The organism is Microbacterium xanthum, from assembly GCF_034531355.1.
In the GTDB taxonomy this organism is placed as follows: Bacteria; Actinomycetota; Actinomycetes; order Actinomycetales; family Microbacteriaceae; genus Microbacterium; species Microbacterium xanthum.
The window spans coordinates 1-57515 of sequence record NZ_JAWHUE010000002.1 but is presented as its reverse complement, the minus strand read 5'-3'; the positions used below and the strand labels follow the sequence as shown (position 1 = coordinate 57515).

Sequence of the window (57515 nt, the reverse complement as noted above, 5' to 3'; positions counted from 1 at the left end):
AGCCAGTGCGCCGCCACCGGCACGCCCTCGGGGCCGTCGACCGTGACGGGCATGAGCGTCGCACCGGGAACGGCGGCAGCGAAGCCCGCGACCGTTCCTTCGCCGCCGTCGGCCATCGGCCGGTGGATCAGCGTGTCCTTCGGACGCACCCCGGACCATCCGGCCGCGAGGGCGGCGGCGGCAGCATCCGCGGCGATCGACCCTTTGAAGGAATCGACGGCGAACACGACCGTTCGCGCCGATCCGGTGTCCTTCGCTTCGCTCATCCGCACCCCTTCGTCACCAGCCCGCCGTCGTCACGCGCTGTGGGAAAGCGTATTCCATTCTCGCCCCCACCGCGTGCGCGAGGCTCACTTGCGACGCTGGAGCAGGCATCAAGGGACGGGGCCGGTGCTCGCGCGTTCGATGAGGCGGACGGGGATGATCGCGGGCACGCCGGAGGCGTCATCCGCGAGCGCCGCGACCGCCGCCTCGCCGAGAGCGTCGAAGTCCTGACGGACGGTGGTGAGCGGGGGACGGAAGTCACGGGCGTCCGACACATCGTCGAACCCCACCACGCTGACCCGACCCGGCACGTCCAGACCCCGCTGGGCGAGCCCCCGCAGCATCCCGAGCGCCATCTGGTCGTTGGCGCAGAAGACCGCGGTCGCATCCGCATCGAGCATCCCCGCGGCACGGAAACCGGCAGACGAGGTCCATTCCCCCCGCAGCGGCTCGACGACCTCGAGGCCCGCCCCGGCGAGCGCCTCGCGCCAGCCGCGCTCCCGTTCGGCGGCGGCGAACGACGTCGACGGCCCGGCGAGGTGCCGGATGCGGGTGTGGCCGAGGGCGAAGAGATGCTCGATGGCGAGGCGGGCACCGGTGGCGTGGTCCGTCTGCACCGCCGTCCCCCGGGTGCCGGACGCCGAACCATCCGCCGCCGTGGCGCCAGGCCCGCCGCTCGAAGCGCGCGGGTGCGGGACGGGCGTGTCGACGACCACCAGCCGCAGCCCGACGGGAGGCACCACGCCGCGGGCGAGCAACGTCGCCTCGTTCAGCACGATGGCACCGTCGACACCCTGGTCGCCGAGCCTCTCGAACGCGCCGGCGACACCACCGTCGGCCCGCCCGGACACCGTCACGACGACCAGTGCGAGGCCTCGGGAGGCGGCGGCGTCGGAAACGGCCTGGAGCATACGGGAGTTGCCCACGGTGGCAAGCGTGGAGACGATCAGCCCGATGGTCTGGCTGCGCCCGGTGCGCAGAGCGCGAGCGGCTCGATGCGGGCGATAACCGAGGTCGGCCATCGCCGCTTCCACGCGCCGACGCGTGTCCGGGTCTACGCGGGGACTGCGATTGACCACCCGCGAGACGGTCTGCCCCGACACCCCGGCACGGACCGCGACATCGGCCATGGAGGCGCGGCGCCCGTCACCCGACCCCGCTCCGCTCCCCATGGCCCATCCTCTCCCGCCGCATCACACCTCCGGTGCCCCGCGGGCTGCGCGACCGACCGGCACCGACAACACCGGCGTGTTGACGCTAACATACCCTCGAAGGTACCGTGTTGACGTGAACACACCTGAGTTCCTCACCGCCGAGCTCTCCGGGGGCGTCGTCAAACGCGCCACGCGCCTCGCCGACGGACGCGACGTGATCTACTTCGACGACCCGGGCACATCGCTCCCCGCCGAACGAGCCGTCGACACCCGCACCCTGGACGCACGCCCCGCCACCGCGACGATGCGCCGCGACGTCCTGACCGGCGACTGGGTCTCGATCGCCTCATCCCGGCAGAACCGCGCGTTCCTACCGCCCGCACACCTCGACCCGCTGGCGCCGCAGACCCCGACGAACCCGTCGGAAGTCCCCTCGCTCTACGACGTGGCGGTGTTCGAGAACAAGTCGCCGTCCTTCGGCCCGGCCCTGTCCGAGGCGACCGGCGACGCCCCGGCCGCTGACGACCCGCCCCGGAGCCTCGACGACCTCGACGCCCCCGGCCTCGGCCGCACCCGCACGTCGGTCGGTCGGTGCGAAGTCGTGTGCTTCAGTCCCGAGCACGCCGGATCCTTCGGGACGCAGAGCGCGACCCGCGCGCGCACCGTGATCGAGGCATGGGCCGATCGCACAGCCGCCCTGTCGGCGCTCCCGGGCATCGCGCAGGTGTTCCCCTTCGAGAACTGCGGCGAGGAGATCGGCGTCACCCTTCAGCACCCGCACGGCCAGATCTACTCCTACCCGTACATCACGCCGCGTACGCAGTCGTTGCTGCGCTCGATCGATCGCGAGGGCACGGATCTGTTCGCGCGCATCCTCGATTTCGAGGCCGCCGGACCCCGTGTCGTGCTCGAGGCCGAGCACTGGCTGGCGTACGTGCCCTTCGCCGCGCGCTGGCCGATCGAGGTGCACCTCGTCCCGCGTCGGCACGTCGCCGACTTCACCGAACTCTCGAACGCCGAGCGCGACGAACTCGCGACGGTCTACCTTCGCCTGCTCCGCGGCGTCGACGCGCTCTACGACACCCCGACTCCCTACATCGCCGCGTGGCACCAGGCCCCGGTCGCGGTCGGGCGCGACAGTGTGCGCCTGCACCTGCAGCTGACCTCGCCCCGTCGCGCCGCCGACAAGCTGAAGTATCTCGCCGGATCCGAAGCCGCCATGGGCGCATGGATCGGCGACATCCCACCCGAGACCGCCGCCGACCGCCTCCGCGAGGCCGTCGCATCCATCCCGGAGGTGTCCCTGTGACCCCGACCCCCGCATCCGACACCGCCGGACAGGCGCGCGGGCTGTTCCGCGAGCTCACCGGCGCCGGGCCCGCCGGCACGTGGTCGGCGCCGGGCCGGGTCAACCTGATCGGCGAGCACACCGACTACAACGACGGCTTCGTCCTGCCCTTCGCGATCCCGTTCCGCACCCACGTCGCCCTCGCGCCCCGCACCGACGGCATCCTGCGCGTGGTGTCGACGTTCGACCCGGTGCCGGTCGAGGTGCACCTCACCGATCTCGACGCCCTCTTCCCCGCCCGCCGCGACGAGGTCCCGGAGTGGGCCCGCTACCCGCTCGGGATCGCCTGGGCGCTGCTGCACGCATCGGGCACCGCCGCGGGCGACGTCGGCGGCGCCGACCTGGCCTTCGCCTCGGATGTCCCCGTGGGTGCCGGCCTGTCGTCCTCGGCCGCCATCGAAGGAGCCACCGCGACAGCCCTCGCCGACACCTGGGGGCTCGACCTGGATCGCGTCGCGCTGGCCCGCGCCGGCCGCACCGCCGAGAACGAGGCCGTCGGCGCGCCGACCGGGATCATGGACCAGATGGCGTCGATGCTCGGCGAGGCCGACGCCGCCATCTTCCTCGATTGCCGCACCCTGGCCGCGGAGGTCGTCACCCTCGGCTTCGACGCCGCGGGCCTGGAACTGATCGTCATCGATACCGGCGTGAAGCACTCGCACGCCACCGGCGGCTACGGCGAGCGCCGAGCGGCGTGCGAGCGGGGCGCCGCGGCACTCGACGTCGCGGCACTGCGCGACGTGACGGTGGCGGACCTCCCGCGTCTGTCCGAACGGGTCGACGACGTCACCTTCCGCCGCGTGCGTCACGTGGTGACCGAGAACCGGCGCGTGCTCGACACCGTGGAGGTGCTGCGGGATTCCGGCCCGACCGTGATCGGCGACCTGTTGGTCGCCTCTCATGCCTCGATGCGCGATGACTTCGAGATCTCCGTCCCCGAACTCGACACCGCCGTGGAGGCAGCCCTGACCGCGGGGGCGCTCGGGGCACGGATGACCGGTGGCGGTTTCGGCGGGGCGGCGATCGCGCTGGTTTCGCGCGACGGGGCCGACGCCGTGGCCGAGGCGGTGCGGACCGCGTTCGACGAGCACGGGTTCGCCGCGCCGCACATCTTCCCGGTGACGGCCGGACCCGGCGCCGGTCGCGACGACTGACGGATCTGCGTCGCCGCGCGGCCGCATCCGATCACGATCGACGAGGCCGGTCAAGGCCTGGCGGGTCGCGCAGCACCTCCGTAGCGTCGGGTCGGGTCGGACCGCCCGACCCGACCCGGCACGCCGGGCTGCAGCGAGAAGGGCGACCACACGTGGCGTACATCACCGTCGGAACCGAGAACTCCGTCGACATCGAGCTCTCCTACACCGATCAGGGGCCGCGCACCGGCACCCCCGTCGTGCTCATCCACGGCTATCCCCTGAACGGCGAGTCGTGGGCACGTCAGCAGTACCCGCTGCTGGATGCGGGTTACCGCGTCATCACCTACGACCGCCGCGGTTTCGGGTCCTCGACCAAGACCGCGTCCGGCGCCGACTACGACACCTATGCAGCGGACCTCCACGCCCTCATGGAGGACCTGGACCTGCGCGACGCGGTGCTGCTGGGATTCTCGATGGGCACCGGCGAGATCGCGCGCTACCTCGGGCGCTACGGCACCGAGCGGGTGGCGAAGGCGGGCTTCCTCGGCGGCATCCTCCCCTACCTGCTGAAAACCGACGACAACCCCGAGGGCGCCGGCCCCCAGGGTTTCTTCGACGACCTCCACGCGCAGGTGCGCGACGATCGATTCGCCTTCATCCGCGGGTTCTTCGACGGCTTCTACAACCTCGAGGAGAATCTCGACCGTCGCATCTCCCAGGACGCGGTCGACGCGAACGTGCAGGTCGCCGCGCTCGCGGGCAATGCCGCGATCGCCGATGCGACGCTGACCTGGCCGACCGACTTCCGGGCCGACATCAGCGAGGTCGCCGAGAGCGGCATCCCCTGCCTCATCGTCCACGGGACGGACGACGGCGTCGTACCCATCGACGCGTCGGCACGGCGCCTCCGTCGTCTCCTGCCGGAGGCGACCTACGTCGAACTCGAGGGTGCTCCGCACGGACTGCTGTGGACGCATGCCGACCAGGTGAACGAGACGTTGGCCGCATTCCTCACCGGGACTCGGGCGCTCGACCCGCGGGAGTAGCCTGAGTACGTCATCGAGGCGGAGGAGGACGGCGGCGTGAGCGAGACCCCGCGGCGATTCCCGTCGTACGTGTACCGCCGGGGCGAGGAGCCCGACCCCCGGTTCAGCCTCGCCAACGAACGGACCTTCCTGGCCTGGGTTCGAACCGCCCTCGCCCTGATGGCGGCCGGTGTGGCGCTGGAGGCGCTGGAACTCCCGGAGAACACCGGCTTCCGTCTCGCCGCCGCCCTGATCTTCGTGTTGCTCGGACTGCTCGCGGCCATTCACGCGTGGCTCAGCTGGGCGCGCACGGAGCGGGCGCTGCGGCTCAGCAGCGCCCTCCCGGCGCCGGCGACGACGCTGATCATCGTCGTGGGCGTCGTGGTCGCGGTCGGGCTGGTGCTGGTCGGATTCGTGCTGGAGCTGCGGTGACCGACCGACCGTTCGATCCAGGCTTGCAGCCGGAGCGGACACTGCTGTCGTGGCGGCGCACCTGTCTGGCGCTGGCGGTGGCGAGCCTGGTGTCGGTGCGCTTCGCCGCCGAGGTCCTCGGCGGCGCCGCGCTGGCGTTCGGAGTGATCGGCGTGGTCATGGCGATCGCGGCATACATCGCCGCCGGCCACCGTTACCGCCGCGCCCACCGTGCCCTGAGCAGGGCCGGCGAACTGCCCACCGATGGGTCGGCGCTCCTGCTCATGCTGGGCGCGCTGGTGACCGTCGGTGCCGCCTGCGCGGTGTACGTCGTCGGCATCGCCGCATCCCGGCTCTGACCGACCGCAGCCCCTTTCGCGTCGCACCGATGTGCGGCGCCGCTCCCACGAGAGACGCCGAGCACGCGAGGGGAAGCGTGCTCGGCGTCTCCGGATGCCGGGGTCAGCGCGCGGAGCCGATGAGCTCCTCGATCTGCTCGTACGTCACCGGCAGCCCGGGGAAGCCGGCGAGGCGGCCGATCGGGAAGGACGCCATCATCTTCTGCATGCCCTCATCGCTGGCCATGATGCCGGCACCGTCGCCCAGGAGACCGGCGAGCGCCTGCTGCACGATGGGTCCGGCGACCGGGTGGGCCATGACCTCACCGACCGAGGAGTTCATCGACAGCGGGAGCACCAGCTCGTCCCCGACGACATCGACCGACACGGTGGAGCGGATGTCGCGGCTCGAGGCGGCCACCTCGACGGTGTACGCGCCCGACTCGACGATCCATTCGTCGACGCGGATGTCCCAGTAGGCGAGGTCTTCGCGACGGACGACCAGTTCGGCGGTCACGGTCTCGCCGGTCGCGACGGCCACCGAGGCGAACGCCTTCAGCTCGCGCGGTGCGCGCTGGACCGTCGATGCGGGCAACGACGTGTAGACCTGCACGACCTCGCGGCCGTCCCGGTCACCGGTGTTGGTGACGGGCACGCTCACCCTGATGTCGCCCGACGCGCTGACCGATGCGGTCGCCTCTCCGTAGGAGAAGGACGTGTACGAGAGCCCGTGTCCGAACGGATACGCGACCTCGAGCTTCTTCGCGTCGTACCAGCGATAGCCGACGAGGATGCCCTCGCCGTAGCGGACGTGGCCGAATTCGCCGGGGAACGTACCGTAGGCGGAGGTGTCCTCGAGCCGAACCGGAATCGTCTCGGTGAGCTTGCCGGACGGGTTGACGGCGCCGAAGAGCACGTCGGCGGTCGCCGAGCCGCCGGCCTGGCCCAGCAGCCATCCCTCGACGATGGCGGGGACCTTCTCGGCGAACGGCACGGCGACGACACTTCCGTTGGAGAGGACCACGACCGTGCGGGGATTGGCGGCGAGAACCTCGTCGAGCAGCGCGAGCTGCGCGTCGGGCAGGTCGATGTGCTCGCGGTCGAAACCCTCCGACTCGTCCGCGGCGGGCAGGCCCAGGAAGACCACGGCCACCTCGGCACCGCGGGCGGCAGCCACGGCCTCGGCCCGCAGCGCGTCCGCGTCGCCGGAGCCGTCGAAGGTGAACCCGGCGGCGTAGGCGACCTCACCCTGCGCGTACTCGCGGATGCCCGCCAGCGCGCTGTCCAGTCGCGTCGGGTTGATGTTGCTCGACCCGGCGCCCTGGTAGCGCGGCGTCTCGGCGAAGGCGCCGATGACCGCGATCCGCGCGGAGGGCGCGAGCGGCAGAAGGCCGCCGTCGTTCTTCAGCAGCACGATCGCCCGACCCGCAGCCTCGCGGGCGAGGGCGTGGTGCGCTTCGACATCGAGCGGACCGTCGACGACCGGGCGCTGCTGCGCCTTGCGGACCATCTCGACGACCCGGCCGGCAGCCAGGTCGACGGCGGACTCGTCGAGCTCGCCGGCGCGAACCGCGTCGACGATCTGCCGGTCGGTGCGGCCGCCGCTGGAGGGCATCTCGAGGTCGAGGCCGGCCGGCAGCCCGGTGACGCGGTCGTTGACGGCTCCCCAGTCGGACACGACGAGGCCCTCGTAGCCCCACTCGCCGCGCAGCACATCCGTCAGCAGCCACGGGTCCTCGCTGGTGTAGACGCCGTTGATGCGGTTGTAGGAGCACATCACCGTCCACGGCTGCGCATCCTGCACGACCCGCTGGAATCCGCGGAGGTAGATCTCCCGCAGCGGACGCGGGTCGATGTCGGAGCTGGAGCGCATGCGATCCCACTCCTGGTTGTTGGCCGCGAAGTGCTTCAGCGACGAACCGACACCCTTCGACTGGATGCCGCGCACGAGTCCCGCGCCGATCTCACCCGAGACGATCGGGTCCTCGGAGACGTACTCGAAGTTGCGGCCGCACAGCGGCGAACGCTTGATGTTGATGCCGGGTCCGAGGATGACGGCGACGTCTTCGATCGCCGACTCCACTCCGAGGGCCTCACCGACGCGTTCGGCCAGTTCGACGTCCCACGACGACCCGAGGCCGACCGCGGGCGGGAAGCAGGTGGCGGGCACGCTGTCGGCGATGCCCAGGTGATCGCTGGCGCCGGCCTGTTTGCGCAGACCATGCGGACCGTCGGTCATCATGACCGACGGGATGCCGGCGTGGTCGACGGCCTTGGTCGTCCAGAAGTCGGCGCCGCTGGTCAGGGCGGCTTTCTCCTCGAGGGAGAGATCCGCGATGTGCGGCGGGTGCGGGTCGGTCATGGGAGGCCTTTCTCGAGTGCTCGACGATGAGATGCCAAAACCTTACGTCATTCGGTTTTGGAATATCAAGCATTGTTCGGTTTACTTCTTCCATGGCACGACGAGGTTCCTACGCGAAAGGCGTGGCGAAGCGGGAGGAGATCCTCCAGCGCGCCCTCGACGTGATCGCCCGGGAAGGATTCCGCCGCACCTCCGTCAAAGACCTCGCCGAGGCCGTGGGCCTCAGCCAAGCCGGGCTCCTCCACTACTTCGGCACGAAAGAGCAGCTCTTCACCGAGATCCTCCGCAAGCGGGACGAGCTCGACAACGCCGCGCTCGGCCCCGCACCCGACGCACCCGTCGGTGTCGAGGACATGCGCGAGAGCTGGGTCGACGTCATCCGCCACAATCAGCAGGTACCCGGTCTCGTCCACCTCTTCGCGGCGATGTCGGTCGACGCCGCCGACCCCGAGCATCCGGCGCACGAGTACTTCACCGAGCGGAACGCGCGTCTGCGCGCGTCCCTCGCCGCGGCCCTCGGCGACCGCCTCGATCCGCGTCTCGACCCCGAGACCGCGGGCCGTCTGCTGCAAGCGGTCTCCGACGGACTCCAGCTCCAATGGATGCTCGAACCCGACCTCGACATGGCGGACACCACCGAGGCCCTCCTCGATCTCATCATCCCTCCCGCACAGGACGGCCGATGACGGCGGGTCCCGTCGCCACGATCCGCACCGGTCGACTCCGCGGTCTCTGGCGCGAGGTCGACGGTGTCCGCTCGGCGGCCTTCCTCGGCATCCCCTACGCCGAACCGCCCGTCGGGGCGCTGCGATTCGCCGCCCCCGCGCCGCGCGCCCCGTGGGACGGCGAGCGCGACGCGACCGCCTACGGTGCGACGCCGCAGCGGGTCGACGGCGGCGAGACCCTCATCCCGGAGCCGGCCATCGCCGGCGACGACACCCTGTCGGTGAACGTCTTCACCCCCGCCGCCGACGACGCCGGACGCCCGGTCGTGGTCTACATCCACGGCGGCGGGTACGTCTCGGGTTCACCCGCCAGCTCCTGGTACGACGGCGCCGCGTTCGCCCGCGACGGGATCGTCACGGTCACCCTGTCGTACCGACTCGGATTCGACGGGTTCGGACACGTGCCCGGCGCGCCTGCGAACCGTGGCGTGCGCGATTGGATCGCCGCACTGGAGTGGGTGCGGGAGAACATCGCCGCCTTCGGCGGCGACCCGGACGACGTCACCGTCGCCGGACAGTCAGCCGGTGGCGGCGCGGTCCTCACCCTCCTCACCACGCCCGCCGCGCAAGGCCTGTTCCATCGCGCCTGGGCGATGTCGCCCGCGCTCGCCGATGTCGAGGCCGAGACGGCGCGGACCCTGTCGGCGAAGATCGCCCACCTCGCGGGGGTTCCGGCCACCGTCGACGGGTTCGGCCGGATTCCGCGCGAGGACCTCCCCGACCTGGAGCGCCGGGCAGCACTCCCCGACACCTCCTCGAAGCTCGAGATCGTGCGCGCCCTCATTCACGACGCCCTGTCGTGGGGTCCCACCGTCGACGGTGACCTCGTCGTCCGCCCGGCGGTCGAAGCGATCGGCGACGGCGTGGGCGCAGATATCCCGCTGGTGATCGGGTCGATGGACGACGAGATGACCTTCCTCACCGACGATGCCCGCCGTGCGCTGCGTGTGGCGCCGCCCGGCCTCGCCCTGCGACTGCTCGGTGTCGACCGCGACACCCGGCGCGGCTACCTCGCGGCCAACCGCGACCAGCGCCGACACGGCACGGCTGCCGTGCTCGGACGCTACCTCGGCGACGTCGTGTTCCGCTCCCTGGTTGCTCGCGTGGCCGCTGCCCGCGAGCAGTCACCGACCCCGACCTGGGTCTATCGGTTCGCGTGGGCCTCGCCCACCAAAGGCTGGGCGCTGCACTGCCTCGACGTGCCGTTCTGGTTCGACACCGTCGGAGCCGAACGCGTCGAGGCGATCGCCGGCACGACACCGCCCCGGTCGCTCGCCGCCGCGGTGCACGGCAGCGCCGCCGCCTTCGCCCGCACCGGCGACCCCGGATGGCGCGCGTGGACGGAGGCGCCCGGCGCCACGCGCGTGTTCGGCGGCCCCGCCTCCGCCCCCGAGGTGATCGCCGACGGTTACCGCTCCGTCGCCGCCCTCGTCTGACCCCGGGGCCTCAGGACAGGGCGGCGACGACGTGGCGCTCGAACAGATCCATGCCGGAGGTGTCGTACGCGGCCTCGGGGAAGTAATGGATGGCATAGCCGAGGCCGTGCCGTTCGCGCTCAGCCAGTCGCTCCGTCACCTGCTCCACCGTCCCGAATCCCGGCGAGGAGCGGAAGTCCTCCTCCAGCGCATCCGCCCGCTCCTGCCCGATGTGCGGCAGAACGCGTGCGACCACCGCGGCGAGCCGCTCGGAGGCCTCGGCCTCGGTCTCCCCGACGATCGTGTTGACATTCGAGCTGCGGACGATCGTCGAGAAGTCCCTGCCGATGTCGTCGCAGTGGCTCTGGAGGACGGCGCTCTTGTGGTCGAACTCGTCCAGGGTGCCGGTGAAATTGGTGTACGAGGCGTACTCCGCCGCGATACGCAACGTCACCTTCTCCCCGCCGCCGGCGATCCACATCGGGATGCCACCCTCCTGGATCGGCAGCGGGCGCACGATGGCCCCGTCGACCTGGTAGTGCTTCCCCTGGAGCGTGGCGGTGCCGGTCGTCCACGCCTGGCGCATGATCTCGACGCCTTCGCGGAGCATGCCCAGTCGGTCGCCGATGCGGGGGAATCCGTAGCCGTACGCGGTCCACTCGTGCTCGTACCAGCCGCCGCCGATGCCCATCTCGGTGCGTCCACCCGAGACGTGGTCGACCGTTGCGGCGACTTTGGCGAGGTAGGCGGGGTTGCGATACCCCATGCAGGTGCACATCTGTCCGAGCCGGATGCGGTCGGTCGCGGCACCGAAGGCCGACATGAGCGTCCACGCCTCATGGGTGGCTTCCTCGGTCGGCACCGGCACGGTGTGGAAGTGGTCGTAGACCCACAGCGACTCCCACGGCCCGACGTCGGCGCGCTGCGCGAGCGCGCACATCACGCGCCACTGATCGGCCGGATCGATATCGACGAGGTCGTGGCGCCAGCCCTGGGGGATGAAGGTTCCGAATCGCACCCGCTCAGCCTAGGGGGCGACCTCTGTCACCGCCTCCCCTTGCGTGGAACCGCTCCCAATCCTCACCTCGGCGTGCGGCATGCGCGCGGTCATCACGGCGACGGCATCGGGGTTCGCGTCGACGAGCACGGCGTCGCGGCCGAGGGCTGAGGCGACGGCCCCGGTCGTGCCGCTGCCGGCGAACAGGTCCAGCACGCGGTCGCCGGGCCGGCTGGAGGCCTGCACGATCCGCCGGAGGATCCCCTCGGGCTTCTGGGTCGGGTACCCGGTCTTCTCACGCCCGGTGGTGGGCACGATCGTGTGCCACCACACGTCGGTGGGGAGTTTCCCCCGCGCCGCTTTCTCCGGCGTGACCAGCCCCGGGGCCATGTAGGGCTCCCGGTCGACCGCATCGGAGTCGAACCAGTACGCGGTGGGATCCTTGACGTAGACGAGGATCGTGTCGTGCTTGGTCGGCCAGCGTCGCCGCGATTTGGCGCCGTAGTCGTACGCCCAGATCAGCTCGTTGAGGAAGTGGTCGCGACCGAACAGCGCATCCATGAGGACTTTGGCGTAGTGGGCCTCACGGTAGTCGAGGTGGAGATAGAGGGTGCCGTCTCCGGCGAGCAGACGCCAGGCCTCGACCAGGCGCGGCTCGAGCCAGCCCCAGTAGTCGTCGAATCGGTCGTCATACGCGCGGAGGTCGCCGCGCAGCCGCTCGTACTCGCGGCCGTGGAAGCCACGGCGGATGACGGCGTCGGCCTCGGCACGTCGCGAACTCCGCACAGATGAGTCGTCGGCGGCGGATTCTGCCGGATCCGCCGCGTCTGCGACGCGAGGCGGAGGAGTCGGCGACGTCGTTTCCCCGGCACTCGCGGCGACCACGGCGTCCGCGCCGTGCCAGACGGCCGTCTCGACCGCGCGGCGCTGCGCGCGTCCGGTGTTGAAGGGCGGATCGAGGTAGATGAGCGTGAACGACCCGCTCTCGAGCCCGCGCGCCACCTCGAGGTTGTCGCCGTGGTGGATGACGACGCCGCCGAGGGCGATCGGGTCGACGGTCACGGCACCCGGTGCAGCCACGCGTCGGTGGCGAACTTCGAGGCGACCAGGGCTTCCGCTTCGGCGTATTCGTCGTCGCTGATGCTCCCGGGTTCGGCGCCGTAGAGGGAGGCGAAGGTCGCCGTGAGTCGCTCGAGGATCTCGGCTCGCGAGAGGCCGGTCTGCCGCCGGAGGGGGTCGACCCGTTTGGCCGCGGAGACGGTGCCCTTGTCGCTCAGCTTCTCGCGGCCGATGCGCAGCACGTCGGTGAGCACCTCCCCGTCCATGTCATACGACAGGGTCGCGTGGTGAAGCACGCCGCCGTTGGCCAGCCGCTTCTGGGCGGCCCCGCCGATCTTCCCCTGCGGTGAGGCGATGTCGTTCAGTGGCTGGTAGGTGGCCTCGACCCCCATGCCGCGCAGCGCCTGCAGCACCCAGTCGTCGAGGAATGCGTACGAGTCGGCGAAGGTCATACCGGCCACCAGGGCGGCGGGGACGTAGAGGGAATAGGTGACGATCGCGTCGGCGCCCATGAGCATGGCACCTCCCCCGGAGATCCGGCGGACGACGTCATAGCCGTGACGCTTCGCCCCTTCGGGGTCGACCTCGTTGCGGACCGACTGGAAGGATCCGATGATCACCGCGGACTGGTCCCACTCCCACAGCCGCAGCGTCGGACGCCGCCGACCGTCACCGACACGGGTGGTGAGCACCTCGTCGAGCGCGAGGTTCATATGGGGGGAGACGGGATGCTCGTGCACGATCTCCCAGTCGACGTCGCGCCACCCGGGTGCGGTCACCAGCGCGCGGCGCACCGCGGTGCCGACCGCTTCGGGCGTGAAGCCGAGCAGCTGAGCGCCCTCCGGGAGCGCGCCGCGCACCGCGGCCGCGATGCCGGTGGCGTCGGTTTCGACGGGCAGTCCGTTGACGGCGGCGTCGATGTCGTCGAGGGCCGTGTCGGGTTCGAGGAAGAAATCGCCCGCGAGGTGGAAGTCGCTGAGGTGGCCGTCGACCACGTCGAGATCGACGACGACGAGCTTCCCGCCGGGCACCTTGTATTCGCCGTGCACGGAAGCCAGCCTACGCGTGCGCGGTGCGGCTTCCAGCTTCCGCACTCCTCCGTCGTGCTACGGTCGATGCGCGGCACCTGCCGCTGCGTCGACGATACGCTTTCCGGCCTTCCGTGCCGCGACTTCTTCTCGATCGGCGAACCGATGCGCGATCCCGCGCCGTCGCCCACCCCCGCGCCCCGCGTCATCTTGCGCGTGCCGCGCTCTCAGAAAGCATCCCCATGTCTTCCTTCCTCGCTCTCGGCGTGCCCGAGACCCTCGCGTCCTCGCTCGCCGAACGCGGCGTGACCGAGCCGTTCCCGATCCAGCGCGACACGCTGCCCGACGCCCTCGCCGGCCGCGATGTGCTGGGCCGCGGCCGCACCGGCAGCGGCAAGACCATCGCGTTCTCGCTGCCGATGGTCGCGCGCCTGTCCGGTGCGAACGCCGCCCGCCGCACCGGCGGCCACCCGCGCGGTCTCGTGCTGGCGCCCACGCGCGAGCTCGCCTCGCAGATCGCGGCGACCATCAAGCCCCTCGCCGACGCGACCGGCCTGAAGGTCACGACGGTGTTCGGCGGCGTCAGTCAGCGCCCGCAGGCCGACGCGATCAGCTCCGGTGTCGACATCGTCGTCGCCTGCCCCGGCCGCCTCGAAGACCTCATGAAGCAGGGCATCGTCAAGCTCGACCGCATCGAGGTCACCGTGCTGGACGAGGCCGACCACATGGCCGACCTCGGGTTCCTCCCGGGCGTGACCCGCATCCTGAAGGCGACCCCGCAGGGCGGACAGCGGATGCTCTTCTCGGCGACCCTGGACCGTGGCGTCGACACGCTCGTGTCGAAGTTCCTGCAGAACGAGGTCCGCCACTCGGTCGATGAGTCTTCTGTGCCGGAGGGCACGATGATCCACCGCGTCTTCGTGGCGCAGGATGCCGAGGCCAAGACCGCCCTCGTGCGCCGGATCGCATCGGGACACGGGCGACGGATCCTGTTCACGCGCACCAAGCACCAGGCCAAGAAGCTCGCCAAGCAGTTGACGGCGGCGGGGATCCCCGCGGTCGACCTGCACGGCAACCTCTCCCAGAACGCCCGTGAGCGCAACCTCGCCGCGTTCGGTGCGGACCCCGCCACCGGCGGCGTGCGCGTGCTCGTGGCCACCGACGTCGCCGCCCGCGGTGTGCACGTCGACGGCGTCGAGCTGGTCGTGCACGTCGACCCGCCCGTCGAACACAAGTCGTACCTGCACCGTTCGGGCCGCACCGCCCGGGCCGGCGCTGACGGCGTGGTCGTGACGATCGCCCTGGAGGCGCAGCGTCGCGAGGTGAAGGACCTGCTGCGCAAGGCGCGCATCACCGCCGACCTGGAGCCGGTGGACGCCGCACACCCCGCCGTCGAGGAGCTCGTGGGAGAGGCGGCACCGACGGTGAAGCCGGCCCCGCCGGTGGCCTCCACCCGCCAGGGCGGCCAGAAGCGCTCCGGCAGCCAGGGCGGCCAGCAGCGTTCGGGCGGCCAGGGCCGTGCCGGCCAGGGCGAGGGCGCGAAGCACGGCGGCGCCGTGCACGGTCAGCGCCAGCGCGCCGGCGCGCAGGGTGCTGCCGCGGCGCACAATCCGTCGGAGGCGCCGGCGAACCGTCGCCGCCGTTCGCGTCGGGGTGGCCGCGGTCGCTCGGGCGCGGCTCGCGGCGGCAGCGTCGCGAACTGATGCTCGGCGCGGCGCGCGTCAGACTCGAACGGGGAAGCGCGCGTCGAGCCAGGCCGACAGGTCGGCGCGCACGTCGGCCTGGGTGACGTCGTTGAACACCTCGTGTCGGATCCCCGGGTAGACCTGGGTGGTGACGTCGCTGAATCCCGACCGTCGCCGGTAGGCATCGGCGAGGCGGTGCACGCTGCGCGGCCCTCCGACGGTGTCTTCGCTTCCGACGAGGAGCAGGGTCGGCAGATCCCGCGCGAGACCCCGCTTCGGGCGCGACAGCACCTGCAGGGTGTTCCACGGCCCGAACAGCTGCAGCAGCGGCGTCGAGGTCGTGAGCGGATCGTCGAGGAAGTCGGCGCCGACCTCGGAGTCCGAGGAGAGCCACTCGACCCCGGTCGCGTCGGGGCCGTCCCACGGCTTGTTGAGGGGTCCGGAGTTGAGCGATCCCGGCCAGGGCAGGGCGGATCCGGAGAGCACGAGCGCGTCGTAGGCGGTCGGGTGGGCGTTCACGAGCTTCTGCGCGAGGAACGATCCCCATGAGTGCCCCAGGAGCACCAGCGGCAGACCGGGGTTCTCGTCGCGGATGATGCCGGTCAACTGCCACAGCGCGGCGACGGCCGCCCGATGGCCGCCTTTGCCGAGGCGTCCCAGCTTCTCCGGCCCGCCGTGCTGGCGCAGACCGGTACGGCCGTGTCCGCGGTGGTCGTCGGCGTAGACGGTGAAGCCGTCGGCGGTCAGCGCGTCGATGAGGGCCGAGTAGCGGCCGGCGTGCTCGCCGACCCCGTGCAGCAGCTGCACCACTCCGCGGGCCTCGGTGCGGGCGGGGTGCACGTCGTACACGATCGCGACCCCGTGTGCATCGATGAACTCGGGCATGGCCTGAGTCTACGGTCTGCCGTAGCGAATTCGGCCGGATGCTCTCCGCTCCGCCCTCTCGCTCGCATTTACTTAGCAGAACTAATGAGCTATGCTAAGTAATCGCATGAGCTCTTCAGACTCCTCCTCAGACATCCCCGCGGACGAGCTCGAACGCGACATCTCCGCCGCCGACTTCCGCATGGCCACCTTTCGCCTCGCCCGCCGCCTGCGCGCCGAACGGGCGATCGACACCATGAGCGACGCCCAGTTCGCCGTCCTCGCCGCGCTCAAGGTCTTCGGCCCGCACACCCTCGGCGAGCTGGCCGAGCGCGAGCGGGTGACGGCGCCGTCGATGAACCGCACGGTCAACTGCCTCGAGGAGCTCGGCTTCCTCACCCGCACCGCCGATGAGTCCGACCGTCGCAAGGTGAACATCTCCCTGACCGATGAGGGCCTCGACGTCGTCGAAGAGACGGTCCGACGACGCGACGCGTGGCTCGATGCGGGGTTGGACGCCCTCACCCCCGATCAGCGCCGCACCCTGGCGGCGGCATCCGAGATCATGAAGGAGCTGGCCGCCCGATGAGCATGTTCCGTTCCTTCTCGGTCTTCAACTACCGCGTGTGGTTCATCGGCGCGCTCGTCTCGAACATCGGCCAGTGGATGCAGGCCACGGCCCTCAGCTGGGTCGTGCTGACCGTCCTCACCGACAACGACGCGGGCGCGATGGGCATCACCATGGCCCTGCAGTTCGGTCCGCCACTGCTGCTGGTCGGGGTGACCGGCTGGGTGGCCGACCGCTTCGACCGCCGCCATCTGCTGATGGTCACGCAAGCCGCCCTGATGCTGCTGGGGGCGGCGATCGGTCTGCTGATTCTGTTCGGCGCGATGTCCCTGATGCTGATGTACGGGTTCGCCCTCGTCCTGGGCATCGTCGCGGCCTTCGACAACCCCGCGCGTCAGGCCTTCGTCTCCGACCTCGTCGCCCGCGAGAACGCATCCAACGCGATCGCACTGAACGCCGCCTCGTTCAACTCCGCGCGCATGATCGGGCCGGCCGTGGCCGGCATCGTGATCGTCGCCGTCGGCACCGGGTGGGTGTTCGTCATCAACGCCCTGACCTTCGTGGGCATGATCGCGGCCCTGGCGATCATCCGCCCCGCCGAGCTCGTCCCCCGCGCGAAGGCGCAGGGATCGGCCCGCCTCGCCGACGGCTTCCGATACGTCGCGCGCCGGAGCGACCTCATCGTCATCTTCGTGATCGTCTTCCTCATCGGCGCGTTCGGCATGAACTTCCCGATCTACGCCTCGACCATGGCCATCGAATTCGGCCACGAGGCGGACGGCTTCGGCTTCCTCAGCTCGATCCTCGCCGTCGGCTCGCTCACCGGCGCGCTGCTCGCCGCTCGGCGCGACCGTGCGCGCTTCCGGGTGATCCTCTTCGGGGTGGGACTGTTCGCCGTCTCCGCCGCCGCCGGCGCCTACATGCCCGTGTACGGGGCGTACGCCATCACGCTCATGTTCGTGGGGTTCGCGATGGTGACCATGCTCACCACGGCGAACGGGTACGTGCAGACCACCACCGAGCCGACCCTGCGCGGCCGCGTGCTGGCGCTGTACATGGCCGTCCTCATGGGAGGGATGCCCTTCGGCGCCCCCATCGTCGGCGCCGTGGTCGACGCATTCGGGCCCCGCGTCGGGATCTTGGTGGGAGCGGGCGCGGGCGTCGTCGCCTTCGCGATCGGCGCGGTGTGGCTGCTGTCGTCCGGGCGCGTGCATCGCCATGAGCGCCGACGGTTCCGCCTGACGATCGACGAGACCCGCCCGGTGACCGTGATCCGCGCGACGCCCGAGGAATTCAGCGACCAGATCGCGCAGACGACGCCGATCGCGTTGGCCGACGACACGCGGCGCGGCGGCCGGGCGGGCGAAGCTGCCGATCGCGGTCCGGCCCGGGGCACCCCGCCCACGCGGGAGGTGCGCCGCGGACGCCCGATCAACCGACCGGAACAGCCGCCACGTCGTCCCGCGCATCCGGGCCCGTCCCGGCCGGAGTGACCAGGCGCCGCAGCACGATCGTCACCACACCGGCGACCGCGCAGCCGGCGGCGATGATCGACAGGGTCGCGAAGAGCCCCATCTCCGCCTGAAGCTGCGGGAAGAAGAAGGTGCCGACCGCGGCGCCGGCCTTTCCTGCCGCGGCGGCGAACCCCGCGCCCGCACCGCGCACCTCAGCGGGGAAGACCGCCGTGGGCATGGCGAACGTCGTGGAGTTCGGCCCGGCGTTCATGAAGAGGTTGAAGGCGGCGAACGCGAGGAAGATGATCGCGAGCTGGATGGGGGACTGCTCCATCAGCTCGGTCGCTCCGAGGACCACCAGGGCGCCCGCCATGACGAAGAAGCCGACCGACTGCATGAGCACCAGACCCAGCTTGCGCACCAGGATGATCGCGGCGGCGAAACCCAGGATGAGGAAGATGTCGAGGACGGCGGCACCCTCGGTGGCGACGATGTCGTCCGCGATGTACTGCGTGTTCGCGCTCGAACTGAGGGCGAGAGCCGCGAGGATCGTCGGCGTGAAGACGCCGACTCCGTAGGTGGCGATGTCCATCAAGAACCAGGGCGCGCCCGCCAGCACGGTCGCCCGCCGGTAGCGCTCGGAGAACAGCGATGTCCGGCGGGCGGTGGGCACCTTGCCGGTGGCGGCGACCAGCACCGCATGCCCCTCGGAGGGCGAGGTGTCGTGGATCTCCGACACCTGGACGACCCGGCCGGCGAACGTCGACAGGGCGGCGGCGGCCTCGAGGTATTTGGCCTGCGACGCGAGCCAGATGGGACTCTCGGGAACGCCCCGGCGCATGATGACAATGATGAGGGCCGGAACCACACCGACCGCGAGCATCCACCGCCACGCTTCGGGATGGGGGTCGAGCATCAGCACGGCCAATCCGACGAGGGCGCCGAGCAGCTGGCCGATCGCCTGGAAGCTGAACGCGCCGATGAGCAGGCGGGGGCGCAGGCGGTTCGGCGAGATCTCAGCGACGTAGCTGGCCGCGATGGGGTAGTCGGCGCCGATGCCGACCCCGAGCAGGAAGCGGAAGGCGATGAGCCACCAGATATCCGGGGCGAACGCCGACGCGAGCGCGAAGACGACGAACATGCCGAGGTCGATCCGGAAGGCGAGCTTGCGGCCGATCCGGTCCGAGAGCGGCCCCATGACCGCCGCGCCGACGATCGCACCCAGCACCGCGGCACTGGTGAGCAGACCGGTCTCGAACGGCGTGATCCCCCAGTGCACCGCGATCAGCGGCACGGCGACCCCGATGATGAAGAAGTCGAAGCCGTCGAGCATGATGCCCATCGCCGACAGCCACCACACCCGCCGATGCATCGGTCCGAACCTCAGGCCGTCGAGGAAGCGGAGGGCTTTTCGATCACGCATGCCCCGCATCCTGCCGATGCGGGATGACCGCGGGGGGATACGACACCTGAATGCCGCGTGAACCCTGCGTGCGCGCAGGGCCCCTCGGGCGACCGGGTGTCAGACGGTCGAGCTCGTACGGACGACGAGTTCTGGCCGGTAGCGGATGGTCCGCTCCCCGCCGTCCGCGCCGTCGATCTCGCGCAGGAGCAGCTCGACCGCGGTGCGCCCGATGGCCGACGCGGGCTGCCGGATCGAACTCAGCGGCACGACGGTGGCCGACGCGAAGTCGATGTCGTCGTATCCGATGAGGGCGATGTCGTGCGGGACGCGGATGTCCGACATCAACGCGAACGCCTGCAGCAGACCGACCGCGAGCAGGTCGTTGGCGGCGAAGACGGCATCCGGCCGGTCCGCCGCGTCCATCGCCACGATCTGTTCACCGGCTGCGCGGCCCTGCAAGACGGTGAGAGCACTGACCTCGAGGGTCTCCAGCGTCGCACCGGAGACCTCTTGCACCGCCCGACGGGCGCCGTCGAGCCGGTCGGCGACCTGACGGATCGACGGCGACCCACCGACGAAGACCACACGGCGGCGGCCCTGCGCGAGAAGGTGAGCGACGGCGAGGTGCCCGCCCTCGATGTCATCGACCGTGACCGAGGCGAGAGCCGACCCGCGCGCGTCGTGGTCGACGAGGACGACGGGGACGCCGGCGGCCCGTAGTCGCTCGAGTTTCGGGATGTCGTCGCCGGCCGGCGTGATCAGGACGCCGTTCACGCGCTGCTCGAGGAAGAGATCGAGGTAGGCGTCCTCACGTTCGCCCGCTTCGTCGCTGTTGCCGAGGAGCACGACCATGCCCGCTTCCGCCGCGCGGTCTTCCGCGCCGCGGGCGACGTCGGCGAAGAACGGGTTCGCAGCATCCAGCACGACGAGTCCGATGCTGCGGCTGCGGCCGGCGCGCAACTGTCGCGCCGCGTCGTTGCGCACGAACCCGAGCGAATCGATGGCCGCGGTGACGCGCTCGACCGTTCCGGCCGCGACCTTCTCGGGTCGATTCAAGACATTCGAGACCGTTCCCACCGACACCCCGGCCGCGGCCGCGACCTCTTTGATGCTGACGCTCATCGTCCCCCGAATCATGCGCGGGACGACGACCCCGCACGCACCGCCGGACCGTGTCCACGTCATGCTCACGATACCGCCGCTTCCACCGGCGCGCCCCAGGCACCCCGGCGCCCCAGGCACTCCACCCCTGCGTGTCCGCCCGTCTCCGCATCCCCTCGGCTGGCATGTCCCACTTTCTGTCCCGGCGGGCCTTCACAGCGACAGAAAGTGGGACATGCCAGCGGCAGAAAGTGGGACATGGATCCGGTACTTGCGCAGACTCGCGCCCTCGCTTATCGTTGAATCGATTCACAAAGCACCTTGAGGAGCCCACTCGATGACGAGCCACCCCCCGACGCGGGTCTGCTTCGAACTGCAGATCAAGCCCGAGCTCCTCGACGAGTACATCGCCCGCCACACGCCCGTCTGGCCCGAGATGCTCGCCGAGATCGCCGCCGCGGGTCGCCGCAACTATTCGCTGTTCCTCGCCGAGGGCGGCCGACTCGTGGGCTACTACGAGACCGACGACGACGAGGCCGCGCAGGCCTATCTCGCCGGCTCCGAGGTCGCCGCCCGGTGGGAGGCCGAGATGGGGCGCTTCTTCGCCGACCTCGCCGGCCGCCCCGACCAGGCCGCCACCCCGCTCACCGAGATCTTCAACCTGCACGACCAGCTCGCCGCCACCGGCGACGCTCCGACCGAAGAAGGCACCGCATCATGACGACGCTGTCCGACGACATCCTCACCCAGCTCGAAGGCCAGGGGATCGAACTGCCCAGCTGGGCGTTCGGGAACTCCGGCACCCGCTTCCGCGTGTGGACCACCGAAGGGACCCCGCGCGACCCTCGCGAGAAGATCGCCGACGCCGCACAGGTCAACAAGCACACCGCGCTTGCGCCCTCGGTCGCCCTGCACATCCCGTGGGACAAGGTCGACGACTACGCCGCGCTGCGCGCCTACGCCGAAGACCTCGGTGTGGCCCTCGGCACGATCAACTCCAACACCTTCCAGGATGAGGACTACAAGTTCGGTGCCCTCACCCACCACGACGACCGCATCCGCCAGAAGGCGATCGACCACCACCTCGAGTGCATCGACATCATGGATGCGACCGGGTCGCGCGATCTGAAGATCTGGCTCGCGGAGGGCTCGAACTACCCCGGCCAGATGGACATGCGGGCCCGCCAGGACCGCTTGAACGACTCGCTCCAGCAGATCTACGCGCGCCTCGGCGACGAGCAGCGTCTGGTGCTGGAGTACAAGTTCTTCGAGCCGTCGTTCTACCACACCGATGTCCCGGACTGGGGAACGTCCTACGCGCAGGTCGCGACGCTCGGCGACAAGGCGATGGTCTGCCTCGACACCGGCCACCACGCGCCGGGAACGAACATCGAATTCATCGTGATGCAGCTGCTGCGCCTGGGCAAGCTCGGCTCGTTCGACTTCAACTCGCGCTTCTACGCCGACGACGACCTCATCGTGGGCGCCGCAGACCCCTTCCAGCTGTTCCGCATCCTGTTCGAGGTCATCCGCGGCGGGGGCCTGAACAACCCCGACGTGGCCTTCATGCTCGACCAGTGCCACAACATCGAGGACAAGATCCCCGGCCAGATCCGTTCGGTGCTCAACGTCCAGGAGATGACCGCGCGGGCCCTCCTGGTCGACCGGGAGGCCCTCGACGCCGCGCAGGCGGCGAACGACGTGCTCGCCGCGAACGCCGTGTTCATGGATGCCTTCTACACCGACGTGCGTCCGGCTCTCGCCGAGTGGCGCGAGTCGCGTGGACTGCCGGCCGACCCCATGGCCGCCTACGCCGCCTCCGGCTACCAGCAGAAGATCGTCGCCGACCGCGTCGGCGGCACACAGGCGGGGTGGGGCGCCTGACCCGATCGTGCGAACGACATCCGCTCCCCCTGCCGCATCCGCGCGCGACCGCGTCGCGGGTGCGGCAGGGTGGCAGGTGTCTGCTGTACGACGAAGGGACCTCGACATGACCGACCTCACCATCACCGACCGGGTGCTCGACGGGCCTCACGGCGCGCTCCGCGTGCGTGTGTACGCACCCGCCGCCCCGACCGGCCCCGGCCTGGTATGGGCCCACGGCGGTGGCTTCGCCCGAGGCGACATCGACATGCCCGAGGGTGACTGGGTCGCGCGTGCATTCGCGGCGAAAGGCATCGTCGTCGTCTCGGTCGACTACCGGCTCGCGCCCCTGCCCGCCGAGTGGGCGGCACGGGCAGGGGAACCCGAGCGCATCGACGGCGTGCACCACCCGGTCGCGCGTGAGGAGATTGCCTGGGCCTACGCCTGGGCGAGCGCATCCGAACTCGCGGACGGACCGTGGGCGCTGGGCGGCGCGAGTGCGGGAGCGAACCTGGCGACCGGCGCGACGCTCGCATCCCTGCACGCGGGCGACGACATCGCGCCGCTGCTCGTGCTCGCCTACCCCACATTGCACCCCGTCCAGCCCGAACCGGACGCCCGGCTGCGCGCCGCGCTGGACACCACGCCCGGCGCCGACCGGTTCGGCCCCGACGTGGTGCGCGGCATGTACGAGAACTACCTGGGAGGTCCTGTCTCGACCGCCGACATCTACGCCGCGCCGGGGCTCGCCTCGGCGTCGGAGCTCGCCGGATTCCCGCCCACGATCATGATCAACGACGACGTCGACGAGCTGCGCGTCTCCGGTGAGGCCTTCGCACAGACCCTGCGCGCCGCCCACGTCGACATCGACTGCTCCACCGAGCCGGGCACCCAGCACGGCCACCTCAACCGCCCCGAGGAAGGCGCCGCCCAGCCGTCGATCGACCGCTTCGCCGCGCGCATCCTCTCCCTGACCGCTCCCACCACACCCCATCCCGCTCCGCAGCCACACTCTGCGGATCCGACTACTCCTTGACCCGCCATTGGTGACTGCGCAAGCGCAGTCGAACGATCCCACGAAGGACCCGTCATGACGAACCCCGCCGCGGCCGACCTGATCGCCCGCTCCAACAGCCTCGGCTCAGACCCGAAGAACACCAACTACGCCGGGGGGAACACCTCCGCGAAGGGCACCGACATCGACCCGGTCACGGGCGAGCCGGTCGAACTGATGTGGGTGAAGGGGTCGGGCGGTGACCTGGGAACGCTGCAGGAGAAGGGCCTGGCGGTGCTGCGTCTGGACCGGATGCGGTCGCTGGTGAACGTCTATCCCGGCATCGACCGCGAGGACGAGATGGTCGCCGCGTTCGACTACTGCCTGCACGGCAAGGGCGGGGCGGCCCCGTCCATCGACACGGCGATGCACGGCCTGGTCGATGCGGCGCACGTCGATCACCTCCACCCCGACTCGGGGATCGCGATCGCCACCGCCGCCGACGGCGAGGCGTTGACGCAGACCATCTTCGGCGACAAGGTCGTGTGGGTGCCATGGCGCCGCCCCGGGTTCCAGCTGGGTCTGGACATCGCCGCGATCAAGGCGAAGAACCCGCAGGCGGTCGGGTGCATCCTCGGCGGTCACGGCATCACCGCGTGGGGCGACACCTCCGAGGAGTCCGAGAAGAACTCGCTGTGGATCATCGACACCGCCGCGGCCTACATCGCCGAGCACGGGGCGCAGGCCCCCTTCGGCGCCGAGCGCGCGGGCTTCGGCGCCCTGCCCGAGGCCGAGCGACGCGCCAAGGCCGCAGCCCTGGCACCGACCATCCGCGGCATCGCCTCGCACGACAAGCCGATGGTCGGTCACTTCACCGACGCCGACGTGGTGCTGGAGTTCGTGGCGTCCGAGAAGGCGCCCGCGCTGGCGGAACTGGGCACGAGCTGCCCCGACCACTTCCTGCGCACCAAGGTCAAGCCGATGATCCTCGACCTGCCCGCTGATGCCTCGTCCGAAGACGCGATCGCGCGCCTGCAGGAGCTGCACGAGGCCTACCGCGCCGACTACACCGCGTACTACGAGGCCCATGCCGACGAGAACAGCCCCGCGATCCGCGGCGCCGACCCGCTGATCGTGCTGGTCCCCGGCGTGGGGATGTTCTCCTTCGGCGCGAACAAGCAGACCGCGCGCGTGGCGGGCGAGTTCTACATCAACGCCATCAACGTCATGCGCGGCGCCGAGGCCCTTTCGACCTACCGTCCGATCTCGGATGCGGAGAAGTTCCGCATCGAGTACTGGGCTCTCGAAGAGGCCAAGCTGCAGCGGATGCCCAAGCCCAAGACGCACCAGGGACGCGTCGCCTTCGTCACCGGCGCCGCGTCCGGCATCGGCAAGGCCATCGCGACCCGACTCGCCGCGGAGGGGGCGTGCGTGATCGTCGCCGACCTCGACCTCGAGAAGGCCCAGGCTGCCGCGGCGGAGCTCGGTGGCACCGATGTCGCGATCGGCGTGGCCGCCAACGTCGCCGACGGCGATGCCATCCAGGCCGCGTTCGATGAGGCCGTCCTCGCCTTCGGCGGCGTGGACCTCGTCGTCAACAACGCGGGGCTGTCGCTGTCGAAGCCGCTGCTGGAGACCACCGAGAAGGATTGGGACCTGCAGCACGACGTCATGGCGAAGGGCTCGTTCCTGGTCTCCAAGGCGGCCGCGAAGATCCTCATCGACCAGAAGCTCGGCGGCGACATCATCTACATCTCGTCGAAGAACTCCGTCTTCGCCGGCCCGAACAACATCGCGTACTCGGCGACCAAGGCCGATCAGGCCCACCAGGTGCGCCTGCTCGCGGTCGAGCTCGGCGAGCACGGCGTGCGCGTGAACGGCATCAACCCGGACGGCGTCGTGCGCGGCTCGGGCATCTTCGCCGCCGGCTGGGGCGCCAACCGCGCCGCCACCTACGGTGTGAAGGAAGAGGACCTCGGCCAGTTCTACGCCAACCGCACGATCCTCAAGCGCGAGGTCGTCCCCGAGAACGTCGCCGACGCGGTGTTCGTCCTGACCGGCCCGGAGCTCAGCCGCACGACCGGCCTGCACATCCCCGTCGACTCCGGCGTCGCCGCCGCGTTCCTGCGATGACGGCCCGCCGCATGGCCGAGCCACCCCGTTGCCGCCGAACCACCCCTGTTCTGGCGTCCAAGATGGGGCAGGCTCGGCGCGAACGGGCCGGTTCGGCGACGCGAGGATCGACGGCATGATCGGCGGGGCCGTCGCCGCGGTCGACCTGGGCGCCACGAGCGGGCGCGTCATGATCGGCCGGGTGGATGCGTCCGCCGGGACGCTCGCGCTCGAGCAGGTCGCGCGCTTCCCAAACGGCGGCGTACGTCTCGCGTCCGGTCTGCACTGGGACCTCACCGCGCTGCATGCCCACGCGCTGCGGGGCCTGGCTGACGCGGTGCGCACCGAGCCGGGCATCGCGAGCGTCGGGATCGACTCGTGGGCGGTCGACTACGCACTCTTCCGCGGCGACCGGATGCTGGGTGAGCCGTTCCACTACCGCGACGAGCGCACCGAGCGCGGGGTGGAGGCGGTGCACGGCACGGCCTCGTTCGCCGAGCTGTACCGACGCAACGGGCTGCAGTTCCTGCCGTTCAACACGCTGTATCAGCTCGCCGCCGAGGGTGATGCGCTGACCCTGGCGGATGCGCTGCTGCTCGTGCCGGATGCACTGGCGTTCCAGCTGACGGGTGTGCGCGCCGCGGAGCGTACGAACGCCTCCACGACCGGTCTGCTCCGCGTCGACGACGGCGAATGGGACACCGAGCTCATGGACAGCCTCGGGTACGACCGGGCGCTGTTCGGAGACCTCGTGGACCCGGGCGCCTCGCTCGGCACGCTGCGCCGCGACATGGCCGCCGAGATCGGCGCGTCGCTCGAGGTCGTCGCCGTCGGGTCGCACGACACCGCGTCGGCGGTCGTCGCCGTTCCCATGACCGATCCGACCACCGCCGCCTACATCTCGTGCGGCACGTGGGGGCTGGTGGGCCTCGAGCTCGAGCACGCCGTCACCTCGGATGCGGCCCGCGAGGCGAACTTCACCAACGAGGGCGGCGTCGACGGACGCGTGCGTTTCCTCCACAACGTCATGGGCCTGTGGCTGCTGAGCGAATCGGTGCGCCAGTGGGAGCGCGAGACGGGCGAGGCGATCGACCTGCCGACACTGCTGGCGGATGCGACGGAGATCCCCGCCACGGCGGTCGCGGTCTTCGACGCGAACGACCCCCGCTTCATGGCGCCGGGGGATCTTCCCGCCCGCATCGCCGCGTGGTACCGCGAGCACGACCTCCCGGTGCCCTCGACCCGCGCATCCTTCACCCGCGCGATCGTGGAGAGCCTCGCCGAGGCCTTCGCCGGCGCTGTCCGCGACGCCGCGGACCTCGCGGGACGCCGGCTCGAAACGATCCATGTGGTCGGCGGCGGATCCCTCAATCGGCTGCTGTGCCAGCGCACCGCCGACCGGTCCGGCCTTCCGGTGCTGGCCGGCCCCGTCGAAGCAACGGCGATCGGCAACGTGCTGGTCCAGGCCCGCGCACAGGGCTGGTTCGGCACGGATGCGTCGCTCGAGCGCCTTCGCACCCTCGTGGCGTCCGCCTACCCACCGCGCCGCTTCACGCCGCAGCCCTGACCGCATCCCCCTCGCGGTCCGCTCCGACCGCCGCGCTCCCATCGGGGCGCGGCGGTCGGAGAATGGGCCCGATCTCGGAGCATCGGGCCGGCATCCTCCGACATCGCGCGGATTCTCCGACATCGAGGCGCCGGCGGCGATGACCGGGTCGGGTGGTCCGGGTTCAGGCCGGATGCGTGGCGCGCACGGCGCGCTCGAAGTCGGCGACCGAGCCACCGACCGCGTCGAGCTCGGCGGCGTCCAGGAGCAGCACGAGACCGGCGTCGGTCCGGGTGAACACCGCGGGCGCACCGTGTTCGGCGACCGCGGCGGCGACGTCCGCATCCATCTCGTTCAAGTGGCGCAACTCGAAGGGCACCCCCAGGCGCGCGACCATCGCATCCCACTCCGGCTTCCTCCGCCAGGTGTGGGTGATGTCGCACAACGAACACTGCGCCGTGCCGAGCATGTGCCCGATGACGTACCGTAGCTCGCCGATCGGTCCACCATCGGCCCTGTAGACGCCGACGAATCCCCGCACTGACTGGTTCACAATCCCGATCTTCACGCGGAATCGGACCACCCCGGCCGGTTCCGGCTCAGCTGTCACCGCCTCGTCACTTCTCCCGGATGTCGGAGGATCGACCCGATGTCGGACGATCCGGATCGAATCCTCCGACATCGGCCGCATTCTCCGACGCAGCGCGGCGCACACAGGGCCGCGCGCGAGCACGACGAGCGGTCAGGACTCGCGCGTGATGGTCACTTTCACGTGCAGCTGGCTCTTGAACGGACCGGCGTACACACCGCGCAGCGGGGGCACGTCGTTGTAGTCGCGTCCGCGTCCGACGAGCACGTGGCGGTCGCCGATCTCGATGTTGTTGGTCGGGTCGAAACCCACCCAGTCATCGGCATACCACTCGACCCAGGCGTGGGACTCGCCGGTCACCGGCTCGCCCACATCGGCGTTCGGGCGGGGGTGCAGGTATCCCGACACGTACCGTGCGGGAATCCCGACCGAGCGCAGCGCGCCGAGGGTGATGTGCGCGATGTCCTGGCACACCCCCTTGCGGGCCTCCCATGCTTCGCCGGCGGTCGAGAGCACGCTGGTGATCCCGCTCATGTACTCGACGGCGTCGCCGACGGCAACCGCGATCGCGTGCGCGGCCTCGCTGGGGTTCTCGTGCTGCTCGGCGATCCCCTTCGCCAAGGACGCGACCTCGGGGTGGGGCGCCGTGCGCCGGGTCTGGGTGAGCTGCTCGACCGTCTCGATGGATCGGCTGGTCGCGCGCCGGAGATCATCCCACGTCATGTCGGGATGCTCGATCGGGCGCTCGCGGACCTCCACGAGCGAGCGCGCGGTGATCGTCAGGGCCCCGTGCGGGGAGAGCACGTCGAACGCCGCCACGCGGGTGCCGAAGTAGTCGACGTACTGGCTGACCGCCGTGGACGGGTCGATGTCCAGCGAGCTGCTCAGCACGAACTGACTGTCGGTGGACCCGGGCAGCATGCGCGCCTCGTTGTACGACGCCGAGACGTCGCCCGGGTAGGAGAATCCGGTCTCGTGTTCGATGCGGAGTCGCTTCATGACCGTCCCCGTCCCTGTCGCACTGATCGCTGAGCGTGTCGACGCATCATGAGGTCTCTCCGATCCAGCTCGGCTCGGCGTGGGTCGGGAAGAAGCGTCCGCGGATCGCCTCCGACGCCTCGCGAGTGACCCGCTGCACACGGTCCATGTGCAACGGCAGCTCGCTGATGATCTCGCTGATCGGCCGATACTCGAGATCGTTGCGGATGCGACCGAGCGCCCGCAGCACGGGGTTGGAGTGCCCGACCCGGTCGGCCCGCGGGTCGATCGCGCTCATGCACTCCTCCGCCTGCTGGATCGAGAAGATGATCGAGCGTGGGAACAGCCGGTCCAGCAGCAGGAATTCCGCGGCATTGCTTGCGCTGGGCATGCCCCGGTAGGTCCGCAGGTATGCCTCGTAGGCACCGCACGAGCGCAGGATCGTCGTCCACGACGGACCGGACGCTTCGGTCAGCGACCGTGTCGCGAGCATACGCGCGGTCATGTCGGTGCGCTCGATGCTGCGCCCCAGGGTGAAGAACTGCCATGCCTCGTCGCGGCTCGTCGACGAGTCGACGCTGCCGACGGCCAGGGACGCCCGCTCGCGCACCCATTGGAAGAAGTCGTGCGCCTTGTCGGTCTGCAGGCGCCGCGGCATTCGCGAGTTGGTCATGTTGAGCGTCTCCCACAGTTCGCTGGAGACGATCTCGCGCGCACGGCGGGCGTTCTCGCGCGCCGCGCCGAGCGAGTAGGCCACCGACGCCGGGTTCATCCGGTCGATGGCGAGGCGCTGCAGCACGTCGTCGCGGCTGACGGGCGTCGTCGTGTCGGCGGGCAGCGACCCCATGACGTTCAGCAGCGACCGGCAGGCGGTGTCCTCGTCGATCCAGGGGTCTTCGAGAAGCAGCTGCAGGTGCACTTCGAGGATGCGCGCCGTCCCGTCGCTGCGCTCGATGTACCGCCCGATCCAGAACAGGCTCTCTGCGATGCGACTCAGCATGAGTCGTCACCTCCGGTTCCTGAGTAGACGACACCGTCGTCGTATCGAAGGGCGGCAATGCGACTCAGCATGAGTCGTCACCTCCGGTTCCTGAGTAGACGACACCGTCGTCGTATCGAAGGGCGGCGATGCGACTCAGCATGAGTCGTCACCTCCCCCGCGGACCTGCTGTTGCTGTTCCGCCTGCTCCGTGCGCGAGCGCGGTCGGTCCTGCGGGGCGGTGTCGGGCTCGTCGTGGTCCTCGTAGATGATGGGGATCGACTGCGTGACCGCGGCTTGGTCGGCGACCAGGCCCGCCATCCCGCTGCCCTGCCCGTACTCGACGTGGGCCGGCGCGGACCCCCCGACGACCCAGGTGTCCTTCGATCCGCCACCCTGGCTGGAGTTGACGACCAGTTGCCCTTCCGGGAGAGCGACGCGGGTGAGGCCGCCCGGGAGCACCCAGATGTCCTCGCCGTCGTTGACCGCGAACGGCCGCAGGTCGGCGTGCCGCGGGCGCATCCCGTCTTCGACCAGCGTCGGGATGGTCGAGAGCATGACCACCGGCTGCGCGATCCAGCCGCGCGGGTCGGCTTGAAGGCGCTTTCGCAGCGCGTCGAGTTCGGGCGGCGACGCGTCGGGCCCGACGACGAGGCCCTTCCCGCCGGATCCGTCGACGGGCTTGACCACGAGCTCGTCCAGTCGGTCGAGCACTTCCTCGAGCGCCTCGGGTTCCTCGAGCCTCCACGTGTCGACGTTCTTGAGGATGGGCTCCTCGGCGAGGTAGTACCGCACCAGATCGGGCACGTACGTGTACAGCAGCTTGTCGTCGGCGACGCCGTTTCCCACCGCATTGGCGATCGTGACGTTACCCAGACGCGCGGCCAGCATGAGCCCGGGCGCGCCGAGCATGGAGTCGGCGCGGAACTGCAGCGGGTCGAGGAAGTCGTCGTCGACCCGGCGATAGATGACGTCGACGCGCTTGGGTCCGCGAGTGGTGCGCATGAAGACCTTGCCACCCATGCACAGCAGGTCGCGGCCTTCGACCAGCTCCACGCCCATCAGGCGCGCCAGCAGGGTGTGCTCGAAGTAGGCCGAGTTGTACACGCCCGGGGTGAGCACGACGACGTTCGGCTCCTCGACGCCGGGCGGCGCGGACGCCCGCAGCGCTGCGAGGAGCTTGTTGGGGTAGTCCCCGACCGGACGAACCCGCATCGAGACGAACAGCTCGGGAAGCGTCTGCGCCATCACCCGACGATTCGAGATGACGTAGCTGACGCCCGAGGGCACGCGCACGTTGTCTTCGAGCACCCGCATCTCGCCGTGCTCATCGCGGATGAGGTCGATGCCCGACACCTGGATGCGCACGCCGTTGGCCGAGTGGATGCCCGCGGCTTGGCGGTAGAAGTACTGCGATGAGGCGATCAGCCCGGCCGGCAGCACCCCGTCGCGGACGCAGTGCTGGTGGCCATACGCGTCGTCGAGGAACGCCTCGAGCGCGCGCACGCGCTGCTTGATGCCGGCCTCGGTGGTCGACCACTCGTCGTAGTCGATGACGCGGGGCACCGCGTCCAACGGGAACGGGCGCTCCTCACCGGCGAAGTCGAAGGTGACGCCCTGCGCGAGGTAGGAGGTGGCCAGCGACTCGGTGCGGCCCCGCAACTCCTCCTGTGTCATCTGGGCGAGCGCGTGGTGCAGTTCGCGGTAGGCCTCGCGTGACTGCGAGGGTGCTCCCGAGGTGGTCACGTCGCCGAACATCTCGTCGAACGCCGGCACTCCGGAGGGCGTCCGCCGGGGTGTCTGGGTGGACCCGTACCCGTCGAAGAGATCTCCCATGGGTTCACACTAGCCCGCAGCGTGTCGCCGTGTTGTTTCCCGCCGGGGGTTGACGCGGTGACGCGTTCCTCCCCACGCGCGCACGCGCGCCGCAGCTCCGTCATCGGATCGTCACCACCTCTCCGGACCGTGTCCGACCGCCCCGGCGTAGCCTGAACGGGTGACGACCGATGCGACACCCACGCGCGGCGCGGGCGGGGCCGCCGCCCTGGCCGGTATGGCCGCGGCGGTCGCCGGGGCGGGCGCCGGCGAGCTGACCGCGGCGCTCGCGGCGCCGTCGTCGAGTCCCTTCGCGGTGATCGGCGGCGCTCTGATCGACGCCGCGCCCACGTGGGTCAAAGACCTCATGATCGAGTGGTTCGGCACCGCCGACAAGATCGCCCTCACCGTCCTCATCGCCGTCGTCCTGGCGCTCGTGGCGGCGTGGGCGGGGTGGGCCGAATTCCGCCGTCCTCCGTCGGGCGCGGTGGTCGCCGTGGCTTTCGGCGCCGTCGCCGCCGTCGTGGCGCTCCTGCGCGAGACGGGCGATCCGCTGCCCTTCCTGCCGGGGATCGTGGCGGGTGCCGTCGCTGGCGGCGCCATCCACTTCCTGGTCGGGATGCTGCGTCCGCGCCCGCCTCGCGCCGGCACCGAAGCCTCCGACCTGCCGAACCGGCGCGCGTTCTTCGCGTGGACCGCCGTCGCCGCCGTCGGCGGGGCCATCGCGGTCGTCGCGGCGAATGCGGCCCGCGCGGGGTCCCGCGCGATCACGACGGTGCGCGATGCCCTCGTCCTGCCGTCACCGGCGGCGACCGCTCCGCCGGTCCCGGCCGGGGCGGAGCTCGGCATCGACGGGCTTGCGCCCGTGGTCACCCCGAACGCGGACTTCTACCGCATCGACACGGCGCTGGTGGTCCCCTCGATCGACCCGGCCGACTGGTCGCTGCGCATCCACGGGATGGTCGAGGAGGAGGTCGTGCTCACGTGGGACGAGCTGCTCGCGCTCCCCCTCCGGGAGACGACGGTGACCCTGTCGTGCGTGTCGAACGACGTCGGCGGCTCGCTCATCGGCAATGCGCGCTGGCTCGGCTACCCGATCCGCGACCTCCTGGCCCGGGCGAAGCCGACGGCGGATGCCGACATGGTGCTCTCCCGCTCCTCCGACGGGTTCACGGCGGGAACCCCGCTCGAAGCCCTCACCGATGATCGCGACGCCATCCTCGCGATCGCCATGAACGACGAGCCGCTCCCGCCCGAGCACGGCTTCCCGGTGCGGATGGTCGTCCCCGGTCTGTACGGGTACGTCTCGGCGACCAAATGGGTCGTGGACCTCGAGGTCACCCGGTTCGATCAGGCGCGGGCGTACTGGACGGACCGCGGCTGGTCCGCGCGGGGTCCGATCAAACTGCAATCACGCATCGACGTCCCGCGGCGCGGACGGCAGGTCGCCGCCGGCGAGACGGTGATCGCCGGCATGGCGTGGCAGCCGCACACCGGCGTCGAGGGCGTTGAGGTGCAGATCGACGGCGGCGATTGGCAGTCGGCGACGCTCGCCACGGCGATCTCGGACGACACCTGGGTGCAGTGGAGCCTGCCGTGGACGGCCGAGCCGGGCGAGCACACCCTGAGGTGCCGCGCCATCAGCACCGACGGCGAGACGCAGACCTCCGACACGGCGCCACCGGCCCCCGACGGTGCCACCGGCTGGCACGAGGTGCGCGTGACGGTGGCCTCGTAGCCCTCTCGGGCGGCTCAGCCGGCGAGGACGACCTTGAGCTGCTCGATCGCCCAGTCCAGCTCGGTCGCGCGGATCGTCAGCGGCGGCGCGATGCGGATCGTCGAGCCGTGGGTGTCCTTGACCAGCACGCCGCGCGTGAGCAGACGCTCGGCGACCTCTCGACCCGTGCCGACGCTCGGATCGATGTCGACGCCCGCCCAGAGCCCGGCGACGCGGATGGCGGTCACGCCGTTTCCGACGAGATCCTGCAGCTTCGCCTCGAGGTGCTCGCCGAGCGCCTTGGCGCGGGTCTGGAACTCGCCCGAGGCGAGCATCTCGACCACGCGGGCTCCGACGGCGGCGGCGAGGGGGTTGCCCCCGAAGGTCGATCCGTGCTCGCCGGGTTTGATGACCCCGAGTACGTCGCGGTCGGCCACGACCGCCGAGACCGGCAGGATGCCGCCGCCGAGCGCCTTGCCGAGCAGGTACACATCGGGCACGATGCCTTCGCGGTCGCACGCGAAGGTCTCACCGACCCGGCCGAGGCCGGACTGGATCTCGTCGGCGATGAACAGCACGTTCTTCTCGGTGCAGATCTCCCGCACGCGACGCAGGAACCCCTCCGGCGGGATGACGACTCCGGCCTCGCCCTGGATCGGCTCGATCAGCACGGCAGCGGTGTTCTCGTCGATTGCGGCCGCGATGGCCTCGGCATCGCCGAAGGGCACCTGCACGAAGCCCGGACCATACGGTCCGAACGCGTCGTGCGCATCCGGGTCGTCGCTGAAGCCGACGATCGTCGTGGTGCGTCCGTGGAAGTTGCCGCCCACGACGACGATGCGCGCCGCATCCGTCTGCACTCCCTTCACGCGGTACGCCCACGCACGGGCGACCTTGATACCGGTTTCGACCGCCTCGGCACCGGTGTTCATCGGGAGGACGAGGTCCTTGCCGCACAGTTTCGCCAGGCCCGAGGAGAATTCCACCAACTGGTCGTTGTGGTAGGCCCGGCTGGTGAGCGTGAGGCGCTGCAGCTGTTCCTGCGCGACGGCCACGAGCGCCGGGTGCAGGTGTCCGAAGTTCAGCGCCGAGTACGCCGAGAGCAGGTCGAGGTACCGCTTGCCCTCGACGTCGGTGACCCACACGCCTTCGCCGCGGGAGATGACCACCGGCAGCGGGTGGTAGTTGTGCGCGAGATGCTCGTCTTCGGCGCCGATGACGCGGATGGTGGCGGTGTCGAGGCTGGGCGAGGTGACGGGGGTCATACCGGCGTTTCCTTGGATCGCAGTTCGAGGGTGCAGCACTTGATGCCGCCGCCGCCGAGCAGCAGCTCGGACAGGTCGACCAGCACCGGGTTGTAGCCGCGCTCGCGGAGCTGCGCTTCGAAGCCCTTCGCGCGCGGGGAGATGATGACGTTGCGGCCGTCGCTGGCGGAGTTCAGACCGAACACCGAGCCGTCCTCGTCGGAGACGCGGATCGCATCCGGGTACCGCTCGGCGAGGATCGCACGGCTGGGCTCGTCGAACGCACCCGGCAGGTAGGCGATGTTCGCGTGGTCGACCCCGCCCGGGCCCTGCACCGGGTCGAGCACGGCGATCGCGGTGTCGAGGTGGTAGAAGCGCGGGTCGACGAGAGTCAGCGAGACGACCTCGCGACCGAACACCTCCCCGACCTCGCGGTGGCTGTCGCCGGTGGAGCGGAAGCCGGTGCCGGCGAGGATCGTGTCGCCGACGAGCAGGAAGTCGCCCTCGCCCTCGTTGACCTCGCGCGGGTCGACGACCTCGAACCCGTTGCGACCGAACCACTTCATGAAGGCAGGACCTTCCGGAACGCGCTCGGCGAAACGGAACTTGGCGCCGTACGCGACGCCATCGATCACGAACCCCCCGTTGGCCGTGTAGACCATGTCGGGCAGGCCCTCGAGCGGGTCGATCAACTCGACCTCGTGCCCGAGTTCGATGTAGGTGTCGTAGAGCGCCTGCCACTGCCGGACGGCCTTGGCGGTGTCGGTGGGCTTCGCCGGCTCCATCCACGGGTTGATGGTGTAGCTGACCGTGAAGTGCTCCGGACGGCACATGAGGTACCGACGGTGCTGGGCGATGCGCTCGGTCCCGGAGGTGCTCGACGGATCGGTTGCGGTGTGATGCATGGACATTTTCGCTCCTCAGTGAAGGGGGCGGCGGACGCTGTCCAGAGGCCCGGCGGTCCTGTCCCCGCCGTGGATCGCACGAGGAGAAGCGGCGGCCCGGGCACGCCGGATTCCATTGTGGCACGACCTCGTCCCCCGCACAGAAGCGATTCGGAGCGTTCGGCGCGGGTCGCCCATCGACGTCGATGTCGGAGAATCCCGCCGATGTCGGAGGATCTCCACGACATCCTCCGACATCGGGCCGATTCTCCGACGTCAGGATGGGCGCGTCGCGACGACCACCGTCTTGCCGACCGCGTGCCCGGCGGCGACGTGGGCGAGTGCCCGATCAGCGCCGTCGGCCGACACGGTGCGCTCGATGTGCGGCCGCAGGGTTCCGTCTGCGACGAGCTCGAGCATCTGCCCGATGATCTCCGGATGCGCCCCCGCCGCCAGCGGACGGAGCGGGCGTCGCGCGCCGATCGAGCGAACGGCGGCTGCGAGGATGCGCGGGATCGGTCCGAGCAGTCGCCCGCCCTCCCCGGAGACGAGGACGACGACCCCGCCGTCGCGGACGAGGGCGCGGAGCGCGCTCAGCGATGCCGTCCCGGCGATGTCGAGCACGGCGTCGAAATCACCGCCGAGTTGGGCGGACCCGGGTTGCACGCGCCGGTAGTCGAACGACCGCGAGGCGCCCCACTCTTCGACGACCGCCCGATTGCGTTCGCCGCACAGGGCCCACACCTCGGCGCCGCGCGCGGCGGCCAGCTTCACGGCGAAAGATCCGACGCCACCCGACGCCCCGATCACGAGGACACGCCGAACGCCGCGACCCTCACGGGAGTCCGCACCGCCCTCGGGCGGCGGCGCGTCATCGATGAGCGGAGCCCCTGCCGCATCCAGCGCGAGGGAGGCCGTCACCGCGGCCACCGGGAGGGACGCCGCGTCGACGACCGAGACCGCCTCGGGCCGCGGGACGAGCCGATCCGCCGTCGCCACGGCATAGTCTGCGAGGCCACCCCCGCCGAGCTCGCCGACCACCTCATCCCCGACGGCGAACGCGGTCACGTCGGGTCCGGCCGCGACGACGGTGCCGGCCACGGCGATCCCCCGCACCGGCTGTTTCGGGCGCCGGATCCCGAAGGCCAACCGCACCAGCCACGGCTCGCCGCGCATGATGCGCACATCGCCGTTGTTGATCGCCGCCGCCCCCACGCGCAGCAACACCTCCCCCGCACCCGGCCGTGGCGTCGGAACCTGCCGATGGCTGACCGCATCCACCTCGCCGTAGGCGCGCTGGACCCACGCCGACATCGTCTCAGGGACGTTCATGATTCCTCCGGGTAGTGGAAGGCGTCGTCGAGACCGACTCCGAAGACGCGGCAGATCTGGAAGGCGAGCTCGAGGCTCGGGGAGTACTTGCCCTGCTCGATGGCGAGGAGGGTCTGCCGGGTCACGCCGATGCGACGCGCCAGTTCGGCCTGGGTCAGCCCGGCCGCCTCACGGAGCGGACGGATGCTGTTGGTCACCCTCGTCGGTTTCACCATCGCGGGAACCCCCCGCGGTAGGCCGACAGGCGCGCGATCCCACCGATGAAGGCCGAGAGGAAGAAGCCGAAGAAGATCGCGTTGCCGATCCAGATCGTGTCGACATCGAGCATGGCCAGGACCAGGGCGCCGAGCGCTCCGATCACCAGGAACGCCACACCGATGCGATCACCGAACCACTCGATCTCGCGGTCGCGCTGGTCGGCCGTGTGCGTCTCCTCCGGATCGCGCATGCCGGCCAGGATCCCCCAGCCGATCGAAAGGACGATGCTCAAGACGATCGCGCCGGCGACCGTCCACACCATCGGCCACACCCACTCGACCTCATCGATCGGGACGCGCCACAGCTCGGGTGCGACGAGGACGACGTAGACGATCGTGCCGGCGAGGCTCGCGATCAGCTGCGCCCAGGTGTTGCGTTCGGCATACGCCATGGCGACCTCCGGATCATGTACAGAATGTTTGACATTCTCAGGATGCCCGTGACGCCCACGCATGTCAAGAATTCTTTACACGCCACAGCCGCGGCGTGGCGTCCACCCGCCGGGCAGGCGCGTTCGACACCCGTCGTCGTCGGACATTCGTGCCGATGTCGGAGGATCTGCACCGGATCCTCCGACATCCGGCACATCCTCCGACATCGGGATGCCCGGGACGGGCCAGGCGGGTCCGCTCAGAGACCGAGGGAGATGAGGTAGTCGTTGGCGAACCGCCGGTCGGGGTCGAGTCGATCGCGCAGCGCGGTGAAGTCGTCCCAGCGCGGGTAGCGCCGCGCGAGGGTCGCGGAATCCATCGCGAACAGCTTGCCCCAGTGCGGGCGGGCCGAGGCCGGCAGCGCATCCTCGATGAGCGGCAGCACGGCCCCCACGGCATCGGGGTCGGGCACCCACGTGAAGTGCAGCCCGACGGTGTCGCGCCCGTACGCGGGGCTCATCCACAGGTCATCGCCGGCCATCGTGCGCACTTCGCACACCTGCAGCACCGGCGCGAGCCGCGGCGCGAGCTCCCGCAGCGCGTCGATGGCCTCGCGCGCATCCGCGCGATCGACCAGGTACTCGCTCTGCAGTTCGTCGCCCGCGGACGGGGTGAACTCGAGCCGGAAATGGGGCAGCCGCGCGAACCAGGGTCCGGGTTCACCGCCCTGCACGGTGCACGGGGTCGGATCGATGCCGGGCAGCGGATGCCGCGGACCGTCGGCGGGGCGGGCTCCGATCCCGCGCAGGGCGTCGTGGTCGGCGCGCCCCGGCCGCGCCTTGACCCACACCTGCCCGATCGCATCCGGGTCCTGCCACGTCGTGAACATGCTGACGCTGTCACCGGCGCCCGTGACGGCGTCCAGGCGCGACAGGACGTCGTCCCAGCGCGCCCCCTCGAACACGGTCTGAGCGATCTCGTACGCCGGCTCGACCTCGAGGGTGAGGTGCGTGATCACGCCCAGCGCACCCAGGCCGACCACCGCGCCGGCGAAGTCGTCATCACCGCGCCGCAGCACGAGGGTCTCCCCCGCGGCGGTGACCATCTCGACGGCCGCGACCTGGGTTCCCAGAGCTCCGATGCGGTCGCCCGATCCGTGCGTCCCGGTCTGCACGGCTCCGGCCACCGAGATGTGCGGGAGGGACGCGAGATTCGCGAGGGCGACGCCGGCGGCCTCCAGCGCCGGCACCAGGTCTCCGTGTCGCAGACCGGCCGGCACGCGCGCGCGACCGGCCGCGGCATCCACCTCGACCTCGCCCCGCATCGCGGACAGCGACACGAGCACGCCCGCGGTATCGGCGATGCGACTGAACGAGTGCCGGCTGCCGAGCACCCGCACGCGCGGTTCGCGGGCGAGGATCCCGGTGAGCTCGTCGACGGAGGCGGGGCGCACGATCTCCCGAGCCCGATACGTGACGTTCCCGGCCCAGTTGCGTTCGCTCATGCCCTCATTCCAGCACGGCCCCGGCCCGGGACGCGCGGGTTTCGAAACCGTCGACGTCGGAGAATCACCCCGATGTCGGATGATGCGGCCCAGATCCTCCGACATCGGGCGGGTTCTCCGACATCGAGGTGAGGATGCTGCCGGCGCGAGCCGGGGGCGGAGGGGCTACATGCCGCCCATGCGCATCCAGGCGGCGTTGCCCTGGGCGCGGAGCGAGGCTTCGGACGGGTCGGCGGATCCGCTCTGCCCCGCCCGGACCATGTCGTTGCGCGCACGGTCGGCCCGCCGGGCACGACGGCCACGCCACGCGGCCGCACCCGAGAGCGCGGCGACCAGCAGCGCCACGGGAAGCCAGATGCCGATCGCCATGCGCCCAGGCTACGCCCGCCCCGACCGCGGTGGGCCGGTCCGCGGCATCTCCGCCGCCCCCAGCCGGCGGCACCTTCTCGGCCGTCGACGCGCTCCGCCTCGAGCACGGCCCCGGGGATCCGCCACCTCCGCGACGCCCGTGCCGCGGGTGCGCCGGCGACGATCCCCACCCCGCGCAGCCCGCGGAGGCGGCCGGCCCGGGCGGGTCAGATGACCGACTCGGACCAGGGGTCGGGGTTGCCGAAACGGTGCGCGGTGATCGTGATGGCCTGCTCGTGCAGGAACGGCAGCAGTTCGATGCGTCCCGCCGTGGTGACCTCGCTGTCGTACACCGCGAGATCCGGATCGCCGCCGACACCCTCGGCGAGCGCGCGGTGCAGCGGCGGCAGCGAATCGCGGGTACCCACCAGCCGCGCACGCGGCGGGCGGTTCGGCCGCGTCATCCGCTGGATCCACTCGTCGTCATTCTCGACGTAGACGGTCACGCCGTGGTCGTCGAGGGTCCGACGCACCTCGACCGGCAGTCCGACCGGCGCGCTGACGGTCATGCGGGACCCGGAGCGGATACCGGCGACGATCACCCGCAGCAGCGCCTGCCAGGTCGCATCCCCCGCGGCACGCACGGCGACATCGACCGGACGGTACCGGAACAGGTTGCGCTCGACCCCGAGGCCCGACACGTCGCGGACCTGTCCGAACTCTCGGCTCCACGCCACCGCATCCGACAGCGCCCCGCGGCGCAACCAGTCGAACGCGTCGTAGGACAGCGACGGCTGGGCGGATTCGATCACGGCGGTGATGCGCGAGTCGAGGCCCTTCAGGTGCAGCGTCTGGGATCCCGCCCCGCCGGGGGTCGGACGCCACGCGCCCAACCCGATGAGGTAGTTCGGTCCGCCGGCCTTCGTGCCCGGCCCCACCGACGACCGCTTCCACCCGCCGAAGGGCTGGCGCTGCACGATCGCACCGGTGATCCCCCGGTTGACGTAGAGGTTGCCGGCCTGCACGCTCTCGAGCCAGACGTCCAGGTCGTCGGGGCTCTGCGTGTACAGCCCCGCGGTCAGTCCGTAGGCGACGGCGTTCTGGATCTGGATCGCCTCGGCCAGCGACGAGGCGTGCATGATGCCGAGCACGGGCCCGAAGAACTCCTCGAGGTGCACGCGCGATCCGGGCTGCACCCCGACGCGGACGCCGGGTGTCCACAGCCGCCCGTCGTACGCGGGTCCCGCGTCGAGCAGGGTCGGCTCGACCAGCCACTGCTCACCCTCGTCGAGGGTCGTCAGCGCCCACTCGAGCTTGCCCTGCGGAGCCTCGACGAGCGGGCCGACCTCGGCGAGCGGGTCCGTCGGCGGACCGACACGCAGCGATCGGACGGCGTCGACGAGCTGCCGGGAGAACCGCTGCGAGCGCCCCACCGGCCCGACGAGGATCGCCAGCGACGCCGCCGAGCACTTCTGCCCGGCGTGTCCGAAGGCGCTCTTGACGAGGTCGGATGCCGCCAGATCGAGATCGGCGGAGGGCATCACGATCATCGCGTTCTTGCCGCTCGTCTCCGCCAGCAGCGGCAGGTCGGGGCGCCACGACCGGAACAGCGCGGCGGTGTCCCACGCGCCGGTGAGGATGACGCGGTCGACGTCGGGATGCGCGATCAGCTGCCGGCCGAGCTCGCCCTCGTCGATGTCGACGTACGCCAGCACTCCGCGCGGGACCCCCGCTTCCCACAGGGCCTCGGCGACGACGGCGGCGCACCGCCGCGAGGGCGGTGCCGGCTTGAACACGACGCCCGAGCCCGCTGCGAGAGCGGCGAGGACCCCGCCGGCGGGGATCGCGATCGGGAAGTTCCACGGCGGTGCGACCACGGTGAGGCTCGAGGGGAGGAAGACCGCGCCGCTGACCCGGTCGAGTTCGCGCGCGGTCGCCGCGTAGTAGTTCGCGAAGTCCACCGCCTCACTGACCTCGACGTCGGCTTCGGCGAAGACCTTCCCCGTCTCCGATGCGGCGACCTCGATGAGCTCCGCGCGTCGCGCCTCGAGGGCGCGCGCGGCCGCCTGCAGCACCTGGGCCCGCTCGGCGGCGGGCCGGGCGCCCCACGCGTGTGCGGCATCCCGCACCCGCTGCACGATCCGCTCGAGTTCATCGGCGTCGCTGACGCGCGATGCCGCAACGGTCGCGTCGCCGGCCGTCGAGCGACCCACCCGGGTGAGGATGTCGGCCGCCCACGCGCGATTCTTCGCCAGCGCGGGATCGGTATCGGGGGTGTTGGCGAACCCCGGCGCTCCGGCGGCGGGTGCGAGGGTGCGGCGCTCGCGGTCGGAGAACACGGCGGTGTCGACGAATGCCTCGCCGCCGAAGCGCACCGCGTCACCGAACGACGCGAACGGCGCGGCATCCGGGTCGCCGTCCTCACCGGAGGAGCGGGCGATGCCGAGCACGGCCTGCGTGAGGCCCGCCTCGCCCGCCTCAGTGGGCGGCTCCGGCTCGCGCAGCACCGCGCGCGGGGCGCCATCGCCGCGCGCGCCCGCCGCCGCGGTGGCCCCGCGGTCCTGGACGCGGTTCGGTCCGACCGGCAGCGCGGCGTCTGCGGCGCGGTCCACGGAGGCGAGGAACCGGTCGCGTTCCCGCGCGAACAGGTCGGGGTCGTCGGCGATCTCGAAGGCCGCGGACAGGAAGTTCTCGCTCGACGCGTTCTCCTCGAGCCGCCGCACGAGATAGCTGATGGCCACGTCGAACTCGTCCGGACGCACGACCGGCACGTACAGCAGGACGTGTCCGACCTCGCGGGCGACCGCGGCGACCTGGCCCTGGGCCATGCCGAGCAGCATCTCCATCTCGAGGTCCTCGGTCACGCCGCGCTCCTCCGCGAGCAGCCACGCATAGGCGATGTGGAACAGATTGTGTCCGGCGACGCCCACGCGGACCGCCTCGGTGTTCTCCGGCCGGAGCGCGTGGTCGAGACACCGCACGTAGTTCGCGTCGGTGTCGACCTTGGTGTCGTAGGTGACCTGCTCCCACCCGTGCATGAGCGCATCCACCCGCTCCATCGCCAGGTTCGCCCCCTTGACCAGGCGCACCTTGATACGCGCGCCGCCCTCGGCCACACGTCGGCGTGCCCATGCCGTGAGCTGCTGCAGCGCCGGAAGCGCATCCGGCAGGTAGGCCTGCAGCACGATGCCCGCTTCGAGGTCTCTCAACCGGGGGTCTTCGAGGATGCGTGTGAAGACCGCGATGGTCAGGTCGAGGTCGCGGTACTCCTCCATGTCGAGGTTGATGAAGGTGTGGTCGGATGCAGCCGACAGGTACAGCGGTCGCAGGCGTTCGACGACGGTGTCGACGACCTCGTCGAAGGCCCACATCGAGATGTGGCTGACGATCGCAGACACCTTGACCGAGACGTAGTCGACGTCGGGACGCCGGATGAGATCGTGGATGCCTTCCAGCCGCCGCCTCGCCTCCCCCTCGCCGAGCACGGCCTCGCCGAGCAGATTGAGATTCAGCCGCGCCCCGGATTCGCGCAGACGCGCGATCGCGGGACCGAGCTTGTCGGGACGCGCATCCACCACGAGGTGCCCCACCATCTCGCGCAGCACGCGACGCGCGATCGGCACGACGGGGGACGGCAGCACCGGAGCGACGGCCCCGCCCACGCGCACGGCGCCGCGCAGGTACCAAGGCAGGAACTCGGGGACCAGCGGTGCGATCCGGTTGAGGCGGGACGCCGCGGCACCGAGGCTCTCCGGCCGCATCACGCCGTCGACGAACCCCAGGGTGAAGGGCAGGCCGTTGGTGTCCTTGAGGACCCCCGCGAGGCGCTCCGCGGCCGGGTCGACCTGGACCTCGGCGGATTCGCGGGTCCAGCGCTCGGCGAGCGCGACGGCGCGGTCGGTGAGGCTGTCGGACGACGCTTGTGACGTCGTGTGTGAGGGCTGGGACATACGCGAAGCCTACGTCCGTGCGGGCCCGGATCCGAGGACCGATCCGGGCGGTTCAGGCCCAGATGCTCGGAGCCTCGCGACGGGTGGAGGGCAGGGCCGACGCAGACGCCCAGTCGTGGACCCATTCGTCCACGTCGGGGATGCCCTCCGGGCGGCCGACGGCGCCGAAGAGCTCTTCGTGGGAGAGGGTGCCGCCGCTGCGCTTCATCATGCGCGCACGGATGATGGCTCGCGCGTAGATCTCCCCGTCGACCACGGCGCGGTGTTCGAGGTAGACGGCACGGTCGTCGTGGCCGATGAGCCGCGACTCGACGTCGAAGCGCTGCCAGAGGTTCAGGGACTTGCGGAAGGTGACCGTTTCGGCGGAGACCACCGCGTACCAGCCGTGATCCCGCATGGCCCCGAGCAGACCCGTCCGGGTCAGCAGGTCCCATCGACCGAGGTCGAACAGCGACAGATACCGGCCGTTGTTCATGTGCTGGAGGATGTCGATGTCGGTCGGCAACGTCGTCAACCGGATACGTCCCACCGCGCTCGGGTTCATCCTCCCCTCGCGACGCAGTCGCCGTCGCGCGAGAAGGATCGTCAGGAGGGTGCGCCACCACACATTCACGAGGGCCGATCGTAGCGACCCACGACAGATCCCGCGATCCGGTTGTCGGAACCCCACAGCGCGGGGAGGTGCGCGCATCCCGTTCCCCGGGTCGTCTCCCGGCGTTCACCCCCGGATTTCCGGCCCGAACCACCCGAGCGTAGAGTCCTGGCATGGAATCCGAACTGCAGACCGACATCGTCGTCCGTCCAGTCCGCGACGTCGACGCGGTCGACCTCGGCCGTGTGCACGCCACGTGCTGGCACGAGACGTACGACCACCTCATCAGCAAGGCCGCGCTGGAGAAGGTCTCGCCGCGTCGCCTCGCGGAGCTGTGGACGCACTGGGCCGTGCAGGGCGAGGACTTCAAGATGTTCGCCGCGCTCGTCGACGGGCAGATCGTCGGGTTCGCCGGCTCGGGTCCCGCCCGCGACAAGGACGCGGTGCGCAACCGCGAGCTGTACTTCATCTACCTGCTCGACGCATGGCACGGCACCGGCATCGGCCAGAAGCTCTTCGACGCGGTGGTTCCCGCCGACGAGCCGCTGTACCTGTGGGTCGCCGAGGACAACCCCCGCGCGCACCGCTTCTACACCCGGAACGGATTCACCCTCGACGGCGCCACCCACACCGAGCCCTTCCTCGGCGAGACGCTGACCGAGGTCCGCTTCGTCCGCTGATCGTGCTGCAGGTGTGGGCCCTCGAGGGCATCCCCGAGGTCTCACCCGGTGACGATCTGGTGCAGATGATCGGCGACGCCGCCGCGCGCGCCGAGCCGCTCAGGGACGGCGACATCGTGGTCGTGACCTCGAAGATCGTCTCCAAGGCCGAGGGGCGCATCATCCGCGCAGACGACCGCGAAGACGCCATCACCTCGCAGACGGTGCGGGTGGTCGCCTCGCGCACGAGCCCGACCGGCCACGTCACCCGCATCGTGGAGAATCCGCTGGGGATCGTGTCGGCCGCCGCCGGCGTCGACGCGTCGAACACCCCCGACGGCACGGTGCTGCTGCTCCCGGAGGATCCGGACGCCTCCGCGCGGCGGATCGCCGCCGGCCTGCGCGAACGCGTCGGCGTGCGGATCGGTGTGATCGTGACCGACACCCTGGGTCGCGCCTGGCGCGAGGGGCAGACCGATCACGCGATCGGTGCGGCCGGTGTGCACGTCTTCGAGGACCTCCGCGGGCAGACCGACGCGGAGGGGCGCCCGCTCGTGGTGACGCAGCCGTGTGTGGCCGATGAGATCGCCGCCGCCGCCGACCTCGTCAAGGGCAAGGCGTGGCGGATGCCGGTGGCCGTCGCCCGCGGACGTTCCGATCTCGTCGGCGACCTCGACCTTCCCGGGGCCCGCTCGATCGTGCGCCCGGCCGAGCGGGACATGTTCCGACAGGGCGCCGACGAGGCGTACGCCGACGGCCTCGCCGCCGGTCGCGCCGCCCGGTCCTGACCGCGCGACGCGCCGTCTGCGTGGTCAGTCTGCGGGGGTGAGGCGGACATCGCCCGCCGAGACATCGCCGGTGATCCGGTGGGGAGACGACGGCGAGGTCTGCAGGCGATTGGTGACATCGCCTGCCGAGACATCGATGTCGACCGCGTACACCTCGTCGGGCACCACGACCCGCAGGGAGCCGGCGCTGACGGCGACCTGCACCTCGTCGGGGGCCTCCCCGCCCATCCGCGCGACGATCTCGCCGGCACTGACATCGAAGCGCGCGTCCGTAACGTCCGTCACGTCGATGTCGGCGGAGCCGGCACTGACGTCGGCGGCGATGGTGTCGGCGCTGCCCGCGAGGTCGACCTCTCCCGCGCTGATCGAGAGCGCGACATCGCCCCAGTCGGCGTCGGCTATGATGCGTCCCGCCGCGAGATCGAGGGTTGCGTCCATGCCGGCGCGCTCAAGGCGCTCGGGAAGCACCAGCACCGCGTCGCCGTTGCCGCCGAACATCCACCGGAGACCGAAGAACTCCGACGGGGTCGAGACGGAGAGCCGGTCCCCGTCCCGCACCAGGCGCCACTGGTCGGCGGCCGCCCCCTGCGAGACGTCGAGGCGCGCCTGCGTCACGTCGGCGAACTCCACGCGCAGATCTGCCGCCGTGATGTCCAGGTCGAGGTCGCGTACGCCGACCGCATCGGCGGTGTGGGAGGCATCCTCGAGCATCGCGGAGCCCACGGCGCGGAAGGATGCCGCCACCAGTGCGCCGAGCAGAATGGCCGCCCCCAACGCGATGGTCAGGATCGCGATGACCGTCGACGACGCGCGGGTCCGGGACGGGGGCGGCGGCGACGGCGACGGCGTGGGAGGGGGCGTGAGGGTGTCGGTCATGACGGGTCTCCTGTCTGCGTGGTCCCGGTTGCGGGACCGCCGTGTTCGAGATGGGCGAGCACCGCCAGAACGCGGCGGTTCCCGGACTCGTCCTGTTCCAGATCGAGCTTCTGGAAGACGGCGGTGATGTGCTTCTCGACGCTGCCTTCGCTCACGAACAGCGTCCGGGCGATGGCGTGGTTCGACTTCCCCTCGGCGATGAGGGCCAGCACGCTCGCCTCCCGGTCGGTGAGGCGGCTCATCCGTGCGTCCAGGGTGCGACGAGACAGGAGCTGGGCGACGACTTCCGGGTCGAGGATGGTCGCGCCCGCGCCGATCCGCTCGACGCTCTCGACGAACTCGCCGACATCGGCGACGCGGTCCTTGAGGAGGTAGCCGAGCGCGCCGCCCTTGCCGGCGATGAGATCGCTGGCGTAGCGCTCCTCGACGTACTGCGAGAGCACGAGCACCGGAAGCCGGGGGTCGGCGGCGCGCAGGCGCAGGGCTGCGCGGATGCCCTCGTCGGTGCGTGTCGGAGGAAGGCGGACATCGAGGATGCACAGGTCCGGCGTCGTGTCGACGACGGCGTCTTCGACACCGCTCGCGTCGGGGAAGGCCGCGACGACCTGGTGGCCGGCATCGACGAGCAACCGCACGAGCCCCTCGCGTAGGAGCGCCGAATCCTCGCAGATCAGGATGCGCACGGGACCGTCACCTCCACCGTCGTCGGGCCGCCGGCGGGGCTGTCGAGGCGGAAGGTGCCGCCGACGCCGAGCACGCGGTTGGCGATGCCGTCCAGGCCCCCGCCGGGAAGCACGCGCGCCCCGCCGACCCCGTTGTCTTCGACCCGGGCCCACAGCGTGGCATCCTCGCGCATCCGCACGAGCACGCGCGCCTCGGTGCCGCGGGAGTGCTTGGCGGCGTTGGTGAGCGACTCGGCGATGACGAAGTACACCGCCGCTTCCGCGCCGGGACCGCACCGACCCGGGGTGCGCACATCGAGGGTGACGGGCACAGGCGAGCGCGCCGCGAGGGCGGAGAGGGCCGCATCGAGTCCGCGGTCGTCGAGCACCGAGGTGTGGATGCCGCGGGCCAGCTGCCGGAGCTCGGTGATGGCCGCTTTCGTCGAGGTGTGCGCCTCGGCGATGAGCGCCTTCGCGGCCTGCGGATCATCGTCGACCTTCTGCTGGGCCAGGCCGAGGGTCATGCCGACCGAGACGAGCCGCGGCTGGACGCCGTCGTGCAGGTCGCGTTCGATGCGGGTGCGTTCGACCTCGGCAGACCGCACGGCACCGGCGCGCTGCTCCTGCGAGAGGCGGGCTTCGTGCGCCAGCTGCGCCTCCCGCGAGGGCACGAGGATGGCACGGCCGAGGATGCCGTGGAGGATCGCGATGCCGACGAGTGCCGCTGCGGCGGCGAGCGCTCCGACGATACCGACGGGCACGGCGACGGCCGCGGCGAGCTCCACGCCGAACAGGCGCATCGGACCGGCGGAGAACAGCGGAGTGAACGCACCGGCCAGACCGGTGACCACGGCGGTGAGCAGGGGCAGGACGAGAAGGCCCAGGACGGTGGAGACGGCGATGCTGGCGATGCCGCGCCACACGATGGGGTCGGTGAATTGCGCCCACACCATCCGGAGGAAGCCCCCGAAGCCCGGGCGGGCGGAGCGACGCACCCGGACGGGCGCGAGCTCGAGGCCGTACAGCCCGTCGACGCGGGCGTACTCGAGCCAGGCGGTGGCGTACATGGCGTAGACGAGCACGTACAGCACCAGCAGCCCGATGCCGATGATCGGCACCAGCGACAGGCCGGTCCCCAGCAGGGTGAACAGCACGGTGAACACGGCGGGGCCGATCACACCGAGCGCGGCGAGCTGCGCCAGGGACCCGGCGATCATCGCGGGGGCGGCAGGCCGGCGTCCGGGTGGGGAGTCGGGAGTGGTCATGTCGACAACGCTACGACCGCGCCCTCGTCGCCGCGCCCGTGCGATCCGGAGACCCGGGCGGGGGTTATCCCCCGGTCAGCGGCCCGAGACGGTGCCGAACAGGCGCGCGATCGGGGCCAGCACGAGGGGGCGAGCCGCGACCCAGGCCCCGGCGATCACCACGAGCGAGGCGGCGAAGATCCAGAAGCCGGTCCAGTTGTCCGCGTACGCGCCGGGGTCGACGGTCCCCTGCGCCGCGTACATGTGGTTGAGGTTGCGCAGGGCACCGGTGGAGAGCACGAGCACGACGTGGACGAAGATGAACAGGACGAAGAAGAGCATCACAGGGAAGTGCAGCGCGCGCGCCCACTCCACCGGGTAGGCGCGGTTCAGCGCCTTGTTCCCCGAGGGCCAGATGCCCGACATCCGCACACCGGTGATGATCGCCAGCGGGGCGGCGACGAAGACGGTGGTGAAGTAGGCGAGCTGCTGCAGGCTGTTGTAGTTCACCCAGCCGTTCTCGGTGGGCCAGTCGAGGGTGAGGTATTGGATCGCGGCCGACAGCGCGTTGGGGAAGACCTCCCACGAGGTCGGCACGATCCGCATCCACTGCCCCGTCGCGAACAGCAGGACGACGAAGACGAGTCCGTTGACGACCCAGAGGATGTCGAGGGACTGGTGGAACCACAGGTTCAGACTGATCTTGCGCTTGGGATCGGTACGGGGTGCCCAGAACGCGGTGGGCCGCTTCTCGGTGCGAACGCGGAGTCCGGTGCGGATGATCAGCACCATGAGGAAGACGTTGAAGAAGTGCTGCCAACCGAGCCACGCGGGAAGACCGACCGGCGCCCCGTCCGGCAGGTGGTACTCGCCGGGGAACGCGGTGAGGAACGCCTGCATCGGCTCGGTGCTGGCGAACCAGCGCATGGCGAGGACGAGCATGCCGGCCGCGTAGACGATCCCGATACCGCCGACGAGCACCGCCCCTGCCCACTGCAGGCGGGTGAAGGGACCGACGCGGCGCGCTTCGGGCGCAGGAGGTGCCGAGCGCGGTGCGCGCCCCGGCCAGACGGTGCGCGTGAACGGCAGCGGACGCGACAGGTCGGCGCGGGCCGCCACCGCCGGGGCGGGTGCGTCGGATTCCGGGGAGGGGAGAGCCTGCGCGGTCGGCGACCCGGATACGGTGACATCGGACGCGGTGGTGACGGTGGGGTCGGACTCCGTGGGACGCGCGGAGACCGCAGGTGCCGGTGCGACATCGGCCGGAGGCCACGGGTCACCGCCGTTGGTGCGGGGCAGCCCGCGCCGGACGGTGATCACTGCGGCATGCGTGCCGAGCGCGGGAGACGCCGAGCCGGGGGTCACCGCCGCCACGGGGGCCGCGGCGGACGCCACCGTCGGCGGGAGCGGTTCGGTCGCGGCTGTCGGCGATCCGGCATCCGCCGATACCGCGACCGAAGCGGTCGCAGGCGGCCACGGCTCGCCGCCGCGTACCCGCGGCAGTCCGCGGCGCCGCCTCGACGCGGCGCGAGGCTCTGCTCCCCGCTCCGCAGAATGCGACTGCGGAGCCGCACCATGCACCCCCGCACCCTGCTCCGCCGTCGCATCCGCCCCGTCCGCGCTCGAGACATCCGCCGCATCCGACGGCGGAAGCGGCGCATCGGCCGGCGGCCACGCCTCACCGCCGGGATGCCGCGGCAAGCCGCGTCGCAGGGTGCGCGGGGAGGTGGTCATGCGCGCTACTTCTTCTTGGCCTCGAGCGCAGCGATGAGCTGCGGCACGACCGTGAACAGGTCGCCGACCACACCGAAGTCGGCGATGTCGAAGATGGGCGCATCGCCGTCCTTGTTGATGGCGACGATGGTCTTGGCCGTCTGCATGCCGGCTTTGTGCTGGATCGCCCCGGAGATGCCCAGCGCGACATACAGCTGCGGCGACACCGAGACACCCGTCTGCCCGACCTGGAACGATGCGGGTACGTAGCCGGCGTCGACGGCGGCGCGGGACGCCCCCACCGCCGCGCCGAGGGCGTCGGCGAGCTGCTCGACCAGCTCGAACTTCTCCTCCGACCCGAGGCCGCGCCCTCCGGAGACGACCTTCGCTGCGCCGCGCAACTCGGGCCGCGACGATGACACCGCCGCTTCGGCGAACGCCCCGACCGTGGCCGCCTTCCGGCCCGACGGGGCCACCTCGAGGATCTCCACGACCGGATCGGCGACGGCCTCGGCACGGGCGTCGATGGAGCCCTGCCGCACGGTGATGATGGGGGCGCCCCACGTGACCGACGCGTCGACGTTGTAGGCGCCGCCGTAGACGGAGTGGTGGGCGATCACGCCCTCTTCGTCGCGCGAGACCCCGACCGCGTCGACGCACAATCCCGAGCGACGCCGGGCCGCCAGGCGTCCGGCCGCTTCGCGACCTTCGATCGAGTGCGCGGTGAGGACGGCGTCCGGGTCGACGAGGTCGATGGCCGCCGACAGCGCGTCGACCACCGCCACGGTCAGGCCGTCTCCGCGCGGGGCGACCAGCACGGTTCCCGCGCCGAGCGCCGCGGCCTCCCGTGCCGCTTTCTCGTCGCCCACCACCAGCGCCACCGGCGTCCCCACCTGCGCCGCGGCGCCGAGGAGTCCGGCAGCCGACATGGTCACGTCGCCCGAGGGTGTCACCTCGAGGAGGACGAGGACCGCGTCCTTCGCGTATTCAGCCATGTCGCTCCCTATGCCAGTCGGTTCTCGATAAGGAAGTCAGCCAGCTTCTGGCCGGCATCGCCCTCGTCGACGATCTTCACGCCCGCCTCGCGCGGCGGCTTCTCCGAAACGGCGATCATGATCGACCGCGACCATTCCGGGTCGAGCGGGTCGATGCCGAGGTCATCGAGCGAGAGGGTCTCGAACGGCTTCTTCTTCGCCGCCATGATGCCCTTGAAGTTGGCCATGCGGGCGTCGGGGAGGGCCTCGGTGACGGAGATGACGGCGGGCAGGGCCGCGGCGACCTCCACCGTGCCGGTGTCGCTCGCGCGGATACCCGCGACCTCGCCGTCGCCGATCCGCACGGTGGTCAGGGCGGTGGCGGCGGGGACGTCGAGCAGTTCGGCGATCATCGCCGGCAGAACGCCGCCGGTGCCGTCGGTGGAGAGGTTCCCGGTGATGGCGAGGTCGAAGCCGATACGTTCGAGTGCGGCCGCGAGCACCTGGGCCGTGAGTCCCAGATCCGCGCCGATGAGGCCCTCGTCGACCACGTGCACCGCCGACCCCGCACCCATCGCCAGCCCGCGGCGCAGCGACGTCGTGGCGGCTTCCGGCGCCATGGACAGCAGCACCACCTCGACGTCTGCGGTGGCGTCGGCATGGGACAGCGCCGCTTCGAGCGCGCGCTCGCCGATCTCGTCGAGCACCCGGTCGCCGGCGTCACGCTGGGCCAGACCGGTCTCGAGATCGAGCGTGCGATCTCCGTAGGTATCCGGGACTTCCTTGACCAGGACGACGATCTTCATTCGGGTGCGCTCCTTCGACGTGTCGAGTCTAAGCGTGGACGAGAGTGGGGCCGCCCGCTGGGCTACCGTGGAGAGGACGAATCGGAGGTGGACGATGGCCCGACAGCGCCCCCTGCCGATCGATCCGCTGGCTGAGGCGAAGCGCCAGTGGGTGGCTCACGGCTGGGCCGAGGCCGCGACCGGCATGTCGGTGGTCACCTCGGTGGTCCGCGCCCAGCAGATCCTCATGGCCCGGATCGACGCGGCGCTGAAGCCGTACGGACTGTCGTTCGCACGCTACGAGATGCTGCGCCTGCTCGCCTTCACCCGCGAGGGCCGGATGCCGATGGCCAGCGCGATCGCGCGCCTCCAGGTGCACCCCACCAGTGTGACCAACACGGTGGACCGACTCGTGCGCGCCGACCTCGCCGCGCGCGAACCACACCCCGTCGACGGGCGCGCGGCGATGCTCGTGATCACCGACGCCGGTCGTGACGTGGTCGAACGGGCCACGGCCGCCCTGAACGCCGACGTGTTCGAGCACGTGGGGCTCGACGACGGCGACGCGGAGGAACTGGCGAGCATCATCGCCCGCCTGCGCAAGGACGCGGGCGACTTCACCGACCCGCGGCCGGTGCCCGACCCGCTCTGACGCGACGCGCATCCACACCCTGCCCTGCGTCCGAGACCGGGGCGCACGCGCGCGGGTTTCGGACGCGCGCCCGGGTCTGGCAGCCACCGGGCAGGAGTGCGCGGATGCGGGGAGCGCCATCAGCGGTGGGTGAAACGCGGTGCGCGCTTCTCGCGGAAGGCGGCCATGCCCTCCTTCTGGTCGTCGGTGTCGAACAGCGCGGCGAACGCCTGCTTCTCATAGCGCAGCCCCTCGGACAGCGACGACTCCTGCGCGGCGGCGAGGGCGGCTTTGGCCGCGTACAGCGACGGCAGCGACTTCCCGGCGATGGTCGTCGCGGTCTTCTCCGCCTCGTCGAGGAGGTCGGCGGCGGGCACGACGCGTGAGACGAGGCCCGATCGCTCCGCTTCGTCCGCGTCCATCATGCGGCCGGTGAGGATGAGCTCGGCGGCCTTGTACGGCCCGATCGCGCGCAGCAGACGCTGCGTGCCGCCCATGCCGGGGATGACCCCGAGGTTGATCTCGGGCTGGCCGAAACGAGCGGTGTCGGCGGCGAGGATGACATCGCACATCATCGCGAGTTCGCACCCGCCCCCGAGCGCGTACCCCGAGACGGCGGCGACGACCGGGGTGCGCAGCTGCGCGAAACGGGACCACTGACCGAAATGATCGTCCATCGTCATCTCGCGGCCGGACTTGTCGGCCATCTCCTTGATGTCGGCGCCCGCGGCGAACGCCTTCTCCGAGCCGGTCAGCACGATCGCGCCGATGCGCTCGTCGTCGTCGAAGCGGGTGGCCGCATCGACGACCTCGCGCATCACGGTGGTGTTCAGCGCGTTGAGTGCCTCGGGACGGTGGAGGGTGATCCAGCCGACGCGTCCGCGGGTCTCGGAACGGATGGTGTCGTAGTCGATCATGCGGGGCGGCTCCTGACGTCGTCGGACTGGGCGCGGACGCTATCGATGATGCCCGAGAAGTCCCGGGTGCCCCCACCCCCGTCGACGAACTCGCGGTACACCGCACGGGCCAGCATCCCCATTCGCGCGTCCACCCCGGTCAGCTCCACCGCCTTCTCGGCGAGCCCGAGGTCCTTGTCCATGAGTGCGCCGGCGAACCCGGGCGCGAAGTCCCGATTGGCGGGACTGGTGGGCACGGGGCCGGGCACCGGACAGTTGGTCGTCAGCGCCCAGCACTGACCCGACGCGTGCGACGCGACGTCGAACAGCGCCTGGTGAGACAGCCCGAGGCGTTCGGCCAGAACGAACGCCTCGGCCACGACGATCTGCGAGGCCGCGAGGATCATGTTGTTGCAGACCTTGGCGGCCTGCCCGAGCCCCGGACCGCCGCAGTGCACCACACGGGCCCCCATGGTCTCCAGCAGCGGACGGGCCGCCTCGACGTCGGCGGCCGCACCGCCGACCATGAACGCCAGCGATGCGTTCTCGGCTCCCACGACACCGCCGGACACGGGGGCGTCGACGCTGCGGTGGCCGGCCGCCTCCGCGAGGGCGTGCGCGGTGCGGGCTTCGTCGACGGCGATCGTCGAACAGTCCACGAAGAGGATGCCGGTCGGGGCCGCCTCGAGGAGCCCCGGACCGACGCCGGAACCCCGATAGGCGTCGATGACCTGCCCTCCGGTCGCGAACATCGTCAGCACGACATCCGCGTCGGCGACCGCACCGGCCGCGTCGTCGACCACGTCGAGCCCCGCCGCCCGCGCCGCCTCGCGCGCCGGCGCGGCCACATCGAAGCCGAGGACAACGTGACCGGCCGCCGCGAGGTTCCGGGCCATGGGCAGGCCCATGTGCCCGAGGCCGAGGAACGCGATGTTCATTTTCCCGCCCCCAGCAGTTCGCGACCGATGATGATCCGCATGATCTCGTTGGTCCCCTCCAGGATCTGGTGAACCCGCAGGTCGCGGACGATCTTCTCGATGCCGTAGTCGTGCAGGTAGCCGTACCCCCCGTGCAGCTGCAGCGCGTCGTTGGCGACGCGGAACCCGACGTCGGTGGCGAACCGCTTGGCCATCGCGCACTGCATCGCCGCGTCGTCCGCCCGGTCGTCGAGGGCCCCGGCCGCATCTCGCACCATCGCGCGCGCGGCGCGCAGGTCGGTGGCCATGTCGGCGAGGGCGAACACGACCGCCTGCTTCTCGGCGAGCGGCTCCCCGAACGTGAAGCGCTCGTGCACGTAACGGGTGGCTTTCTCGAGCGCCGAGCGCGCCCCGCCGAGGGAACACGCGGCGATGTTGATGCGGCCGCCGTTGAGCGCCGACATGGCGATCCGGAACCCGTTCCCCTCGCCTCCGAGCACAGCCGAGGCGGGGACCCGCACCTCGTCGAGGATCACCTGGGTGGTCGGCTGCGCGTTCCACCCCATCTTCTTCTCGGGGGGTCCGAACGACATGCCGGGAGCGTCACCGGGGACGAGGAAGGCGGTGATCCCGCGCGCGCCGGGTTCTCCGGTCCGTGCCATGACGACATACACCGAGGCCACGCCGCCGCCCGAGATGAACTGCTTCACACCCGTGAGCACGTAGCCGTCGTCCGACCGGATCGCGCTGGTGGCGATCGCCGCGGCATCCGACCCCGCCCCCGGCTCGGTGAGGCAGTACCCGCCGAGCTCCGCCATGGTGGTCAGGCCCGGCAGCCACTGCTCGCGCTGGGCGGCCGAGCCGTACGCGTCGATCATCCACGCGACCATGTTGTGGATGCTGATGTACGCCGCGACGGCGGGGTCGGCCGCGGCCAGTTCCTCAAAGATGAGGACGGCATCGGCGCGCGAGAGGGCGGAGCCGCCGACGTCGTCACGGACGTAGACGCCGCCGAGCCCGAGGTCGCCCGCGCGATACAGGACGTCGCGGGGAAAGTGCCCCGCAGCATCCCAGTCGAGGGCGTGCGGCGCCATCTCGGTGCGGGCGAACTGGCGGACCGCGCCGACGAGGGCCGCGCGCTCCTCGATGGTGCTCATCGACATGTGATCTCCTTTGATCGCGTCAGATTCGACCATGCTCTGGGCACGGAGCAGATCATCCTGTTCATTTTAGATGGTCATCCAACTATCTGCCAGGGCTTCCGATAGCTGGCGGGCCGGCGGCGTTTGTTGCCCGGCCGTTCACGCAACGGCAACCCGGCCCGAATAGACCGGACGGGTATCCCTGCACACACCCGACACCCGTCAGGACGGTCATGTCTTCAGCCACGTTCAGACGCGCGGTCGCCGTTGCCACCACGGCAGCAGCCACCTGTGCGCTCGCCCTCGTTCCGATCACGGCGGCCGGCGCCGCGGTGGTCCCCTCCCCCGTGACGTACTCCGCCGAGGACGCCTCGCTCGCGCTGACGCCGCTGGGCAGCTTCGAGACCGGCGTCTTCGACGAGTCCGCCGCGGAGATCGTCGCCACCCACGGTGACCGGCTCTTCGTCGTCAACGCGCAGGCCGGCAGCGTCAGCGTGCTCGACTGGTCCGACCCCACCGCGATGACCGAGCTGTTCGCGATCGCCTCGACCGGCACCGCGAACTCGGTCGCCGTCCGCGAAGACGGCCTCGGCGTCATCGCCTTCGAGGCCGAAGACAAGACCGCGGCGGGATCGCTGGTGTTCTTCGACGCCGACGCCGCGGATGAGGCCTCCGCCGTCCTCGGCTCCGTGACCGTCGGCGCCCTCCCCGACATGGTGGCGATCTCGGCGGACGGCACGTACGCCGTGGTGGCCAACGAAGGCGAGCCGGCTGACGACTACACGAGCGACCCCGAGGGGTCGATCGGCGTCGTGACCCTGCCGTCGACGAAGACCGCGCCCGCGCAGGGCGACGTGCGCACCGCCGACTTCCGCGCCTACGAGGCCGACGGCGGCAAGACCCTCCCAGAAGACGTGCGGGTCTTCGGCCCGACCCCCGAATCCGACCTGCCGGTCTCGCGCAACCTCGAGCCGGAATACATCGCCATCGACGGCGACGTCGCGTACGCAGCCCTGCAGGAGAACAATGCCATCGCCGTGGTCGACCTCGCCTCGGCGACGGTGCAGGACATCTGGGCGCTCGGTTTCAAGGACCACTCCGTCGCGGGCAACGGCCTCGACGCGAGCGACCGCGACCCCGAGGACGCCTCGACGGTCAACATCGACACCTACGCGGGCCTGTTCGGCATGTACCAGCCCGACGGCATGGACATCTTCGCCGCGAACGGCAGCTCCTACCTCGTGACGGCCAACGAGGGTGACGCGCGCGAGTGGGGTGACTACGTCGAGCCGGAGCGCGTGAAGGACCTCGACGTGTGCGCCGACTCCCCCGCCGCGGCGCTCACCGAAGACGAAGACCTCGGCCGCCTCGAGGTGACCACCGAGCTCGGCTTCGACGAGGAGGGCGACTGCTACAGCGCGCTCTACGCCCACGGCGCTCGCTCGTTCTCGATCTGGTCGACCGACGGCACCCAGGTGTTCGACTCGGGTGACGACTTCGAGCAGATCACCGCCGCCGCCGCGCCGGGCTCGTTCAACTTCAGCAACGACGACAACGACGCCGGCGACTTCGACAGCCGCAGCGACGCGAAGGGCCCCGAGCCCGAGGGCGTCGTGATCGGCGAGGTCGGGGACCGCACCTACGCCTTCATCGGCCTCGAGCGGGTCGGTGGCGTGATGGTCTACGACATCACCACTCCGGCCGCCGCCGAGTTCGTGACCTACGTCAACAACCGCGACGTCTCGGCCGACGCCGAGTCGTCCGCCGCGGGCGATCTCGGGCCCGAGGGCCTCGCCTTCGTCGCCGCGGCGGACTCCCCCACCGGTGAGCCGGCGCTGATCGTCGGCAACGAGGTCTCCGGCACCACCACCGTCTTCGGGATCACCGACCTGCTCGCTCCCGAGACCACCGAGATCCAGGTGTTGACGATCAACGATTTCCACGGTCGTCTGGAGGGTGATTCGTACGGTGTCGCGGGTGCTGCGGTGATCGGTGGTGCGGTCGCGGAGTTCGAGGCGGCGAATCCGAACACGTTGTTCGTGTCGGCTGGTGACAACATCGGCGGGTCGACGTTCACGTCGGCGTCGCAGGATGATCTGCCCTCGATCGATGCGCTGGTCGAGGCGGGCCTGGATCTGGGTGCGGTGGGTAACCACGAGTTCGACAAGGGCTTCGATTTCCTGCTCGACACCGCGACCCCGCGCTTCGGTGCCGGTGACGCGGCGGCGGGTGCGACGTACAGCCTGGGGGCGAACGTGTACGCGAAGGGCACCGAGAACCCGGTGCTCGAGGAGTACTCCGTTCAGGATGTCGACGGCGTGCGCGTGGCGTTCATCGGCACGGTCACCCCGGACACCGCGGTGATGGTCTCCCCCGACGGGATCGCCGACATCGAGTTCGGTGACCAGCTCGTCGCGGCCAACCGGGTCGCGGCGGAGATCACCGAGGGGGACCTTGCGGATGTGATCATCCTGCTCACCCACGATGGTGCGGCCACCGACGCGTGCGAGTCGCTCATCTCCGACGACACCGACTACTCGAAGCTCGTCGCGGGCGCCTCGGACGACATCGACGCGATCGCGTCGGGTCACACCCACCAGGAGTACGCGTGCATGCTCCCCACCCCCGGTGGTGGTGAGCGTCCGGTGATCCAGGCGCTGGAGTACGGCAAGGCACTGGGTCTGCTGGAGATCTCGGTGGACACCGAGACGAAGGAGCTGGTCTCGATCGAGGGTTCGGTGGTTCCGCTGACCGACGGTGGCACCCCGCTGTACCCGGCCGACCCCGAGGTCGCCGCGATCGTCGATGCCGCG

At 70.8% G+C, this 57515-nt stretch carries 51 protein-coding genes (1 of these 51 running past the window's edge); 20 read left to right on the top strand and 31 right to left on the bottom strand.

The annotated features are described in order from the left end of the window. Both RZO50_RS05975 and RZO50_RS05970 read right to left on the bottom strand, forming a co-directional pair. Positions 1–266, bottom strand: partial view of a glycerate kinase gene (locus tag RZO50_RS05975; protein ID WP_322598810.1) — the beginning only. 877 nt of this gene lie to the left of the window's left edge; the window shows 266 of its 1143 coding nt (coding positions 1–266); its start codon is at positions 264–266; its stop codon lies beyond the left edge, outside the window. Positions 267–374: 108 nt separating this feature from the next. Then, a complete protein-coding gene (locus RZO50_RS05970) occupies positions 375–1394 on the bottom strand; it encodes a LacI family DNA-binding transcriptional regulator (protein WP_322599560.1) in 1020 nt (339 codons plus the stop codon). A gap of 157 nt (positions 1395–1551) precedes the next feature. Here RZO50_RS05970 and galT point away from each other — a divergent pair, with 157 nt between their 5' ends. The 5 genes from galT to RZO50_RS05945 all read left to right on the top strand — a co-directional run bounded on the left by galT (position 1552) and on the right by RZO50_RS05945 (position 5697). Then, positions 1552–2727, top strand: a complete 1176-nt coding sequence (gene galT, locus RZO50_RS05965; protein WP_322598809.1) for a galactose-1-phosphate uridylyltransferase — start codon at positions 1552–1554, stop codon at positions 2725–2727. Then, positions 2724–3920 carry a galactokinase gene (gene galK, locus RZO50_RS05960; protein WP_322598808.1) on the top strand — a complete coding sequence of 399 codons (1197 nt, stop codon included), beginning with the start codon at positions 2724–2726 and terminating at the stop codon, positions 3918–3920. Before galT ends, galK begins: the two co-directional genes overlap by 4 nt. A gap of 152 nt (positions 3921–4072) precedes the next feature. Next, positions 4073–4948, top strand: coding sequence for an alpha/beta fold hydrolase (locus RZO50_RS05955; protein WP_322598807.1), 876 nt, complete (start codon positions 4073–4075; stop codon positions 4946–4948). Between the two features lie 36 nt (positions 4949–4984). Next, complete coding sequence (locus RZO50_RS05950; RefSeq protein ID WP_322598806.1) at positions 4985–5359, top strand: YidH family protein; 375 nt, start codon at positions 4985–4987, stop codon at positions 5357–5359. Beyond that, positions 5356–5697, top strand: a complete 342-nt coding sequence (locus RZO50_RS05945) for a DUF202 domain-containing protein (RefSeq protein WP_322598805.1) — start codon at positions 5356–5358, stop codon at positions 5695–5697. The genes RZO50_RS05950 and RZO50_RS05945 overlap by 4 nt, the downstream gene beginning before the upstream one ends. A gap of 103 nt (positions 5698–5800) precedes the next feature. On the opposite strand, the gene RZO50_RS05940 is transcribed toward RZO50_RS05945, so the two are convergent. Beyond that, entirely contained in the window at positions 5801–8038 is a 2238-nt protein-coding gene (locus RZO50_RS05940) for a beta-glucosidase (protein WP_322598804.1), read from the bottom strand. A 92-nt stretch (positions 8039–8130) separates the two neighbouring features. Between RZO50_RS05940 and RZO50_RS05935 the strand changes: the two genes are divergently transcribed. Both RZO50_RS05935 and RZO50_RS05930 read left to right on the top strand, forming a co-directional pair. Continuing rightward, the gene (locus tag RZO50_RS05935) at positions 8131–8724 is read left to right on the top strand and encodes a TetR/AcrR family transcriptional regulator (RefSeq protein ID WP_322598803.1); all 594 of its coding nucleotides are present in this window, start codon (positions 8131–8133) and stop codon (positions 8722–8724) included. After that, entirely contained in the window at positions 8721–10199 is a 1479-nt protein-coding gene (locus RZO50_RS05930; protein WP_322598802.1) for a carboxylesterase/lipase family protein, read from the top strand. The genes RZO50_RS05935 and RZO50_RS05930 overlap by 4 nt, the downstream gene beginning before the upstream one ends. 10 nt (positions 10200–10209) lie before the next feature. Here RZO50_RS05930 and RZO50_RS05925 read toward each other — a convergent pair whose 3' ends face one another. From RZO50_RS05925 to RZO50_RS05915, 3 genes are read right to left on the bottom strand one after another with little or no spacing between them, the layout of a single operon-like run. Then, positions 10210–11196, bottom strand: coding sequence for an LLM class F420-dependent oxidoreductase (locus RZO50_RS05925; RefSeq protein ID WP_322598801.1), 987 nt, complete (start codon positions 11194–11196; stop codon positions 10210–10212). A gap of 9 nt (positions 11197–11205) precedes the next feature. Continuing rightward, complete coding sequence (locus RZO50_RS05920) at positions 11206–12255, bottom strand: site-specific DNA-methyltransferase (protein WP_322598800.1); 1050 nt, start codon at positions 12253–12255, stop codon at positions 11206–11208. Then, on the bottom strand, positions 12234–13283 hold the full coding sequence (locus RZO50_RS05915) for a lipoate--protein ligase family protein (protein WP_322598799.1): 1050 nt from the start codon (positions 13281–13283) through the stop codon (positions 12234–12236). Before RZO50_RS05915 ends, RZO50_RS05920 begins: the two co-directional genes overlap by 22 nt. A gap of 221 nt (positions 13284–13504) precedes the next feature. On the opposite strand from RZO50_RS05915, the gene RZO50_RS05910 reads away from it, so the two are divergent. After that, a complete protein-coding gene (locus RZO50_RS05910; RefSeq protein ID WP_322598798.1) occupies positions 13505–14965 on the top strand; it encodes a DEAD/DEAH box helicase in 1461 nt (486 codons plus the stop codon). Positions 14966–14983: 18 nt separating this feature from the next. On the opposite strand, the gene RZO50_RS05905 is transcribed toward RZO50_RS05910, so the two are convergent. Further along, on the bottom strand, positions 14984–15832 hold the full coding sequence (locus RZO50_RS05905) for an alpha/beta hydrolase (protein WP_322598797.1): 849 nt from the start codon (positions 15830–15832) through the stop codon (positions 14984–14986). Between the two features lie 106 nt (positions 15833–15938). Here RZO50_RS05905 and RZO50_RS05900 point away from each other — a divergent pair, with 106 nt between their 5' ends. Both RZO50_RS05900 and RZO50_RS05895 read left to right on the top strand, forming a co-directional pair. After that, a complete protein-coding gene (locus RZO50_RS05900; RefSeq protein ID WP_322598796.1) occupies positions 15939–16400 on the top strand; it encodes a MarR family winged helix-turn-helix transcriptional regulator in 462 nt (153 codons plus the stop codon). A gap of 2 nt (positions 16401–16402) precedes the next feature. Further along, complete coding sequence (locus RZO50_RS05895) at positions 16403–17872, top strand: MFS transporter (RefSeq protein ID WP_322599559.1); 1470 nt, start codon at positions 16403–16405, stop codon at positions 17870–17872. Here RZO50_RS05895 and RZO50_RS05890 read toward each other — a convergent pair. Beyond that, positions 17811–19256, bottom strand: coding sequence for an MFS transporter (locus RZO50_RS05890; protein WP_322598795.1), 1446 nt, complete (start codon positions 19254–19256; stop codon positions 17811–17813). The genes RZO50_RS05895 and RZO50_RS05890 overlap by 62 nt on opposite strands. Positions 19257–19355: 99 nt before the next feature. Then, complete coding sequence (locus RZO50_RS05885; protein WP_322598794.1) at positions 19356–20360, bottom strand: LacI family DNA-binding transcriptional regulator; 1005 nt, start codon at positions 20358–20360, stop codon at positions 19356–19358. A gap of 316 nt (positions 20361–20676) precedes the next feature. Here RZO50_RS05885 and RZO50_RS05880 point away from each other — a divergent pair, with 316 nt between their 5' ends. The 5 genes from RZO50_RS05880 (at position 20677) to RZO50_RS05860 (ending at position 26875) form a co-directional block, all read left to right on the top strand. Beyond that, positions 20677–21060 carry an L-rhamnose mutarotase gene (locus RZO50_RS05880; RefSeq protein WP_322598793.1) on the top strand — a complete coding sequence of 128 codons (384 nt, stop codon included), beginning with the start codon at positions 20677–20679 and terminating at the stop codon, positions 21058–21060. Next, on the top strand, positions 21057–22223 hold the full coding sequence (rhaI, locus tag RZO50_RS05875; protein WP_322598792.1) for an L-rhamnose isomerase: 1167 nt from the start codon (positions 21057–21059) through the stop codon (positions 22221–22223). Before RZO50_RS05880 ends, rhaI begins: the two co-directional genes overlap by 4 nt. A gap of 106 nt (positions 22224–22329) precedes the next feature. Next, positions 22330–23238, top strand: coding sequence for an alpha/beta hydrolase (locus tag RZO50_RS05870; RefSeq protein WP_322598791.1), 909 nt, complete (start codon positions 22330–22332; stop codon positions 23236–23238). Between the two features lie 54 nt (positions 23239–23292). After that, on the top strand, positions 23293–25329 hold the full coding sequence (locus tag RZO50_RS05865; protein ID WP_322598790.1) for a bifunctional aldolase/short-chain dehydrogenase: 2037 nt from the start codon (positions 23293–23295) through the stop codon (positions 25327–25329). 115 nt (positions 25330–25444) lie between these two features. Beyond that, on the top strand, positions 25445–26875 hold the full coding sequence (locus RZO50_RS05860) for a rhamnulokinase (protein ID WP_322598789.1): 1431 nt from the start codon (positions 25445–25447) through the stop codon (positions 26873–26875). Positions 26876–27038: 163 nt separating this feature from the next. Here RZO50_RS05860 and RZO50_RS05855 read toward each other — a convergent pair whose 3' ends face one another. The 4 genes from RZO50_RS05855 to RZO50_RS05840 form a co-directional block, all read right to left on the bottom strand. Further along, positions 27039–27407 (bottom strand): hypothetical protein, encoded by a 369-nt coding sequence (locus RZO50_RS05855; protein ID WP_322598788.1) that lies wholly within the window; start codon positions 27405–27407, stop codon positions 27039–27041. Positions 27408–27596: 189 nt separating this feature from the next. After that, positions 27597–28442: a transglutaminase family protein gene (locus RZO50_RS05850; RefSeq protein WP_322598787.1), complete on the bottom strand. Its 846-nt coding sequence runs from the start codon at positions 28440–28442 to the stop codon at positions 27597–27599. 46 nt (positions 28443–28488) lie between these two features. Further along, the gene (locus tag RZO50_RS05845; protein WP_322598786.1) at positions 28489–29421 is read right to left on the bottom strand and encodes an alpha-E domain-containing protein; all 933 of its coding nucleotides are present in this window, start codon (positions 29419–29421) and stop codon (positions 28489–28491) included. A 135-nt stretch (positions 29422–29556) separates the two neighbouring features. Then, positions 29557–31236 carry a circularly permuted type 2 ATP-grasp protein gene (locus RZO50_RS05840; protein WP_322598785.1) on the bottom strand — a complete coding sequence of 560 codons (1680 nt, stop codon included), beginning with the start codon at positions 31234–31236 and terminating at the stop codon, positions 29557–29559. Positions 31237–31453: 217 nt separating this feature from the next. On the opposite strand from RZO50_RS05840, the gene RZO50_RS05835 reads away from it, so the two are divergent. Next, positions 31454–32953, top strand: coding sequence for a molybdopterin-dependent oxidoreductase (locus tag RZO50_RS05835; RefSeq protein WP_322599558.1), 1500 nt, complete (start codon positions 31454–31456; stop codon positions 32951–32953). A gap of 14 nt (positions 32954–32967) precedes the next feature. Here the strand turns inward: RZO50_RS05835 and rocD are convergent, their stop codons facing one another. The 9 genes from rocD to RZO50_RS05790 all read right to left on the bottom strand — a co-directional run bounded on the left by rocD (position 32968) and on the right by RZO50_RS05790 (position 43436). Then, positions 32968–34197 (bottom strand): ornithine--oxo-acid transaminase, encoded by a 1230-nt coding sequence (gene rocD, locus RZO50_RS05830; RefSeq protein WP_322598784.1) that lies wholly within the window; start codon positions 34195–34197, stop codon positions 32968–32970. Further along, positions 34194–35081 carry a dimethylargininase gene (ddaH, locus tag RZO50_RS05825; protein ID WP_322598783.1) on the bottom strand — a complete coding sequence of 296 codons (888 nt, stop codon included), beginning with the start codon at positions 35079–35081 and terminating at the stop codon, positions 34194–34196. Before ddaH ends, rocD begins: the two co-directional genes overlap by 4 nt. A gap of 255 nt (positions 35082–35336) precedes the next feature. Continuing rightward, entirely contained in the window at positions 35337–36392 is a 1056-nt protein-coding gene (locus RZO50_RS05820; protein ID WP_322598782.1) for an NAD(P)-dependent alcohol dehydrogenase, read from the bottom strand. After that, a complete protein-coding gene (locus RZO50_RS05815; RefSeq protein ID WP_322598781.1) occupies positions 36389–36607 on the bottom strand; it encodes a helix-turn-helix transcriptional regulator in 219 nt (72 codons plus the stop codon). Before RZO50_RS05815 ends, RZO50_RS05820 begins: the two co-directional genes overlap by 4 nt. After that, positions 36601–37041 carry a hypothetical protein gene (locus RZO50_RS05810; RefSeq protein WP_322598780.1) on the bottom strand — a complete coding sequence of 147 codons (441 nt, stop codon included), beginning with the start codon at positions 37039–37041 and terminating at the stop codon, positions 36601–36603. Before RZO50_RS05810 ends, RZO50_RS05815 begins: the two co-directional genes overlap by 7 nt. Before the next feature lie 239 nt (positions 37042–37280). Beyond that, a complete protein-coding gene (locus RZO50_RS05805; protein WP_322598779.1) occupies positions 37281–38525 on the bottom strand; it encodes a D-arabinono-1,4-lactone oxidase in 1245 nt (414 codons plus the stop codon). Positions 38526–38690: 165 nt separating this feature from the next. After that, complete coding sequence (locus tag RZO50_RS05800; RefSeq protein ID WP_322598778.1) at positions 38691–38894, bottom strand: hypothetical protein; 204 nt, start codon at positions 38892–38894, stop codon at positions 38691–38693. Positions 38895–39100: 206 nt separating this feature from the next. Next, positions 39101–42823: a bifunctional proline dehydrogenase/L-glutamate gamma-semialdehyde dehydrogenase gene (locus RZO50_RS05795; protein ID WP_322598777.1), complete on the bottom strand. Its 3723-nt coding sequence runs from the start codon at positions 42821–42823 to the stop codon at positions 39101–39103. 52 nt (positions 42824–42875) lie between these two features. Then, positions 42876–43436 (bottom strand): thioesterase family protein, encoded by a 561-nt coding sequence (locus tag RZO50_RS05790; protein WP_322598776.1) that lies wholly within the window; start codon positions 43434–43436, stop codon positions 42876–42878. Positions 43437–43588: 152 nt separating this feature from the next. On the opposite strand from RZO50_RS05790, the gene RZO50_RS05785 reads away from it, so the two are divergent. Both RZO50_RS05785 and cofE read left to right on the top strand, forming a co-directional pair. After that, on the top strand, positions 43589–44095 hold the full coding sequence (locus RZO50_RS05785; protein WP_322598775.1) for a GNAT family N-acetyltransferase: 507 nt from the start codon (positions 43589–43591) through the stop codon (positions 44093–44095). A gap of 2 nt (positions 44096–44097) precedes the next feature. After that, positions 44098–44862 (top strand): coenzyme F420-0:L-glutamate ligase, encoded by a 765-nt coding sequence (gene cofE, locus RZO50_RS05780; protein ID WP_322598774.1) that lies wholly within the window; start codon positions 44098–44100, stop codon positions 44860–44862. A gap of 24 nt (positions 44863–44886) precedes the next feature. On the opposite strand, the gene RZO50_RS05775 is transcribed toward cofE, so the two are convergent. The 6 genes from RZO50_RS05775 to RZO50_RS05750 form a co-directional block, all read right to left on the bottom strand. Next, positions 44887–45738 (bottom strand): hypothetical protein, encoded by an 852-nt coding sequence (locus RZO50_RS05775; RefSeq protein ID WP_322598773.1) that lies wholly within the window; start codon positions 45736–45738, stop codon positions 44887–44889. Then, the gene (locus RZO50_RS05770) at positions 45735–46421 is read right to left on the bottom strand and encodes a response regulator transcription factor (protein WP_322598772.1); all 687 of its coding nucleotides are present in this window, start codon (positions 46419–46421) and stop codon (positions 45735–45737) included. The genes RZO50_RS05775 and RZO50_RS05770 overlap by 4 nt, the downstream gene beginning before the upstream one ends. Then, positions 46409–47665, bottom strand: a complete 1257-nt coding sequence (locus tag RZO50_RS05765; RefSeq protein WP_322598771.1) for a sensor histidine kinase — start codon at positions 47663–47665, stop codon at positions 46409–46411. Before RZO50_RS05765 ends, RZO50_RS05770 begins: the two co-directional genes overlap by 13 nt. Before the next feature lie 75 nt (positions 47666–47740). Beyond that, the gene (locus tag RZO50_RS05760) at positions 47741–49378 is read right to left on the bottom strand and encodes a cytochrome b/b6 domain-containing protein (RefSeq protein WP_322598770.1); all 1638 of its coding nucleotides are present in this window, start codon (positions 49376–49378) and stop codon (positions 47741–47743) included. A gap of 5 nt (positions 49379–49383) precedes the next feature. After that, positions 49384–50352 carry an electron transfer flavoprotein subunit alpha/FixB family protein gene (locus RZO50_RS05755; RefSeq protein ID WP_322598769.1) on the bottom strand — a complete coding sequence of 323 codons (969 nt, stop codon included), beginning with the start codon at positions 50350–50352 and terminating at the stop codon, positions 49384–49386. A gap of 8 nt (positions 50353–50360) precedes the next feature. After that, on the bottom strand, positions 50361–51137 hold the full coding sequence (locus RZO50_RS05750; protein WP_322598768.1) for an electron transfer flavoprotein subunit beta/FixA family protein: 777 nt from the start codon (positions 51135–51137) through the stop codon (positions 50361–50363). A gap of 94 nt (positions 51138–51231) precedes the next feature. On the opposite strand from RZO50_RS05750, the gene RZO50_RS05745 reads away from it, so the two are divergent. Then, on the top strand, positions 51232–51768 hold the full coding sequence (locus RZO50_RS05745; RefSeq protein ID WP_322598767.1) for a MarR family winged helix-turn-helix transcriptional regulator: 537 nt from the start codon (positions 51232–51234) through the stop codon (positions 51766–51768). Between the two features lie 119 nt (positions 51769–51887). Here RZO50_RS05745 and RZO50_RS05740 read toward each other — a convergent pair whose 3' ends face one another. The 3 genes from RZO50_RS05740 to RZO50_RS05730 are packed head-to-tail and all read right to left on the bottom strand — an operon-like array spanning position 51888 to position 54723. Beyond that, positions 51888–52664, bottom strand: coding sequence for an enoyl-CoA hydratase (locus RZO50_RS05740; RefSeq protein WP_322598766.1), 777 nt, complete (start codon positions 52662–52664; stop codon positions 51888–51890). Beyond that, complete coding sequence (gene mmsB / locus RZO50_RS05735) at positions 52661–53581, bottom strand: 3-hydroxyisobutyrate dehydrogenase (protein WP_322598765.1); 921 nt, start codon at positions 53579–53581, stop codon at positions 52661–52663. The genes RZO50_RS05740 and mmsB overlap by 4 nt, the downstream gene beginning before the upstream one ends. Next, positions 53578–54723 (bottom strand): acyl-CoA dehydrogenase family protein, encoded by a 1146-nt coding sequence (locus RZO50_RS05730; protein WP_322598764.1) that lies wholly within the window; start codon positions 54721–54723, stop codon positions 53578–53580. Before RZO50_RS05730 ends, mmsB begins: the two co-directional genes overlap by 4 nt. A gap of 212 nt (positions 54724–54935) precedes the next feature. On the opposite strand from RZO50_RS05730, the gene RZO50_RS05725 reads away from it, so the two are divergent. Then, positions 54936–57515, top strand: a 2580-nt coding sequence (locus RZO50_RS05725) for a choice-of-anchor I family protein (RefSeq protein ID WP_322598763.1), incomplete at its 3' end; no start/stop codon positions are given.

Bases quoted from the DNA above. Each gene is read 5' to 3' on its own strand.
- RZO50_RS05905 (WP_322598797.1), bottom strand. From the start codon at position 15,832: ATGCCCGAGTTCATCGATGCACACGGGGTCGCGATCGTGTACGACGTG.
- RZO50_RS05895 (WP_322599559.1), top strand. From the start codon at position 16,403: ATGTTCCGTTCCTTCTCGGTCTTCAACTACCGCGTGTGGTTCATCGGC.
- RZO50_RS05755 (WP_322598769.1), bottom strand. From the start codon at position 50,352: ATGGCTGAATACGCGAAGGACGCGGTCCTCGTCCTCCTCGAGGTGACA.
- RZO50_RS05935 (WP_322598803.1), top strand. From the start codon at position 8,131: ATGGCACGACGAGGTTCCTACGCGAAAGGCGTGGCGAAGCGGGAGGAG.
- RZO50_RS05845 (WP_322598786.1), bottom strand. From the start codon at position 29,421: ATGCTGAGTCGCATCGCAGAGAGCCTGTTCTGGATCGGGCGGTACATC.
- RZO50_RS05880 (WP_322598793.1), top strand. From the start codon at position 20,677: ATGACGAGCCACCCCCCGACGCGGGTCTGCTTCGAACTGCAGATCAAG.
- RZO50_RS05970 (WP_322599560.1), bottom strand. From the start codon at position 1,394: ATGGCCGATGTCGCGGTCCGTGCCGGGGTGTCGGGGCAGACCGTCTCG.
- RZO50_RS05785 (WP_322598775.1), top strand. From the start codon at position 43,589: ATGGAATCCGAACTGCAGACCGACATCGTCGTCCGTCCAGTCCGCGAC.
- RZO50_RS05760 (WP_322598770.1), bottom strand. From the start codon at position 49,378: ATGACCACCTCCCCGCGCACCCTGCGACGCGGCTTGCCGCGGCATCCC.
- RZO50_RS05805 (WP_322598779.1), bottom strand. From the start codon at position 38,525: ATGAGCGAACGCAACTGGGCCGGGAACGTCACGTATCGGGCTCGGGAG.
- RZO50_RS05865 (WP_322598790.1), top strand. From the start codon at position 23,293: ATGACGAACCCCGCCGCGGCCGACCTGATCGCCCGCTCCAACAGCCTC.
- RZO50_RS05840 (WP_322598785.1), bottom strand. From the start codon at position 31,236: ATGGGAGATCTCTTCGACGGGTACGGGTCCACCCAGACACCCCGGCGG.
- RZO50_RS05850 (WP_322598787.1), bottom strand. From the start codon at position 28,442: ATGAAGCGACTCCGCATCGAACACGAGACCGGATTCTCCTACCCGGGC.
- RZO50_RS05900 (WP_322598796.1), top strand. From the start codon at position 15,939: ATGAGCTCTTCAGACTCCTCCTCAGACATCCCCGCGGACGAGCTCGAA.
- RZO50_RS05815 (WP_322598781.1), bottom strand. From the start codon at position 36,607: ATGGTGAAACCGACGAGGGTGACCAACAGCATCCGTCCGCTCCGTGAG.
- RZO50_RS05890 (WP_322598795.1), bottom strand. From the start codon at position 19,256: ATGCGTGATCGAAAAGCCCTCCGCTTCCTCGACGGCCTGAGGTTCGGA.
- RZO50_RS05740 (WP_322598766.1), bottom strand. From the start codon at position 52,664: ATGATCGACTACGACACCATCCGTTCCGAGACCCGCGGACGCGTCGGC.
- RZO50_RS05765 (WP_322598771.1), bottom strand. From the start codon at position 47,665: ATGACCACTCCCGACTCCCCACCCGGACGCCGGCCTGCCGCCCCCGCG.
- RZO50_RS05820 (WP_322598782.1), bottom strand. From the start codon at position 36,392: ATGAACGTCCCTGAGACGATGTCGGCGTGGGTCCAGCGCGCCTACGGC.
- RZO50_RS05800 (WP_322598778.1), bottom strand. From the start codon at position 38,894: ATGGCGATCGGCATCTGGCTTCCCGTGGCGCTGCTGGTCGCCGCGCTC.
- RZO50_RS05730 (WP_322598764.1), bottom strand. From the start codon at position 54,723: ATGTCGATGAGCACCATCGAGGAGCGCGCGGCCCTCGTCGGCGCGGTC.
- RZO50_RS05930 (WP_322598802.1), top strand. From the start codon at position 8,721: ATGACGGCGGGTCCCGTCGCCACGATCCGCACCGGTCGACTCCGCGGT.
- RZO50_RS05885 (WP_322598794.1), bottom strand. From the start codon at position 20,360: ATGAGCGTCAGCATCAAAGAGGTCGCGGCCGCGGCCGGGGTGTCGGTG.
- rocD (WP_322598784.1), bottom strand. From the start codon at position 34,197: ATGACCCCCGTCACCTCGCCCAGCCTCGACACCGCCACCATCCGCGTC.
- ddaH (WP_322598783.1), bottom strand. From the start codon at position 35,081: ATGCATCACACCGCAACCGATCCGTCGAGCACCTCCGGGACCGAGCGC.
- RZO50_RS05775 (WP_322598773.1), bottom strand. From the start codon at position 45,738: ATGACCGACACCCTCACGCCCCCTCCCACGCCGTCGCCGTCGCCGCCG.
- RZO50_RS05835 (WP_322599558.1), top strand. From the start codon at position 31,454: ATGGCCGCGGCGGTCGCCGGGGCGGGCGCCGGCGAGCTGACCGCGGCG.
- RZO50_RS05940 (WP_322598804.1), bottom strand. From the start codon at position 8,038: ATGACCGACCCGCACCCGCCGCACATCGCGGATCTCTCCCTCGAGGAG.
- rhaI (WP_322598792.1), top strand. From the start codon at position 21,057: ATGACGACGCTGTCCGACGACATCCTCACCCAGCTCGAAGGCCAGGGG.
- RZO50_RS05860 (WP_322598789.1), top strand. From the start codon at position 25,445: ATGATCGGCGGGGCCGTCGCCGCGGTCGACCTGGGCGCCACGAGCGGG.
- RZO50_RS05750 (WP_322598768.1), bottom strand. From the start codon at position 51,137: ATGAAGATCGTCGTCCTGGTCAAGGAAGTCCCGGATACCTACGGAGAT.
- RZO50_RS05795 (WP_322598777.1), bottom strand. From the start codon at position 42,823: ATGTCCCAGCCCTCACACACGACGTCACAAGCGTCGTCCGACAGCCTC.
- RZO50_RS05745 (WP_322598767.1), top strand. From the start codon at position 51,232: ATGGCCCGACAGCGCCCCCTGCCGATCGATCCGCTGGCTGAGGCGAAG.
- mmsB (WP_322598765.1), bottom strand. From the start codon at position 53,581: ATGAACATCGCGTTCCTCGGCCTCGGGCACATGGGCCTGCCCATGGCC.
- RZO50_RS05810 (WP_322598780.1), bottom strand. From the start codon at position 37,041: ATGGCGTATGCCGAACGCAACACCTGGGCGCAGCTGATCGCGAGCCTC.
- RZO50_RS05870 (WP_322598791.1), top strand. From the start codon at position 22,330: ATGACCGACCTCACCATCACCGACCGGGTGCTCGACGGGCCTCACGGC.
- RZO50_RS05910 (WP_322598798.1), top strand. From the start codon at position 13,505: ATGTCTTCCTTCCTCGCTCTCGGCGTGCCCGAGACCCTCGCGTCCTCG.